Consider the following 40,739-nt stretch of genomic DNA (forward strand, 5'->3'; position numbering starts at 1 on the left):
CAGGCCGTGGGTGCGGGTGGCGACGGCGGCGAGCCGGCCGAGCGCGGCGTCCAGCAGCGTGACCTGCTCGGGGGTGGCGCCCTTCTGCGGCCCGTAGACGGCGGCGGCGCCGTGCGGGCCGAGCAGGGGGTTGTCGACGTCGCTGGCCACCACGAACGTGACGCCGGAGACGTCGGGGAAGCCGGACAGGTCGATGCGGTCGAGGTCGCGCAGGGCGGCGCCGCCGCGCGGCAGGTCCCGGCCCCCGGCGTCGAGGAGGCGGGCGCCGAGCGCCTGGACCAGGCCCGCTCCGCCGTCGGTGCAGGCGCTGCCGCCGAGGCCGAGCACCACCCGGGTGGCGCCCCGCTTGACGGCGTCGGCGATCAGCTCGCCGGTGCCGTGGCTGGTGGCGGTGAGCGGCTCCGGTCCCGCGGGCAGGCGGCGCAGTCCGGACGCCTCGGCGAGCTCGATGACGGCGGTGTCGCCGCGCCTGGCGTACGAGGCGTCGACGGGCTCACCGGTGGGCCCGGTCACCCGTACGGTGACGCGGTCGAACCCGGCGGCCACGGCGGCCTCGACGGTGCCGTCGCCGCCGTCGGCCACGGGCAGCTCGACCGCGGGGGCGCCGAGGGCGGCGGCGACGGTCGCGGCCACCTCGGCCGCGGTCAGCGATCCCTTGAACTTGTCAGGGGCGACGAGGACGTGCTGGACCACTGCGGGACTCCTGTGTCATGGACGGGCGAGATCCACCATCATCACATCCGCGCCTCTCAGAGCTCACGAGAGGCGGTGAACCCCTGCTCCCGCGCCATCCGGGTCAGGCGGCGGCGGGCGTCGGCGCCGGCCCTCCCGGCGGCGTCGTGCGCCACGGTGCGCAGCTCGCCGTCCTCGACCACGGTGCGCCCGCCGACCAGCAGCCGGACCAGCGGCGGCTGGGGGCCGAACACCAGCGCGCAGACCGGGTCGGTCACGGCCGCGGTGAACGGCCCGTCGACCCGCCACAGCGCCAGGTCGGCGAGCTTGCCCGGCTCCAGGGTGCCGAGCTCGTCCTGGCGGCCGAGGTTGCGGGCGCCGCCGAGGGTGGCGATCTCCAGCGCCTGCCGGGCGGTGAGCGCGGCCGGGCCGTATCGGGCGCGCTGGAACAGCAGCGCCTGCCGCATCTCCCCGGCCAGCCCGGTCAGCTCGGAGGAGGCGCTGCCGTCGACCCCCAGCCCGACGTTGGCGCCGCGCCGCAGCATCTCCGACACGCGGGCGATGCCGGCGCCGAGGCGGCCGTTGGACGACGGGCAGTGGGCGGAGCCGGTGCCGGTGACGGCGAGCTTGCCGATGTCGGGGTCGCTGAGGTGCACGGCGTGCGCGACCCACACGTCGGGGCCGAGCCAGCCGAGCTTGTCCATGTAGTCGACGGGGCGCAGGCCGAACTGGGCCTGGCAGTGCTCCTCCTCGTCGAGCGTCTCGGCCAGGTGGGTGTGCAGCCGCACCCCCTTGTCGCGGGCGAGCCGGGCGGCCTCGGTCATCAGCTCGGCGCTGACGGAGAACGGCGAGCACGGCGCGACCGCGATCCGCAGCATGGAGGACGGGGACGGGTCGTGGTAGGCGTCCACGGCGTCGGCGGTGGCGGCGAGGATCTCGTCCAGCTCCTCCACGACCACGTCCGGCGGCAGCCCGCCCGCGGACCGGCCCCGGTCCATCGAGCCACGCGCCGGGTGGAAGCGCAGGCCCAGCTCGCGGGCGGCCTCGATCTCGGCGGCGAGCAGGTCGCCGCGGCCCTTGGGGAAGATGTAGTGGTGGTCGCTGGAGGTGGTGCAGCCGGACAGCGCGAGATAGCCGAGCCCGGCCGTGGCGGCTCCCCTGACGACCTCGGCGTCCATGGCGGCCCACACCTGGTAGAGCGCCACCAGCCACTCGAACAGGGTCGCGTCCTGGGCGAGGCCCTGGGAGGCCCACTGGTAGAGGTGGTGGTGGGTGTTGACCAGGCCGGGGGTGGCCAGGCAGCCGGTGGCGTCGATGCGGGTGGCGTCGCCGGCGTCGGGAGGCTGGTCCATGGGGCCGAGCGAGGTGATCCGGTCGCCGTCGACGAGGATCCAGCCGCGCTCGATCTCGGGGCCGGCGACGGGGGCGACGTACGCGTTCTCGATGAGGATGCTCACCGGGCCGCCGCCTTGCGCTCGGCCGCCAGCTTGACGGCGTCGAGGATCTTCTCGTACCCGGTGCACCGGCACAGGTTCCCGGCCAGCGCCTCGCGGATCTCCGCGTCGGACGGCCGCTCGACGCGTTCGAGCAGGTCGTGGGCCTGCACGACGAGGCCGGGCGTGCAGAAGCCGCACTGCACCGCGCCGGACTCCACGAACGCCTCCTGCACCGGGTCCAGTCCCCGCTCGGCGAGCCCTTCGACGGTGCGCACCCGGCGGCCCTGCGCCTGGCCGGCGGCGACCAGGCAGGCGCAGACCGGCGCGTCGTCGAGGTAGACCGTGCAGGAGCCGCACTCGCCCTGCTCGCAGGCGTTCTTGGAGCCGGGAAGGCCGAGCCGCTCGCGCAGCACGTACAGCAGGCTCTCGCCCTCCCACACGTCCTCGGCCGTCTCCTCGCGGCCGTTGACCGTGAACGTCACCCTCATCAGGCCGCCCTCCTCTCCAGGTGGTCCTGCCACGCCCAGGTGAGCGTGCGCCGGGCCAGCACCGCGATGGCGTGCCGGCGGTAGTCCGCGGTGCCGCGCACGTCGTCGATCGGCGCGGCGGCCGACGCGCACAGCTCGCCGAACCGCGCGAGCAGCGCCGGTTCCAGCGGCGCCGACCAGTCGAGCTCGGCGGCCAGGAACTCCTCCGCCTCCAGCGCCCGGCGCGGCGTGGGCGCGGCCGAGCCCAGCCCGGTGCCGACGCGCCGCTCGCCTGGGTGCAGCGCGACCGCGAACGAGCAGACGGCGATCACCATGGCGTTGCGGGTGCCGACCTTGGCGAAGTACTGCGGCCCGGCCGCGCGCTCCACGCGCACGGCCTTGATCAGCTCGTCCGGGAGCAGCGCGGAGCGTTTGACACCCAGGTAGAACTCCTCGGCGGGGATCGTCCTGAGGCCGCGCTCGCGCGACTCCACCTCGACGGCGGCGCCTGCGGCCAGCAGCGGCGGGTGGCTGTCGCCGGCGGGCGAGGCCGCGCCGAGGTTGCCGCCGACCGAGCCGCGGTTGCGGATCTGCGGCGAGCCGACCGTCCGCGCCGCCTGGGCCAGCCCCGGCAGCGCGCCGCCGAGCTCGGCGATGATCGTGCTGTACGGGACGGCGGCGCCGATCCGATACCGGTCGCCGTCCCTGGACCAGGTGGCGAGCTCGGGCACGGCGGTCAGGTCGAGCAGCGCCGGCGGCCGGCGCACGGAGAAGTTGATCTCCACCATGACGTCGGTGCCACCCTGGAGGGGCACCGCGTCCGGCTGGTCGGCCTTGGCCGCCAGCGCCTCGGCCCACGTGGTGGGGCGCAGGAACTCCATCGATCACTCCCAGGCGAATCCGGCGTCGGGCGCGTCGTCGCGCAGCACCGTGCCCTCGATCAGTCCGTAGGGCCGGTCGGCCGCGTGGAACACCTCGTTCTCGTTGTCCAGCCCGAACGGGGTCAGGTCGACCGTGAAGTGGTGCTTGTTCGGCAGGGCGAGCCTGACCTCGCAGACCTCCGGGCAGGTGGCCAGCACCCGCTCCCCCATCGCGTACAGGGTCTGCTGCAACGACAGGCTGTGCGTGCCGGCGAACGCCTCCAGCAGGCAGCGGCGCACGAGCGCGTACGAGGCGGCGAAGTCGGCCTCGACGCCCGTGTGCCGCCAGCGGGCGTCCACGGCGGTGGCGAGGATGCGGTCGGTGGCAGGCCGCAGCGTCGTGTACGGGTCGGTGAGGAAGCCGTGGAACTCCGAGCCGGTCGTGTTCATCAGCACCAGGCCCGTCAGCCCGGAGATCACGCTCGCGCGGCCGTCCCGGTCGTGGTGGGCCACGCAGGTGCGCGTCTCGCCGCCGTCGCGGGAGAAGGAGTGGCCGGTGTCGCCGATCCGGTTCCAGCCGTACTCCTCGACGGCGACCCTGGCGTGGTGGATGGTGTCGTGGCGGGTGAAGTGGCGGGCCAGCAGGAGGGCGAAGTCCTCGATCTGGCCGACGCCGTGCCGGCGGGCGAGCGCGTACGCGGTGTTCTTCTGCGTGTCCGTCGGCAGCACCGCCGCGTTGTCGCCGGTGAGGTGCGCCTCGCGCATCGCGCCGGACAGCGAGGTGCTGACGTTGACGTCCTTGACGTGGTGGACGCCGCCGTCCCTGACGACCCGTACCAGCCTGGTCTCCGCCTTGCCGTAGCGGTTGGGTCCGAGAACGATCGCCATCTAGCTCCCTCGGTAGGTGGAGTACGCGTACGGGCTGAGCAGCAGCGGCACGTGGTAGTGGTCGGCGGGGTCGGTCACGGTGAACGTGATGACGACCTCCGGGTAGAACGTCTCGGCCAGGTGGGCGCCGGTGTCGAAGACGACCCGGTGCACGCCGGCGCCCGGCTCCCAGCCCTTGATCCGGCCGTCGGCGTCGGTGACGCCCTCGGCCACGACGGCGCCCTCGCGTTCCAGCCGCACCCGCATCCCGGCGGCGGGCCTGCCGGTGGTCGCGTCCAGCACGTGGGTCGAGAAGCTCACCGGTCCCCCTCCGCCAGCTTCCCGGCCCGCAACCGGGTGATCTTGGCGAGTTCCTCCCGTACGGTGCGGCGCTCGGTCTCCTCGTCGTGGCCGAGCCGCTCACGCAGCAGCCGGAGCATCTCGGCGCCGGTCAGGCCGGTGGCGCAGACGAGGTAGACGTACCCGAAGCGTTCCTCGTAGGCGCGGTTGCCCTCGGCGAGGGCGGCGCGCAGCCCGTCCTCGACCCCGGCCTGCTCGCGGCGGGACCAGGCGGCCTCCCGGGAGTCACCGGCCGGGCGCTCGCCGATGCGCGGGTGGGCGCCGAGCGCCTCCAGCACGTCGGGCCAGTCGAGCGCCAGCACCGCGCGCCCGGCCGCGTCGGCCAGCCGGTCGCGGTCCGGGTACGGGCGGCGCGCGGCGACCTCCCGGGCGAAGGCGCGGGAGGCGCAGCAGGCGAGCAGCTCCTTCTCCGCGTCCTGCGGGTCGAGGGCGTTGAAGGCGGCCAGGCCGGCGGGCGGGTTCGGCATGAGACGAGTACACACAGGCCGGTGGCGCCCGGTCCACCCGCCAGAACTCCGAACCGGCCCCCGGGTTGGCCAAGACTTTTCGTGTCATGCTCCAACCCCGCGCGGCGGGCGTGTCTCGCCCTGCCGCGTGACCAGCGGGTTCGCCGTCGCCGCAGGGCCGTAGACTGAGGGCCATCATGACCCCACGCTCTCTCATCGGCGGCCACGTGACCGTCACCGGCGGCCTGGCCAAGGGCGGTCTCGCCTACATGGCCGAGATCGGCGCCGAGATGATCCAGGTGTTCGTCACCAACCCGCGCGGCTGGGCGCTCAACCCCGGCAGACCCGACCAGGACGCGCTGCTCGCCGAGTCCGGCGTCGAGACCTTCGTGCACGTGCCCTACCTGGTCAACTTCGGCTCGCCCAGCGCCGACACGCTCGCCAACTCCGAGGCGGTCGTCCGCCACACGCTGCGCCGCGGCGCCGAGATCGGGGCCAGGGGCGTCGTGGTCCACACCGGGTCGGCGGTGTCGCAGCCGCGCGACGACGCGATGCGCCAACTGCGCGAGCACCTCCTGCCGCTGCTCGCCGAGATCCCCGACGGCGGCCCCGACCTGCTGCTGGAGCCGATGGCGGGGCAGGGGGCGATGCTCTGCGCCACGGTCGGCGACCTGGAGCCCTACCTGGCGGCGCTCGACTGGCATCCCCGGGCCGGCGTCTGCCTCGACACCTGCCACGCCTTCGCCGCCGGTCACGACCTGGCCGCCGAGGGCGGTACGGACGAGATGCTCGACCTGCTGCACAAGATCGCGCCGGGCCGCCTGAAGCTGATCCACGCCAACGACTCCAAGGACGTGTGCGGCGCCAAGAAGGACCGCCACGAGAACATCGGCGCGGGCCACATCGGCGCCCGCCCCTTCGCCGAGCTGATGCGTCATCCGGCGGCCGCGGGCGTGCCCCTCTGCATCGAGACGCCCGGCAAGGCCGACAAGCACCGCGAGGACATCGAGACCCTGAAGCGCCTGCGCGACGAGGGGTGACCCGCGCGTCCGCGCCGGCGAGGGGCCGGCGAGGGGCCGGCGAGGGGCCGGCGAGGGGCCGGTGAGGACGTGCCCGAGGCGCCCGCCGGTGGGATCCGGCCGCCCCCGTGTGGCCGGATCGCGGTCTGTCCGCGACCCCCGCGGGCGCCTCTGCACGTGTCCGGCCGGCGGGCCCCACCCCCCGGTCAAGGGCCCGACAGCCGCGGTGACCCGCGAGGGTCACCCTGGATCCGGCACATGCGGCGAACCTTCCGGTCCGTCCCCCCGATGCGCCGGGTGGCTCCGATGCCGAAACACTACGGTCGTGATCTACCCCGGGTCACCCGATTGGCGGAGGGCTCGTCGAACGGCGTGTAGCCAGCGATGTGCGGAACGTGTTCCGGCGACGAGCGGTCAGCCGGGCGCGACGAGCGGTCGATCCGCCGGCCCCGGCGGGTCTCCCCCGGGATTCCGGCACGGCCGAGCCCGGCTCGGGTGAGGCCGTGTGACCTGCGCAATCGCGATCCTCACCGGACGGGGACTCCCGGTGCGGCGGGGCGTGCGGCCCGCCTCCCGGTTCACACCCGCCTCCGGCGCGGCGGGACGCCGCCACCCCCGCTCCGGCTCCTCCGCCCGCCGGGGGTCAGGACATGACGCCCCGGTGCTGGCGGACCAGGAGTTCGCGTACCTGCCTGCTGTGCCTGCGGCTGACCTGGAGGGTCTCGGTGCCGACGGTGAGGGTGACGCGGCCGCCCTCGAACCGCAGTTCGCTCACGTGACGGCTGGAGACCAGCGTGCTGCGGTGGACCCGGATGAACCCGGCGTCGGCCCAGCGGCGCTCCAGCGCCGCCAGGGACATGCGCACGAGGTAGCTGCCGTCCACCGTGTGCAGCCGCACGTAGTCGCCCTGGGCCTCGGCGAAACGGACCGCCTGCTGCGGCACGAACCGGGTGCGTCCGCCGAGCTCGACCGGGATCACGTCGTCCTGGCCGGGGTCGGCGGGCGGCGAGGAGGAGACCTCCAGCCGGCGCACCGCCTCCGCCAGCCGCTCCGCCCTGACCGGCTTGAGGAGATAGTCGACGGCCTCCATCTCGAACGCCTGGACGGCGCACTCGTCGTGAGCGGTGACGAAGACCACCTTCGGCGGGCTGGGGAAGCCGCCGACCAGCCGGGCCAGGTCGAGCCCGTCGAGGCCCGGCATGCGGATGTCGAGGAAGATCGCGTCCAGCCGCTCGCCGCCGGAGACCATCTGGACCATGTCCTGCAGCGCGGCCACCCCGTCGGACGCGGTGAGCACGTGCTCGACGCGGCCGTCCCTGCGCAGCAGGTAGGCCAGCTCCTCCAGCGCGGGCACCTCGTCGTCGACCACCAGCACACGAAGCATGCCCCTACGCTGCACCACAAACGCCGAGCTCACAAGGCCAGGCAGCACGATGCGTCACACCCGGATCACGGAAAGGATCACGGAAAGGATCGCGGAACGGATCACAGAGAGGTCAGCTGCGCCTTGGGCACCCGCAGCCGCACCTTCGTGCCGGCGCCCAGCGCCGTCTCGACCTTGAGCCCGTACCCGTCGCCGTAGATCTGGCGCAGCCGCAGGTCGACGTTGGCCAGGCCGATCCCGGCGCCCTCGCGGGCCGGGTCCTCGTCCAGCACGCTGCGGGCGCGCTCGGGGTCCATGCCCACGCCGTCGTCCTCGACGGTGATGTGCGCCTCGGGGCCGGCGTCGCGGGCCACGATCCGCACCTCGCCGGCGCGGCCGCGCATGCCGTGCTTGATGGCGTTCTCGACCAGCGGCTGCAGGCACAGGAACGGGACGGGCACCGGCAGCACCTCGGGCGCCACCTGGAGGCTGAACCGCAGCTTGTCGCCGAACCTGGCACGTTCCAGCAGCAGGTAGCGGTCGACGCAGGTGAGCTCGTCGGCGAGCGTCGTGAAGTCGTGCGCCCGGCGCAGCGCGTACCTGGCGAAGTCCGCGAAGTCGAGCAGCAGCTCGCGGGCGCGCCCGGGATCGGTGCGGACGAACGAGGCGATGGTGGTGAGCGCGTTGTGCACGAAGTGCGGCGAGATCTGCGCCCGCAGCGCCCGCATGTCGGCCTCCAGCGCGCGCCGCCGTGAGGAGTCCAGCTCGGCCAGCTCCAGCTGGCCGGACATCCAGCGGCCCACCTCGGTGACGGAGCGGACCAGGCCGGCGCTGAGCTCGTCGTCGAAGGCGGCCAGCGCCCCGACGATCCGGCCGTCGACGGTGAGCGGCACGACGACCGCGCCGTACGGCTCGCCGGCGAACAGCTGGGCCCGGCCGGAGGCGAACGCGGACCTGGCGTAGGTGAGGACCTCGTCGGAGCAGGGGCCGTCCCAGGCCAGCGCGGCCTCGGTGGAGGTGATGGCGACCGCGTACGTGCCGAGCAGGGCGTGCAGGTGGCGCACGGCCTTGCGGGCGGAGTCGCGGTTGAGCCCGGCGCGCAGGGCGGGGGCCGCCAGGGCGGCGAGGTGCAGCGTGGTGAAGGTGGCCTCGCGGTCCTGGCCATCCCGAGCGGCGCGGCGCCGGGCAAAGGTGTAGCCGAGGACGAAGGTCAGGCAGGGGAGCACCACGCACGCGGTGGTCAGCATGCGGGCAACCGTAGCCAACAACCGCCCAGGTGGGGGCGGAAACCCGCAGGTCATGTCATGGCGGGCCGTCGCCCGGCTCCTCCTGATAGGAGTAGCGCTGCTCGCGCCACGGGTCGGCGACGTTGTGGTAGCCGCGTTCCTCCCAGAAGCCCCGGCGGTCCTCCAGGAGGTACTCGATCGCGCGCACCCATTTGACGCTCTTCCACCCGTACAGGTGGGGCACGACCAGGCGGAGGGGGGCGCCGTGCTCGGCGGTGAGCGGCTTGTCCCCCAGCTCGGTGGCGAACAGGGTGGTGGGGGCGGTGAAGTCGGACCAGCGCAGGTTGGCGCTGTAGCCGTACTCGGCCCAGATCATCACGTGGCGCACGCCCGGGTCGGGCGGGGCGGCGGCGACCAGGGCGGACGGCGGCACGCCGCCCCACTCCAGGCCGGGCACGGAGAACTTGGTGACGCAGTGGAAGTCGGCCACCCGGACCGTCCTGGGCAGGCCGGTGAACTCCTCCCAGCCGAAGGCGTGCTCCTCACCCGAGGCGGTGGCGCCGAACACCTTCAGGTCCCACGACTCGGGCCTGAACGCAGGCACCCGGCCGTAGTGGATCACGGGTAGGCCGCGGGGGACGTACTGGCCTGGAGGCAGGCGCGTCTCCTCCACGATTACTGCTCCCCTCGCCGGTCGCTCGGTCTTGAGCCATCCTGCCACCGGTGGGCGGGCGGCGGGGCAGCGGGGCGCGGTGGGGTACTATTGCCGCACTATGCGCACCGCGTTCCTGTTTTGGTATGGCGACGGACCCAGTCGGACCGTTCGCCACCTAGCGCTGCGCTAGCAGACATAGGCGAGCACGAAGGCCCCGGGTCCGACAGGACCCGGGGCCTTCTGCGTTTCCCGAGGGAGTACACATGGTCATCGTGATGGGCCCGGAGGCCACCTCCGAGGACGTGGCGTCCATCGTCGGCGTCGTGCGGTCGGCGGGGGTCGACGCGTTCGTGAGCAAGGGGGTGCAGCGCACGATCGTCGGCCTGGTGGGCGACGTGACCCAGCTCGACGCCGCCGGCCTGCGCGGCATGGCGGGGGTGCGGGACGTGATGCGGATCTCCAGTCCGTACAAGCTGGTCAGCCGGGAGAACCATCCCGAGCGCTCGACGGTGCACGTGGGCGGGGTGCCCATCGGGCCCGGCACGGTGACGCTCATCGCGGGGCCGTGCGCGGTGGAGACGCGGGAGCAGACGCTGGAGGCGGCCAGGATGGCGCAGGCGGCCGGGGCGACGCTGCTGCGCGGCGGCGCCTACAAGCCGCGCACCTCGCCCTACGCGTTCCAGGGGCTGGGCGAGCAGGGGCTGCGCATCCTGGCCGAGGTGCGCGAGGAGACCGGGCTGCCGATCGTGACCGAGGTGGTGGACGCGCACGACGTGCCGCTGGTGGCCTCGTACGCGGACATGCTGCAGGTCGGCACCCGCAACGCGCAGAACTTCGGGCTGCTGCAGGCGGTGGGCGCGGCCGGGAGGCCGGTGCTGCTCAAGCGCGGCATGAGCGCGACCATGGAGGAGTGGCTGATGGCGGCCGAGTACATCGCGCAGCGCGGCAACCTGGACGTGGTGCTGTGTGAGCGGGGCATCAGGACGTTCGAGACCGCGACCCGCAACACGCTGGACGTGGCGGCGGTGCCGGTGGCGCAGCGGCTGTCGCACCTGCCCGTGATCGTGGACCCGTCGCACTCGGGCGGCCGGCGTGACCTGGTGCTGCCGCTGAGCCGGGCGGCCATCGCGGCCGGCGCCGACGGGATCATCATCGACGTGCACCCGCGGCCGGAGCAGGCGCTCTGCGACGGGCCGCAGGCGCTGGTCGACACCGACCTGGGCGAGCTGGCCCAGGTCATGCGCGACTTCCCGCCGCTGCTGGGCAAGGCGGCCGCGGCGGCGCTGGCCGTCTGAGCCCCGGCGGGGCGGGGGGCCGGGCCCCGCCCCGTCAGAGGGTGTACTCCTGGATGGAGTCGGCGAGCTGGACCGCCAGCTCCTCGGCGTCGAGGCGCTTCTCGATCTGCTTGAGGTCCTCGATCTTGGCGCGGGTCTCGGCGCGGCGCGGGGCCAGGAGCGAGCAGCAGTCCTCGTCGGGCAGCTCGGAGATCTCCAGGGTGCCGATGCGCCGGGCCTCGGCCATGATCTCGGTCTTGTCCCAGCCGACCAGGGGGCGCAGGATCGGCAGGTCGACCGCGTGGTCCTGGGCGGTGATGTTGGCCAGCGTCTGGGAGGACACCTGGCCGAGCGCGTCGCCGGTGATCAGCGCGCCGGCCCGGATGCGGTGGGCGACCTCCTCGGCCGTCTTGAGCATGAGCCGCCGCTGGGCGATCACTGCGAGCCGGTCCTGGCCGGAGTTGCGGATCGACTGCTGGGCCTTGCCGAACGGCACCACCCACAGCCGCGACCCGCCCTGGAACCGGTCGAGCTTCCTGACCAGGGCGTAGGCCTTGTAGATCGACTCCGAGGTGGTGAACGGGATGCCGGAGAAGTGGAGGAAGTCGACGTGCAGCCCGCGCCGCATCATGCGGTAGGCGGCCACCGGCGAGTCGATGCCGCCCGACATGAGCACCAGCGCCCGGCCGCTGCTGCCGACCGGAAGCCCGCCCTGGCCGGGCAGCCCGCCGGTGAAGACGAACACCTCGTCCCTGTCGACCTCGATGAAGAGGGTCAGCTCGGGGTTCCTCAGGTCGACGGGCAGGCCGTACTCGTCGTTGATGGCGCCGCCGACGAGCCGGTCGAGCTCGTTGGAGCGCAGCGGGAAGCGCTTGTCGCGGCGGCGGGAGCGGACCGCGAAGCTGGCCTTGCGCCGGACCTCCTCGCGCTCGGCGAACAGCGCCAGCCCGGCCTTGAGCACGGCCTCGGGGTCCTTGGCGACCCGCCAGGCGGGGTGGATCCACACCAGGCCGGGCACGTCGGCGACCCGCTCGGCCACGGTCTGGGCCTGCTCGGGGGCGGTGCCGTCGGGCAGGAAGATCGCGATGACGCCGTGGCGGCGGCGGACGTCGACCTTGAGGTCGAGCTCCTTGAGCGCCTGCCGGATGTTGCCGATCAGGCGGCGTTCGAACAGCTCGCGGTTCTTACCCTTGAGGACGATCTCGCCCAGTTTGAGCAGAACGCACGGCTCGCCCAGGGCCGACATCCTCATGGTGGAACCTCCGGGGGAGACAGGGGATCAGCGCCAGGGACAACGCTGCGCATCATCGAGTTTAGTCCGGGCCCCGGAGCTCCCGGACGCCTCCGCCTGCCCGGCGGACGTGGTGAACGTCCCGGGAAAGACGACGAGGGCGCGCCGCTCGGGAATCCCCTCGGCACGCCCTCGTGGTCGGGCTATGTCATGGGTACGGCTCGCGACGCGTGGTGGGCCGCCTACTCGCCGCGGCGCGAACCGTACCCTCGAGGGGGTTGTAGCGGTAACCCCGCTGCTCCAGAAGGTACGGCCCGCCGCTTGCAAGTCGCTTACAGCCCGGAAACACTCAGCCGAAGAAGACCTCGGCCTCGGCGTAACGCTCGACCGGCACCGTCTTCAGCTCGGCCGTGGCCTCGTCGAGCCCGACGCGGACGATGTCGGTGCCGCGCAGCGCCACCATCTTGCCGAAGTCGCCGTCGTGCGCCGCGTCGATCGCCTGCAGGCCGAAGCGGGTGGCCAGCACCCGGTCGAACGCGGTGGGCGTGCCGCCGCGCTGGATGTGGCCGAGCACGGTGGTGCGGGCCTCCTTGCCGGTCCGCTTCTCGATCTCCTTGGCCAGGGTCTCGCCGATGCCGCCCAGCCGGACGTGGCCGAACGCGTCGAGCTCGCCGGCCTGCAGCTGCATCTGCCCCTCGAGGGGGTGAGCGCCCTCGGCGACCACGATGATCGGCGAGTAGCGGGTGCGGAAGCGGGACTCGACGTACTCGCAGACGCGGTCGATGTCGAACGGCTTCTCCGGGATGAGGATCACGTTGGCGCCGCCGGCCATGCCGGCGTGCAGCGCGATCCACCCGGCGTGGCGGCCCATGACCTCGCAGATGAGCGCCCGGTGGTGGGACTCGGCGGTGGTGTGGAGCCGGTCGATGGCCTCGGTGGCGATGTTGACCGCGGTGTCGAAGCCGAAGGTGTAGTCGGTGCCGGACAGGTCGTTGTCGATCGTCTTGGGCACGCCGACGACCTTGACGTCGCGGTCGAACAGCTGCTTGGCGACGCCGAGGGTGTCCTCTCCGCCGATAGCGATGAGCGCGTCGACGCCGGTGGCCGCGAGGTTCTCCTTGATCCGGTCGACCCCGCCGTCGATCTTGAGCGGGTTCGTCCTGGAGGAGCCGAGGATCGTGCCGCCGCGCGGCAGGATGCCCCGGACGGCCTGGATGTCCAGCGGCATCGTCTCGCCCTCCAAGGGGCCGCGCCAGCCGTCACGGAAACCGACGAACTCGTGCCCGTAGACGCTCACCCCCTTACGGACGACACCTCTGATCACGGCGTTCAGACCGGGGCAATCGCCGCCTCCGGTGAGCACTCCTATACGCATGGCGGGTTCCTCCCGATGTGTTTCACGACCAGAATCGCATTGTGCCCGTCCTCACGGGCATTGGTCTAGACCAAACGCGAGCGTAGCGGCCGAAACCGGTTCAGGAGGCGATTTCGTGAGTGTGTTGGCCATCGACGCGGGCACGACGGGTGTCACGGCGCTCGTCGTGACCGAGGACGGCCGGATCGAGTCGAGGGGGTACGAGGAGTTCGCCCAGCACTTCCCGCGGCCGGGCTGGGTCGAGCACAACCCCGAGGACATCTGGCAGGCCACGCTGAGCGCCTGCGCCACCGCCCTGGGCGGGGCCTCCACGACGCCGGCCTGCGTCGGCCTCACCAACCAGCGGGAGACCGCGGTGCTGTGGGACCGGCGGTCGCTGGCCGCGCCGCGCCGGGCCGTGGTGTGGCAGGACCGCCGCACGAGCGGCATCTGCGAGCGGCTGCGCGCCGCCGGGCACGAACCCCGGGTGACCGAGCTGACGGGGCTGCGCCTCGACCCGTACTTCACCGGTTCCAAGCTCACCTGGCTGGCCGAGCACGACCCGGCCGCCTGGGAGGGCGTCACCTCGGGCCGGGTCGTGGTGGGCACCGTGGACGCCTATCTGATCGCCCGGCTCACGGCGGGCGCGCGGCACGTGACCGACCCGTCCAACGCCTCGCGCACGCTGCTGTACGGGCTGGAGTCCGGCGCGTGGGAGCCGGAGCTGTGCGAGCTGTTCGGGGTGCCCGAGTCCGCGCTGCCGGAGGTGGTGCCCAACTACGGCGAGCTGGGACGTACGGATCCGGGCGCGTTCCTCGGGCTGGAGCTGCCGATCAGCGGGGTGGCGGGCGACCAGCAGGCGGCGCTGTTCGGCCAGACCTGTTACGGGGTGGGCGAGGTCAAGTGCACCTACGGGACGGGCTCGTTCATCCTGACCAACACCGGGACCGAGATCGTCCGCTCGGAGTCGGGGCTGCTGACCACGGTGGCCTGGCAGTCGCCGTCGGGCGAGCGCACGTACGCGCTGGAGGGGTCGGTGTTCGTGACCGGCGCGGCGGTGCAGTGGCTGCGCGACGGGCTGGGGCTGATCGGGACCGCGGCGGAGTCCGAGGCGCTCGCGCGCACGGTGCCCGACAGCGGCGGCGTCGTGTTCGTGCCCGCGCTGACCGGGCTGGGCGCCCCGCACTGGAACCCGGAGGCGCGGGGTCTGATCACCGGCATCACCCGCGGCACCACCCGCGCGCATCTGGTGCGGGCCACGCTGGAGGCGATCGCGTTCGAGGTGCGCGACGTGGTGGAGGCGTCGGCCGAGGGGCGTCCGCCGGCGCTGAAGGCCGACGGCGGGGCCAGCGGCAACGACCTGCTCATGCAGTTCCAGGCCGACCAGCTCGGCACGCCGGTGGAGCGGCCGGTGATCCAGGAGACGACGGCGCTCGGCGCGGCGTTCCTGGCCGGGCTGGGCGCGGGGGTGTGGGGCTCGGCGGAGGAGCTGCGCAAGACCTGGCAGCTCGACCGCCGTTTCGAGCCGGGTGAGCGGGACGACGCCCGGTACGACCGCTGGCGGAAGGCCGTGGAGCTGACCATGGCGTCAACCGAGGGTTGACGATTGGGTACCGTCAACCTACGGTTGACGCATGGAACACAACGTTCGTCTCGACGACCTCATCAAGGTCATCAAGAGCCGCTACCCCGACGGCGACCCGCTCGGCGAACTGTCCGACGCGGTCACCCTGGGCGAGCACCTGGGCGAAGTGGCCGACCATCTGATCGGCCACTTCGTCGACAGGGCCCGCCACTCCGGCGCGTCCTGGACCGACATCGGCCGCAGCATGGGCGTGTCCAAGCAGGCGGCGCAGAAGCGGTTCGTGCCCAAGGAGGGCTCGCTCGCCGAGGAGCTGAGCAGCTACGCGCGCTACACCCCCCGCGCCCGGGTAGTGATCGTCAAGTCGCAGGAGGAGGCGCGCCGCCTCGGGCACGACCACATCGGCCCCGGTCACCTCGTGCTCGGCCTGCTGCACGAGCCCGAAGGGCTGGCGGCCAAGGCCATGGTGACGCTCGGCGCGCCGCTCGCCGAGATCAGGCAGGCGGTGGAGAGCGCGCTCGGCCCGGGCGGCGACGCCGCGCCGGCGACGCCGCCGTTCTCCGCGCAGGGCAGGAAAGTGCTGGAGCTGACGCTCCGCGAGGCGCTGCGGCTCGGCCACAACTACGTCGGCACCGAGCACGTGCTGTTCGCCCTGCTCACACTGGACGAGGAACCGGCCGCGCGGGCGCTGGCCGGGCTCGGCCTGACCAAGCAGGCCGTCGAGGAGGAGATCAGGCGGATGCTGGCGGAGCTGGTGATCGGCGACCCGACGGGCTAGGCGGGCAGCACGCAGGAAGGGCTCTCGACCTCCGTCACCTCGCCCGTCGGCTCGGGGATGCCCCCGGCGAGCGCGAACTCCGCCACGGTGCCCGAGTGCTGGTTGGCCACGTACATGCGGTCGCCGTCGATCGCGAAGTGGCGCGGCCAGGCGCCGCCCGACGGCACCTCCGCCACCTGGGACAGGTCGTCGGCCCGCAGCACGGAGATCGTGTCCGGGCCGCGGTTGGCGACGTAGACCAGGTCGCCGGCGAGCTCCAGGTGGGAGGGGAGGTTCTCCGTCACGGCGGTGGAGGCGCGCACGCGGATGCCGTCGTCGCCGGGGGCGAGCCGGGTGACCGTGCCGTCGAGCTCGCCCGTCACGTAGAGGACCGGACCGGCGAAGGCGAAGTGGCGCGGCCCGGTGCCCGGCGGCAGCGTGAGCGGCTCCAGCGCCTCGCCGTCGAGCGTGTAGCGGCGGATCACGTCGGCCCCGAGGTCGGAGACGTACAGCAGGTCCTCGTGGAAGACCGCCTGATGGGCGTGAGGGCCCTGCTGTCGCTCGGGGTGGGGTCCGGAGCCGTGGCCGCGCAGCACGATCGGGTCGCCGTCGAAGACCCCGCGCGCGTCGAGCCGGTGGAGGCTGGCCGTGCCGTCGCCGTAGTTGGCGATCGCGAGCAGCCCTCCGGACGGGTGGACGGCGACGTGGCACGGGCTGTCGCCCTCGCTGGAGCGCTCGTCCCAGGGCGACAGCCGTCCTTCGCGGGCGCTGAAGGCGGTGATCCAGCCCTGGGCCAGCTCTCCCACCGCGTAGATCACGGGGAGCGACGGATGGCGCGCCAGGAAGGACGGGGCCGCGAGCCGGGCCAGCTCGCCGCCGGGGGTGACGATGCCGGGCCCGTAGCCGCCTATGTAGGGGTGCCTCTTCACATCCCCATCCTCTCATGGTTGACTGAAGCAATGAGTTTATTGACTGAGTCAACAGTCTCTGAGGTGCGGGCCTTCAACCGCTTCTACACCAGGGTCATCGGCGTGCTGCAGGCCGGCATGCACGACCTGCCCTACTCGCTGACCGAGGGCAGAGTGCTGTACGAGGTCGCGCACGCGGGCTCGCTCGAGACCGGCGAGCTGCGGTCGCGGCTCGACCTGGACGCGGGCTACCTGAGCCGGATCCTGACCCGGTTCGACGGCGACGGGCTGATCATCAGGGAGCGCTCGGCCGCCGACGCGCGCAAGCACCTGGTACGGCTCACCCCGGCCGGCCGGGAGGCGTTCGAGGCGCTCGACCGGGCCTCGACCGACGACATCACGCGGCTTCTCGCCGGGCTGCCGGAGGACGGCAGGGAGCGGCTGCTCGACGCCATGCGCGCGATCAGGGACGTGCTCGACCCGCCCGCCGGCCCGCGGACCACGCTGATCAGGCCGCCGCGCGACGGCGACCTGAGCTGGGTGGTCCACCGGCACGGCGTCCTCTACGCCAGGGAGTACGGCTGGGGCAGGGATTTCGAGCAGCTGGTGGCGCGCGTCGTGGCCGACTTCGACCCGGCGTGCGACGCGCTCTGGATCGCCGAGGTCGACGGCCGGCCCGCCGGCTGCGTCTTCTACATCCGCAAGGACGGCACGACGGGGCAGCTCAGGCTGCTGCTGGTGGAGCCGTCAGCGCGCGGGCTCGGCCTGGGTCGCCGGCTGGTCGAGGAGTGCCTGCGGCACGCCAGGGCCGACGGGCGCGAACGGGTCGTCCTGTGGACCCGCGACTGCCTGACCAGCGCGCGGCGCGTCTACGAGGCCGCCGGGTTCCGGCTCGACTCCCAGGAGAAGGGCTCGGAGAACGGGATCGAGGTCACCGAGCAGATGTGGTCCGTCGACCTGTGAGGGCCGGGCGCGGGGGGCGGGCCACGCGGCGGGTCACGCGGCGCGGAACGGGCCCGTGACCTCGAACGTGTGGCCCGCGGCGGCCTCCCGCCTGGCCGAGAAGTAGAGCCGGTCACCGGCCGGCGCGAACGCCAGCCCGGTCAGCTCGGCGCCCGGACGGCCGGCGAACCGCAGGAACGGCGTGATCTCCCGGTCCGGGGTGATCACGTCGATCCTGGTGGCGTCCCGGGAGACGTACAGGTCGCCCGAGGGGGCCGCGGTGACGGCGCGCACGCCGTCGCACACCCGCTCCACCGCCGAGGTCTGCGTGTCGTACGCCCACAGCGTGCCGTCGCCCCTGGTGGTGAAGAAGCACACGCCGCCGGCGTAGTGACAGGCGTCGCCGCCGTCGAACCTGCGCGCCTCGCACACCTGGTGACGGGTGCCCTTGAGCGGCGCGGCCGGCCACGGCACCGGCTCCCACCGGCCGGAGCCGCACAGCACCTCCAGCGCGCCCTCGGTCAGGTCGCCCCAGTCGTACGGGCGGAACCGGTAGAAGCAGCCGTCGCGCTCGCCCTCGGTCAGGTAGACGACCTGCCGGTCGGGGTCGCAGGCGGCCGCCTCGTGCCGGAACCGGCCCATCGCCAGCCGGGGACGCGCCGCGCGGACACCGTACGGGTCGCACTCGAACACGCGGCCCCGGTGGCCGAGCTCGCCGGACAGCCACGTGTTCCAGGGGGTGGCGCCGCCCGCGCGGTTGAGCTCGGTGCCGGACAGGATGCGGTAGGCGTCGCCGACGGAGCCGTCGGGCCGGAAGCGGATCGCCGCCGCGCCGCCGAGCAGGGACAGCTCGGAGTTGGACACGTAGATCCAGCCGTCGCCGTCGGGGAAGCACGCTCCGTCGTCGGGCGCGGCGTGCCAGGTCAGCCCGGCCACCTTGCTCCCCGAACGGGCCACCACCCTGCCGCCGAACCCCGCTGGCAGGGACAGCAGCCCTTCGGCGCCGGGCTCCTGGACCGGTCCGTACGGGCTCACCCCGCCCTGGGAGAGCGGGCCCGTACGGAGAAGAGTCTTGTGGGACATCGGTTGGGCCTCCCTCTGGATGCCACGCTAGTCGACCGCACGGACGTGAAGGGGGAGGACACCGCGATCGAACGGCACACGAACGAGAAAGGGCCTCCCGGCATGCGGAAGCCCGGGGCCGGCCGGCTCCCGGGCTCGCGTCCCGCACGCATCAGCTCATGGCCTGGAACATCCAGTGCTGCTTCTCGATGTCCTGGTTGACGGCGATGAGAAGGTCCTGGGTCGACGGGTCGGACTCCTCGGTCATGTCGATGCGCTCGCGCATCCGCCGGCCGATGCCGCCGAGGACGTCGGTCATCGCCGACACCACCTTGCCGGACTCGAGCCATCCGGACTCCGGCTGGGACAGCTGGCTGGACTTGGACACCGTGGCGGACCTGCCGTCGGCGTTCATGCCCAGGGCGGACATGCGCTCGGCGAGGGTGTCGGTGTGCCGGCGGGCCAGCGTGACGACCTCGTCGAGCTGCAGGTGGACCGAACGGAAGTTGGGGCCGATGACGTTCCAGTGCATCTGCTTGGCGACCAGGGAGAGGTCGATCAGGTCTATGAGGGCGCCTTGCAGGCACTTGCCGGTCGTGGTCTTAGCGTCGCCCGAAAGCGGGCTGTTAATCGTAGCCATGTCGTACCTCCTCCCCGAGGATGTGCCTTTCATGCCCGGATTTCTGATTCCCTTGACACTGTAATAGTGACAGTGTCACTGTGAGGGTATGAGCGACACCTGGACCATCGGCGAGCTGGCGGAGCGCGCGGCCGACGCGCTGCGCGCCCACGCGCAGCCGCTCAACGGCCGGGTCCGCGACGTGCCGGGCGAGCGGCTCATCAGGTGGTACACCACGATCGGGCTGGTCGACCCGCCGCTGACCCGGCGCGGCCGGATCGCCCGCTACGGGCGGCGCCACCTGCTGCAACTGGTCGCGGTCAAACGCCTGCAGGCGGAGGGCATGTCGATCGCCGACATCCAGGCGGCCCTCGCGGGCGCCCCGGACGCCTCGCTCGAAGCCACGGCCCGCCTCCCCGGTCCCCCGCCCGAGGCCGGGGATCTCCGCACCCCCCGCGGTGCGGGGGCGGACGCGCGGCTTGGCGTGTCCGCGTCCGGAGTGGTCCCGCCGCCCGGCTCACCGGACGGCCAGGAGCCGCCGGGCACGGAGGCGGGCGCGTACCTGGAGGACGGGAGACCGCGGACCCGGTCCAGGTTCTGGGCGGATCGGCCCGCACAAGGACCGGATCGAGGTGTGCGGAAGCCGCGCGGCGGCTTCCATGAGGAGAACCCCGGCGCACCGGCCGGCGGGGCCGGGCGGACGGAGCGGCGCGGCGGGACGCCCGGGGCCGTGCACGGGGTGCGGCTGGCGGGAGGGGTGACGCTGGTGCTCGACGAGGCGCGGCGGGCCCCCGGGGACGACGACGTGCGGGCGCTGCTCGCGGCGGCGGGGCCGCTGCTCGCGGTGCTCGAAGAGAGAGGACTCCTATGAAGATCACTTCGCTTGAGCCCGCCCGATGCGTGCCGGAGCCCGACGCCGGGATCGGGGCGCTGCGGACCGAGCGCGGCAACCTGCCGCTGGAGAGCGTCGACGTGCACGCCGCGATCGCGGGCCTGGTCGCCGGGGTGGAGGTGGCCCAGGGCTTCCGCAACCCGTTCGACGTCACGCTGGAGGCCACGTACGTCTTCCCGCTGCCCGACAGGGCCGCCGTCACCGCGTTCCGGATGGAGGCGGACGACCGGGTCGTCGAGGGGGTGCTCAAGGAGCGCGGCCAGGCGCGCGCCGACTACGACAGGGCGCTGCGCGAGGGCAGGCGGGCGGCGATCGCCGAGGAGGACCGGCCTGACGTGTTCACCATCCGGGTGGGCAACATCCTGCCCGGCGAGCGGGTGACGGTCCGGCTGACGCTGAGCCAGCCGCTGCCGTACGAGGACGGCGCGGCGACGTTCCGCTTCCCGCTGGTGGTGGCGCCCCGCTACATCCCGGGCGAGGCGCTCGACGGCCCGCCCGCCGGGTCGGGCACCGCGCCGGACACCGACGCGGTCCCTGACGCCTCCCGCGTCACTCCCCCGGTGCTGCTGCCCGGCTTCCCGAACCCGGTCCGCCTGTCCCTGTCGGCCACCGTCGACGCCGCCGGGCTGGACCTGCGCGAGCTGGCCTCCAGCCTGCACGTGGTCGAGGAGGAGGGCGACACCGTACGGCTGCGCCCGGGTGAGCGGCTGGACCGTGACTTCATCCTGCGGCTGTCGTTCGCCGCGTCCACGTCCCTGCAGTTCGACGGCGCGGGCACGTTCGCGCTGTTCGTGGTCCCGCCCGAGCTGGAGACGGACCGGCGGCCGCGCGACCTCGTGCTGCTGCTGGACCGGTCGGGCAGCATGGCGGGCTGGAAGATGGTCGCGGCGCGCCGGGCCGCGGCCCGGATCGTCGACACGCTCACGCCGGGCGACCGGTTCGCGGTCCTGGCGTTCGACTCGGTGGTGGAGGAGGCGTTCGAGGGCCTGGCCGAAGGGTCCGACCGCAACCGCTACCGCGCCGTCGAGCACCTGGCCAGGGTGGACGCGCGCGGCGGCACCGAGCTGCTGGAGCCGCTGCGCCGGGCCATCGCCCTGCTCGGCGGCGAGCAGGGCAGGGAACGCGTCCTGGTCCTGGTCACCGACGGCCAGGTCGGCAACGAGGACCAGATCCTGGAGCTGACCGGCGGCGCGCTGTCGGCCATGCGGGTGCACACGGTCGGCATCGACCGGGCGGTGAACGCGGGCTTCCTGGGCCGGCTGGCCGGCCTGGGCGCGGGCCGGAGCGAGCTGGTGGACTCGGAGGACCGGCTGGACGCGGCCATGGAGCAGATCCACCGCCGGATCGGCGCGCCGCTGGTGACGGACCTGTCGCTGAAGGACCTGGACGTGGAGCCGGGCACGGTCACGCGCCTGGGGTCCCTCTTCCCCGGCGTGCCGCTGCGGGTGTACGGGCGGTGCCGGGGCGGCTCGGCCGTGACGGTGCGCGGCCTGGCGTCCGGCGCGCCGTGGGAGGAGCGTGTGCCGGGCACCGTCGTCGACAGCCCGGCCCTGGGCGCCGTCTGGGCGCGCGCCCACCTGCGCGAGCTGGAGGACCGGTACGCGATGGGCGAGCGGGAGCTGGAAGGGGAGATCGTCCGGGTCTCGCTGGAGCACGGCGTGCTGTGCAGGTTCACCGCCTACGTCGCGGCCGACACCCGGCAGGTGGCCGAGGGCGGCCCGGAGCACCAGGTGATCCAGCCGGTGGAGCAGCCGAGCGGCTGGGAGGCGCCGGTCTCGCCGATGGCGTTCGGCCTCACCGCGATGGCAGGGCCCGCGCCGGCGCCGCCCCCCGCCTCCGGCGGGCCCGGGATCGCGCCCGCGGGCGGTTTCGCGGCCATGCTGGGCGGCGATGACGCGTTCCTGCCGGGGGCGGGGCCCGCGCCGCGGATGGCGCGCGGGCCGATGTCCGCGCGGCCCGCGCCGCGCGCCACGCGGAGCCTGGACACCGTGCGTCCCCAGCTGGTGGCCGAGCTGGACCGGCTGAAGGCGCTGCACGCTCCGGGCGCTCTCTACCTGGCCGATCTCGGCTCCCGGCTGGCCGCGCTGTCGGCGTACCTGGGCGGGCACGCCGAGCTGGCCGCGCTGGCCCGCGAGCTGGAGGCGGCCGAGCGGCCGGGGACCGACCCGGAGGCGCTCCGCCGGCGCGCCATCGAGGTGCTCACCGCCCTGACCGGCGGCTCCGGCCCCCGCGGCGGGAGCGGGGGCGAGGGCAGGGAACGCCCGTTCTGGAAGCGGGCCTGACGGTCACCGCAGCGGCGTCTACTCCTTGACGTCCACTCCTTGAACAGCACCAGCTCACAGGCGTCCGCCACGGTGTACGGGTCGTCGCGCAGGATGGCGCGCAGCTCCGCCTCGTCGGCGACCTCGTACACGTGCAGGGCGCCGCTGTCGTCCGCCCAGGGGCCGGCCGTCACCAGCAGGCCCCTGTCCTTCAGCCCGCGCAGGTGCTCGCGATGAGCGGGCCGCACCCGCAGCCGCTCCCGCCGCCGCTCCGGGTCGCCGTCGAAGGCCAGTGGGACCACGTATCTCGTCATGCCCGGCAGGCTAGGGCCGCGAGGCCGGCGGGCGCCGCGCCGCGGGACACGACGGTGGTGTATCACCGGATACATGACGTACGCGCTGGCCGATCTGCCGATGCTGAGCGGGCTGGACGCCGCGCGGGTCCGGGAGCTGGAAGGGCTGGCCCGGCGCCGCCGCTACCCGGCCGGCCAGGTGCTGTGCACCGAGGGCGACCCCGCGGGTGAGCTGATCGTGCTGCTGGACGGCCGGGTCCGGGCGAGCCGGGCGGGCGCGGACGGCCGGGAGGCGGTGCTGGCGGCGCCGTCCGCCCCGGTCGCGTTCGACAAGACCGCGCTCCTGGCGGGCCTGGTCCGGCTCGGCAGGTCGGAGGTGACCGTGCTCGACCGGGACGCGCTCGCCCGTATCGGCGGCGCGCCCTGATCCCGGCCTCGTCCGTCGCCGGGCACGAGCGGAGGAACCACGGAAAAAGCCGGCACCTCGGGCAGCCGTATCCTGGGCAGGTGACCACGATGGTGCTCGACGGCGGGCTCGCCACCCAGCTCGAACGGCTCGGCGCCGACCTCGGCGACGCGCTCTGGTCGGCGCGGCTGCTGCTCGACGACGCCGCCCTGATCCGGCAGGCGCACGCCGCGTACTTCGCGGCCGGCGCCGACGTGGCCACGACCGCCGGCTACCAGGCGTCCATCGCCGGGTTCCTGCGCCGGGGGATCGACCGGGAGCAGGCTGAAAGCCTGATCCGCCTGTCGGTGGAGGTGGCCGCGCAGGCCCGCGACGAGGCCGGCCGCGGGCTCGTGGCGGCCTCGGTCGGCCCCTACGGCGCCTACCTGGCCAACGGGGCCGAATACACCGGCGACTACGGCATCGACGAGGACGCGCTGCTGGCCTGGCACCGCCCCCGCTGGGAGATCCTCGCCTCCTCCGAGGCCGACCTGCTGGCCTGTGAGACCATCCCGTCATTCGCCGAGGCGCGGGCGCTGGCCAGGCTGCTGGCAGAGACGCCGTCGGTCAAGGCCTGGGTGAGCTTCTCCTGCCGCGACGCCGCCCACATCAGCGACGGCACCCCGATCGCCGAGGCGGCCGCGCTGTTCACCGGCAACCCGCAGGTGGTGGCCGTCGGCGCCAACTGCACCGCCCCGCGGCACATCCCCGGTCTCATCGCCGCCCTGCGCGGCGGCCTGCCTGTCGTGGTCTACCCCAACTCGGGCGAGACCTGGGACGCCGCCGCCCGCCGCTGGCGCGGCACGGCCGACCCGATCGAGTACGGTCAGGCGGCCGAGGAGTGGCAGGCGGCGGGAGCCGCGCTGATCGGCGGCTGCTGCCGCACCACGCCCGACCACATCCGGGAACTCCGCGCCCGCCTGGCCTGAACACTCGCCCGGCCTGAACGCTCATCTGGCCTGAACGCTCATCTGGCCTGAACGCTCATCTGGCCTGAAGGGCGGTCGGGGCGTCAGTCGCGCTTGTTCGCGGCCCTGGCCGCCCGTTCCATCTCCACCTTGGCGCTGGCGGCGTACTTGTCGACGTACTCCTGCCCCGACAGCTCCATCAGGGCGTACATGATCTCGTCGGTCACCGCGCGCAGCACCAGCCGGTCGTCCTCCATGCCGTAGTAGCGGGAGAAGTCGAGCGGCTTGCCGAACCGCACCTCGGGACGGATGCCGAGCTTGGGCAGCGGCCTGCCCGGCGGCATCATCTCGAAGGTGTTGACCATGGCCCACGGGATGACCGGGGCCCGCGACTCCAGCGCGAGCCTGGCCACGCCGGTCTTGCCCTTGTAGAGGCGGCCGTCGGGCGAGCGGGTGCCCTCGGGGTAGATGCCGAGCAGGTGGCCCTCGCGCAGCACCCGCAGGCCGGTGCGGAGCGCGGCCTCGCTGGCCTTGCCGCCGGAGCGGTCGATCGGGACGGTGCCGACGCCGCTGAAGAACATGCGGGTGAAGAAGCCCTTGACGCCGCGCCCGGTGAAGTAGTCGGACTTGCCCAGGCTGATGACCTTGCGCCGGAGATGGAGCGGGCCGAAGAAGTGGTCGGCGAAGGACAGGTGGTTGCCGGCGAGGATGGCCGGCCCCTCCTTGGGCACGTTCTCGACGCCTTCGGTGACCGGCCGGAAGACGATGTGGAGGATCGGCCCCAAGATGGCCTTGACCACCCAGTAGAACACCCGGCCACCTCTTCCTCACGCGACGGTCGCCAACAGGTAGTCATCTTCCCATCCCACGGTGCATGCTCCTACACCACCTCTCGCACAATCGCCCTGGATCGTGCGACGATCGGGCAGTTCCGGGATGAAAAAGCATGGAGGAGCTGTTATGCCGCTCATGCCAGGCGCCGAGCCCTACCACCACCGTGCAGGACCGATCGGCGTGCTGCTGTGCCACGGCTTCACCGGCACCCCGCAGTCGCTGCGCCCCTGGGCCGAGTATCTGGCCTCGCACGGGCTGACCGTGTCGCTGCCGCGCCAGCCGGGGCACGGCACCACCTGGCAGGAGATGAACCGTACCCGCTGGGAGGACTGGTACGCCGAGGTGGAGAAGGCGTTCGCGGACCTCCAGGGCCGCTGCGCCGAGGTGTTCACCGCGGGGCTGTCGCTCGGCGGGTGCCTGGCGCTGCGGCTGGCCGAGATGCACGGCGAGGGGGTGCGCGGCGTGGTGGTGGTCAACCCGTCCATCACCAACGACGTGTGGCTGATGAAGCTGGCGCCGCTGCTGAAGTGGTTCGTCCCCTCGATCCCGGGGGTGGGCAACGACGTGAAGAAGGCCGGGGTCACCGAGCTGGCCTACAGCCGCACCCCGGTGAAGGCGGCCGCGTCGCTGCCCGAGCTGTGGTCGCTGGTGCAGGCCGACCTGAGCAAGGTGAGGCAGCCGCTGCTGGTCTACCACAGCACCGACGACCATGTGGTGAAACCCGCCAGCGTGGCCCTCATCCGTGAGAGGGTCCCGCAGGCCACGATCGAGGAACTTGCCGATAGCTACCATGTTGCGACGCTGGACAACGATGCCGACAGGATCTTTGCCGGGAGCCTCGACTTCATCCGGACCCATGCCTCGGTACCCTTGCAGAGGGACTGATCGCACCCAGGGGGAAGTCGCGATCGCTGTGGAGAGGCCCATCTGAGTGACGCCCCAAAGTGACGAGGACGAGGTCTGGCGTCAGATCGTCGCGTCCTTCAACGACACCGCCGAGCGAGACTCGGCCGATCAGCCCTGGCCGGACAGCGAGAACGTCCCGGTCGAGCCGACGCGGCGGGTGGTCAAACCGCCGGAGGAGTTCGCCGACGACCGCCGGGCCGGCGCGGGCGACCTGGACGAGCTGGACGACCCGGACGACCCTGGTGACGCGCACGGCAAGGACGGCCGGGACGGCATGGATGGCCCGGCCGGCCCGGACCGCGAGGCCGCCGAGGACGGCTCCGGCCGGCGGGAGGGCGACGACGAGGGGCATTACGAGCCGCCGCCTCCGCCGCCGCTGCCGAAGCTCGACCTGCCGGCCAAGCTGGCCTGGGTGGCGCTGTTCGGCGGTCCCGGCTATCTCCTGGTCGCCGCGATGGCCGGCTGGCACATGGAGGGCTGGGCGCTGTTCGGCGCGGTGGCGGCGTTCATCGGCGGGTTCGTGGCGTTGGTGGTGCGCATGGGCGACGGCCCGCCCGGCGACTCGGGCTGGGACGACGGCGCCCGTCTCTAGGACTTGCCGGGCTCCGGGGTTTCCCGGTTCTGGGGTTTCCCGGTTCTGGGGTTTCCCGGTTCTGAGGTTTCCCCGGTTCAAGGGTTTCCCAGGCTCCAGGGCTTCTCGGGCCCTAGGACTTCTCGGGTTCGCGCGGTCCGAAGGACTCCACCACGTCGGTGTAGCGCTCCCGGCCGTCGACCGCGTGGCCGACCGCCCACACCGCCTGCCTGCCCGCCAGGTAGGTGACGGCCTGCAGGCGGACGCTGGTCCTGCCGTCAGCCGCCTCGCCCCGCATCACGTCGCACGAACGCTTGTCGCAGCGCAGCAGGTAGGCCTCGGCGGCGCGGGCGGGGTCGTGGCCGGAGATCCAGTAGTGTCCCTTGCCGTCGCCGGTCACCCCGTAGAGGCGGGCCCCGGCGGTCGGGACGGCCTGGCGCTGCCACTGCTTGCCGTTCCACGTCAGCACGAGCGGCTCGACCGCGCCGGGACCGCGGTAGACGCCGCCCACCGCCACCGCCCGCTTGGCGCTGTCGGCGTGGACGTCGCGCAGGTAGCCTCCGGCGATGGCCGGCGTCTTGACCCGCTTCCAGGAGCCGCCGGCACGCTTCATGATCAGCGGCCCCGTTCCGGTGTCGCCGACGGCGAGGTCACCGTCGACGGCGTACAGGGCGCCTTTCTCGCTGGTCTCCCGGACCAGCCAGTCGCCGTCCTCGCGGGTGACGACGAGGGCGTGCTTGCCGCGGCTGCCGACGCCGACGACGCGCTCCCCTGCCGTCCCGACCCCGCCCAGCCAGTCGCCGCTGCGCAGCCCCTGCGGCCGGACCCGCTCGAAGCCGGCGACGTCGCCGTGGGCGAGGTAGGGCAGGCCGTCGAGGCCGTCGCCGACCGCCCACACGTCGCCCTCCCCCGCGGCCGAGACCGACCGCAGGTTGCCGGCGCCGGTGGTGTCGCGGATGCCGATCTCGCTCCACCGCTCGCCGTTCCAGTGGCGGATGGTGCCGCGGTTCTTCCACACGTCCCAGATCTGCTGCTGGCCCACGGCCCACACGGCGCCGGACGGCAGGGCGAGCACGTCGGAGAGCGAGCCGTCGACGGGCAGCCGCACGCTGGTGCTCCGCTGCCAGGCGTCGATGGCGGCGGGGCGTGGATCGGCATGCGCGACGGTCGGGAGGCCGGGAACGGCCAGACCGGCCGCCAGGATCATGGTGAGCGCACGCCGCGGAGTGCGACGGGTCATGAAGGAGATGCTACGGGTTGCCGGGGGCCGATCATCCTTCACCCGGCGAGTCTCAGGTGGGCGACGACCGGCAGATGGTCGGTCGCGGCGGCCAGATCGGCCCCTGGGGCGTCCACTCCGCCGCAGGACAGGACCTGGATCCCGGGCGCGGCGAACACCCCGTCGATGCGGTGTCCCGGCCGTCTGGCGGTGAAGGTGAGCCCGTCGCCGCGGGGGGCGGCGGCGTAGCAGTCGGTGAGCTGCCCGGCGAGATAGCGCCAGGCCGGCTGGTGCGGGCTCTCGTTCAGGTCACCGCCCAGCACGACGGGCGCGCCGTACGGGGCCGCGACCCGGCGCACCCGAGCCATCGCCTCCGCGGCGTGGTGCAGCCTGGCCCGGCCGTCGAGGTCGAGGTGGACCGAGGCGACGGCCAGCGGCGCCCCGCCCACCTCCACGACGGCCACGGCGAGCCCTCGCGGCTCCAGGCCGAGGAAGACCCGCAGCAGGCCGCTCTCGGCGTGCAGGGACCGCACCCGGGGCGCGGCCAGCACCGCCACCCCGGCCACGCCCTGACCCGCCACGAGGCGCAGCCCGCAGCGGGCCGCCAGCCGCTCGCAGCGGGCCCGCCAGCCGGCCAGCCGGGGGGCCTCCTGCAGGCAGATCAGGTCGGCGCGCATCGCGGTCAGCACCCGCACGAGCGCGGGCACGTCGTCTCTGAGACCCCGCAGGTTGTACGTGCCGACCCTGAGCTCGGTCACCCGGTCAGCGCCGCCGGGCCAGGTCGGCCGCGCCCACCAGTCCGGCCGAGGCGCCGAGCTCGGCCGGCCGCACCTCCGCCACCGGGCGATGGCCCCTGCCGGTCAGCCGCTCCTCGAAGGTCCTCCTGGCGCGGTCGAGGAACAGGTCGGCCGCCCTGGACACGCCGCCGCCGAGGATGAAGCAGCCGGGGTCGAGCACGGCGGCCAGGTCGGCCATGCCCTGGCCGAGCCAGTCGGCCAGGCTGTCGAAGGCGGCCAGCGAGACCTCGTCGCCCTTGTGCGCCGCCTCGGTCACCTCCTCGCCCTCGATCCTGCCGCCGGCCAGCCCGATCAGGATCTCGGCCCGTTCGGGGTGCGCGGCGGCGCGCTCCCTGGCCTCGATGACCAGCGCGTTGCCGCTCGCGTACTGCTCCCAGCAGCCGTGCAGGCCGCAGCCGCACGGCCGGCCCTCGGGCACCATCTCCATGTGCCCCAGCTCGGCGCCCATCCCCCAGCGGCCTCGGTAGAGTGCGCCGTCGAGCACGATGCCGCCGCCGATGCCGGTGCCGATGGTCAGGCAGACGATGTGGGACTGGCCGCGCCCGGCGCCGAACCTGAACTCTCCCCAGGCCATGGCGTTGGCGTCGTTCTCCACCACGACGGGCAGCCCGACCAGGCCGTTGATCCGCTTCTGCAGCGGCTCCTCACGCCAGGCCAGATTGGGCGCGAACCGCACCACCGAGCGGGACTCGTCGACGAACCCCGCCGCGCCGATGCCGACCGCCTCGATCTCCCGGCCCTCGGCGAGCTCGCGGACACAGGCGGCGACGGTCTCGGCGACCAGGTCGGGGTGCTCGGCGTCGGTCGGTCTGAGGGTCTGCTCCAGGATCGTGCCGTCTTCGTCCACCACGCCCGCGGCGACTTTGGTGCCGCCGATGTCCACACCGATCGTGAGCATGACCCAATCCCTCTGCTAGTCCAGGTCTATGTGTTCCACATTGTCGCGGTCGTCACGCCCCCGTTCGTCCCGCGCGCGTGTCGTGGGCCGGCTACTGAGCACGTCGAGGGCGTCGCGGAAGGCGGCGAACAGCTCGCCTCCGGCCGCCACGAGGTGGGTGGCGACGTCGGCGGTGCGGTCGCCGCCCGACTCGCGCTGCGCCGCGATGGCCCGGCAGACCGGGCAGGCGCGGCAGACGTACTCGTCCTGCGGCTCGGCGACGGCCTCGCTCCACACGTCCTTCTCGGACCGCCCGCCGCCGGTGAACGAGTGGAACACGCTCTTCCCGACGTGCCGGGTGGCGCGGCCCTGCAGGCTGTCGAAGAGCTTGCGCGCCTCCTCGGCGACGGTGCCGATGGGGTCTCTGTCGTTGGCTGTGGTGCGGTCGTTCTCGGTCATCTGGCCCTCCCGGTCGGTCCGGCGTCCGCCCTCTTCGCTCACGTGCCGTCCCGGCCGCGCGCTTCGTCGGTTTCCGCCTCCGAGGTGAACCGTACCCGCAGCCGGCCGTCGCGGAGCACCGCGCCGCTGATCTTCCTGCGTGCCAGCGCCACGGGCAGCGCCAGGATCCGGCGGTACGGCCCCGCCGTGATGATCAGTTCGTCGCCCTTGCGCGCCAGGTCCACCTCGTCCCGCTCCGCGCCGGGCAGGGCCAGGGTGAGCTCGTCGGCGGACAGCCGCAGCGGCGGCTCCACCGCGGGCGGCGCGAACGGGTCGCTCTCGCCGTAGAGGTCCTCGCCGACGGCGGCCAGCGCCTGCCTGCCGACGGGCTCGGCGGGCAGGTAGGGCACGGTGTGCACGGGCAGCGGCGCGAACGACTCCTCGGCCTCGGTCAGCAGCCTGGACTGGGCCGCCACCCAGCGGGCGCGCCACTCGTCGGCGTCGTCGCCGGGGAAGACCCGGTTGGCGATCACCGCGTCGACGCGGTACCCGTACAGGTTGAGCGAGGTGAGGGTGCGCCTGGCCTCGGCGAGCACCACCGCCTCCGGCGTGAGCACGAGGCGCACCGAGGCGTGGTCGCCGGTGAGCAGCTCGCGCACCTCAAGCAGCCCGCGGTGGAAGCGCTCGCCGGCGTTCATCACGTCCTCGCCCGGCGCGCTGACCCTGGCCACGCCGCGCACCAGCGGCGCGGCCAGCCGCATGAGCCTGCGGCCGACCGGCATGAGCCGGTTGACGTGCCAGTCGAGCGCCTCGGGCAGCGCCAGCAGGCGCAGCGTCTCGGCGGTGGGGGCGCAGTCGACGACGATGACGTCCCAGCGGCCGGAACGGGCGTGCTCGCGCAGCTCCAGCAGGGCGATGACCTCTTCGGCGCCGGGCAGGACGGTGATCTCCTCGGAGGTGATCTCGTCCAGGCCCAGCTCGACGAAGACGCCGCGGGCGTACTCGCGCAGCTCGCCCCAGTGGCGTTCGAGCGTGCGCTGGGTGTCGACCTGGTGCAGGTGGAGGCCGGGCGCGATCTCGCCGGGCTCGGCGCCGAGCGCGTCGGCCAGGGAGTGGGCGGTGTCGGTGGAGACGATGAGCGTCTTGAGTCCGCGCCGCGCGGCCAGGGTGGCGGTGGCCGCCGCGGCGGTCGTCTTGCCGACGCCGCCCTTGCCGGTGAAGAGCAGGACGCGAGGGTGCACCTCAGCCTTCCACGCGCTTCTTGAGTCCCTTGAGCGCCGTGTCGACGATCACTTTCTCCGCCTTCCGCTTGATCATGCCGATCATGGGGACGGCGAGGTCGACCGCGAGCTCGTACGTCACCTCGACTCCCCTGCCCGTCTCCGCCAGCAGGTAACTCCCGTCGAGCGCGGCGACCATCTTGCCGGGCTCGATCACCCGCCAGCTGACGCTCTCGTCGTCGTGCCAGGTGTAGGCCAGGGTGTAGGTGTCGCTGATCACGCCGGCGTCGAGCACGAACCGCACGGTCGCGGGCCTGCCGTCGGGGGCGCTGGTGAGCACCTCGGCGCTCTTGACCTGGCCGGCCCACTCCGGATAGGAGGGGAGGTCCGCGATGACCGCCATCACGCGGGCGCGGTCGGCGTCGACGGTGATACTCGAACTGGTGCGATCAGCCATGGCACCAAAGTAGTGCAGAAATGGCTCCCGGCGGCGGAGCGGGCCTGGTCACCACTCCAGGACGTACGGGACGCCCCTGCCGCGGAAGTGGCCGACGTTCACGCACTCGGTGCGGCCGATGCGGGTGCGCCGGCGAAGCGGCTGGTGGACGTGGCCGAACAGGGCGTAGCGCGGCTGGGTGCGCCGGATCAGCTCCAGCGTGGCCTCGCTCCCCCGCTCGAAGCGCCGGGCCACCACGTCGTAGAGCAGCTCGGGCACGGCGGGCGGGATGTGGCAGCACAGCACGTCCACCTCGCCGATGGCCTCGACCTTGGCGGCGAACTCCTCCTCGCCGATCTCGTTGGGCGTCCGGTACGGGGTCTTGAGCCCGCCGCCGACGAACCCGAAGCGCAGCCCGCCGATCTCCACCGTCTCGCCGTCGAGCACCCGGTGGCCGGGGCCGAGGTAGTCGCTCCACAGGCGGGGCACGTCGACGTTGCCGTAGGTCAGGTAGGCCGGCGCGGGCATGGCGGCGAACAGCTCGGCGTACTGGGCGCGCACGTGCCGCTCGATGTGGTCGCGCGGGTCGCCGCCGAGGCTGCCCCACAGCTCCGCCGACATGGCCCTGGCCTCGTCGAAGCGCTTGGCGGTGCGCAGCGCGATGAACTCCGCGGCCCGGCCGGCGCCGAACAGGTCGGCGAAGATGCCCTGGGCGTGGTCGTCGTAGTCGATGAACAGGATGAGATCGCCGAGACAGATCAGCGCGTCGGCGCCGTCGCCCGCGCGGGCGAGCGCGTCGGCCCTGCCGTGCACGTCGCTGATCACATGGACCCTCATGCGGAAATCCTACGAGTAACGCCTGCTAGCGTGAGGAACGGCTGCTCATAACACCTGGATGACGAAAGCTACCTATTGGTAACTTATCGCGGTAACGTCCGGGTCGATCCGAAACGTGCACCCCGGAGGAGTGAACCTGTGCGCGAATACAGCGTCCCCGTCGTGGTGGATGTCCCCGGCTCGGCCTCGCTGGCCGACACCGTGTTCCAGCGGGGCGAGCGGGAACCCGGACGGGTGATCCTGCGCCGCAAGGCCGGCGACGGCTGGCCGGCGGTCACCGCGGGCGAGTTCCGCGACCAGGTGGCCGGGGTGGCCAAAGGGCTGATGGCGGCGGGCGTCGGACACGGCGACCGGGTGGCGCTGATGTCACGCACGCGTTACGAGTGGACGCTCATCGACTACGCGATCTGGGCGATCGGCGCGGTCACCGTGCCGATCTACGAGACCTCCTCGGCCGACCAGGTCGCCTGGATCCTCGCCGACAGCGGCGCCAAGGCCGCCTTCGTCGAGCTGGACGCGCACGAGCGGACGGTCCGCGAGGCGGCGCCCGGCCTCAAGGACGTCTGGCGGGTCGAGGCCGCGCTCGACGGCTCGCTCGACGGCCCGCTCGACGGCTCGATCGACTCCGCGGGCGTGGACGACGCCGACCTGGAGGAGCTCCGGTCCCGGGTGAGCGGGTCCGACCTGGCGACGATCGTCTACACCTCCGGCACCACCGGCCGCCCCAAGGGCTGTCTCATCACCCACGACAACCTGCTGTTCACCGCGCTCAACGTGCTGCACGGGCCGCTGCGGCCGCTGTTCACCGGCGATCCCGCGGCGCTGCTGTTCCTCCCGCTGGCGCACATCTTCGCGCGCATGATCCAGGTCGTGCTGGTGGAGGCGGGCGCGGTGATGGCGCACACCCCCAACATGAAGAACGTCGCGCCCGACCTGCAGGACTTCAAGCCGACCTTCCTGCTGGGCGTGCCCCGCGTCTTCGAGAAGGTCTACAACGCCGCCGAGCAGAAGGCCATCGCGGGCGGCAAGGGCAGGATCTTCGCGAGCGCCGCCGACGTGGCGGTGGCCTGGAGCAGGGCGCAGGCCACCGGCGGGGCCGGGCTCGGACTGCGGCTGCGCCACGCGGTGTTCGACAAGCTCGTGTACGCCAAGCTCCGCGAGGCCACGGGCGGGCGGCTGTCGGCCGCGGTGTCGGGCGGGTCCGCGCTGGGCGACCGGCTGGGCCACTTCTTCCGCGGCGTCGGCATCGAGGTGTTCGAGGGCTACGGGCTGACCGAGACGTCCGCCCCCTGCTCGGTCAACCTGCCGGACGCCAACAAGATCGGCACCGTGGGCCGGCCGCTGCCCGGCGTCACGATCCGCATCGCCGACGACGGCGAGATCCTGGCCAAGGGCCGCAACGTGTTCGTCGGCTACTGGAACGACGAGCAGGCCACCGGCGAGGTCGTCGACGCCGACGGCTGGTTCCACACCGGCGACGTGGGCGACCTGGACGACGACGGCTACGTGAGCATCACCGGGCGCAAGAAGGAGATCCTGGTGACGGCCGCGGGCAAGAACGTCGCCCCCGGCCCGCTGGAGGACGCGCTGCGCGCGCACCCGCTCGTCTCCCAGGCGATGGTCGTCGGCGACGGGCGGCCGTTCGTCGGCGCGCTGATCACTCTCGACCCGGAGGCGCTGGAGCCGTACGCCCCGGCCACCGCCGCCGAGCTGCGCACCGACCCGCGCGTCCTGGCCGAGGTGCAGGGCGCGGTCGACCGGGCCAACAGCACGGTCTCCAAGGCGGAGCAGATCAAGAAGTTCACCGTGCTGGGCTCGGACCTCACCGAGGAGAGCGGCCATCTGACCCCGACGCTCAAGGTGAAAAGGCAGATCGTGGCCCGCGACTTCGCGGACGAGATCGCGGCTCTCTACGGGACCAAGGGCTGACCGGAGTCCTGACCGGTTAAAGAAACGGTGTGGAGTCACCCGGTCACAGACGGTAGCCTTTGGAGGACGGCCGGGACCGGAGATCCCTAACATCCCCGGTCCCTACCTCCGACGGTAGGGGAGACCACCCGTGAGCATCAATGACACAGCCGTTCGATTCGGCGCCGCGATCCAGAACGAGCTGATCCAGATCAAGGCCGACCACATCGAGCTGGGCCAGCAGCTCACCGAGCGCGTCAACGGCGTGGCCGACCGGGTCAAGACCCTCGACAGGAGGGTCGGCGCCCTGGACGAGAAGGTCGACAAGCTCGACACGAAGGTCGGCGACCTGGCCGAGTCGGTGGACAAGCGGTTCGAGGCCGTCGACGAGCGCTTCGACGTCGTGGACCGCCGGTTCGAAGCGGTGGATCAGCGCTTCGACGCCGTGGACCGCCGGTTCGAGGCCGTCGACCAGCGGTTCGACGCCATGGACCGCAAGTTCGACGCCATGCAGGCGACGCAGACCGAGATGATGAAGATCCTCATCGACATCCAGCGCAAGATCAACAACTGTCCGTCCTGCAACTGACGATCGTCCACGAGGCCGCCGGCGACTCCCCCGGCGGCCTCTTGGCGTCGGTCCGTTGACAGTTTGAAAAGTTGGCTTTTCGATGAGAGGTGATTGAACTCGGGGGAATATGAGGGTCCGGCAAGGAGGAACCATCATGGACCAACGTCCGCCGATCTCCCGCCGCAATCTAATTCTCGGCACGGCCGCGGCCTTCGGCGTGCCCGCCGTGCTCGCCGCCTGCGGCGGCTCCGAGCAGCCGAGCCCCGGCGCCGCCGCCACCGGCGGCCTGGGCACCGTCACCCTGGGCTCCAACGCCTCCGACGAGGTGCCGAAGAAGTCGCTGGCCACCGTGGTCGGGAACTTCACCCAGGCCGGCGTGCGGATCAACACCGTCGACCACAACACGTTCCAGGAGAACATCAACCGCTACCTGCGGGGCACGCCCGACGACGTGTTCACCTGGTTCGCCGGCTACCGGATGCAGTTCTTCGCCGAGCAGGGCCTGGCCACGGACATCTCCGACGTGTGGCAGGAGATCGGCGGCGACTACACCCAGGCGTTCAAGGACGCCTCCACCGGCACCGACGGCAAGCAGTACTTCATCCCGTTCACGTACTACCCGTGGGCGGTCTTCTACCGCAAGAGCGTCTGGGAGGAGAAGGGGTACGAACCCCCCAGGACGCTCGACGAGCTGACCGCGCTGGCCAAGAGGATGCGGGGCGACGACCTGGTGCCGATCGCGTTCGCGGACAAGGACGGCTGGCCCGCGATGGGCACGTTCGACATCATCAACATGCGGACGAACGGCTACGACTTCCACATCTCCCTCATGGCGGGCAAGGAGTCGTGGACCGACCCGCGGGTCAAGCAGGTGTTCGACACCTGGCGCGGGCTGCTGGAGTACCACCAGCCGGCGTCGCTGGGCCGCACCTGGCAGGAGGCGGCGCAGTCGCTGGCGCAGAAGAAGAGCGGCATGTACCTGCTCGGCATGTTCGTGGCGCAGCAGTTCCCCGAGGAGGACCTGGACGACCTGGACTTCTTCACCTTCCCCGAGATCAACCCGGCCCACGGCACCGACTCGATCGACGCCCCCATCGACGGCTACATGGTCTCCGCCAAGGCCAAGAACGTCGACGGGGCCAAGGCCCTGGTCAAGCACCTGGCCCAGGCGTCGTCGCAGAACGTCGCCACCGAACTGGACCCCGGCACGCTCGCGGCCAGCTCCAAGGCCGACACCAGCGGCTACAGCGCGCTGCAGAAGCGCGGCGCGGAGCTGGTCTCGCAGGCCTCGCACATCGCCCAGTTCCTCGACCGTGACACCCGGCCCGACTTCGCGTCCACGGTGATGATCCCGTCGCTGCAGTCGTTCATCGACAAACCCGGCGAGGTCGACTCCTTACTGGCGAGCATCGAGCAGCAGAAGGCCAACATCTTCCGCTGATGGCCGTCAGGACCCGTCGCTACTCCGCCCGGGACGTGACCGTGCTGGTCATCGGGCTGGGGGTGGCCGTCATCGTCAACGTGGGCCTCATCTGGGGGCCCACGCTGGCCTCCGTCGCCCTGTCCGCCACCGACTGGAACGGCTTCGGGCCGATCGAGTGGATCGGCGGGCGCAACTACGCCGACCTGGCCGGCGAGTACCCGCCGTTCTGGTCGGCCGTCCGCAACAACGTCCTCTGGCTGGTCTTCCTCGGGCTCGTCGCGACGCCGTTCGGGCTGTTCTGCGCGGTGCTGCTGGACCGGCGGCTGCGCGGCTCCCGGGTCTACCAGAGCGCCCTGTACATGCCGGTGGTGCTGTCGCTGGCCGTGGTCGGGTTCATCGCCCAGCTGGTCTACTCGCACGACTACGGCGTGCTGAACGCCGTCACAGGGCTGTCGGTCGACTGGCTCGGCGACCGGTCGGTCAACATCTGGGTGGTGATGGTGGCGGCCGCGTGGCGGCACGTCGGCTACGTCATGATCATTTATCTCGCGGGGCTGAAGGCGGTCGACCCCGCGCTCAAGGAGGCCGCCGCCATCGACGGGGCCAATGAGAGGCAGACGTTCTTCCGGGTGGTGTTCCCGACGCTGCGGCCGGTCAACGTGATCGTGCTGGTGATCACGGTGATCGAGGCGCTGCGCGCGTTCGACATCGTCTACGCCATCAACAAGGGCAGGAACGGGCTCGAACTGCTGTCGGTGCTGGTCACCGAGAACATCGTGGGCGAGGCCAGCCGGATCGGGTTCGGCTCGGCCATCGCGGTGATCCTGCTGGTGATCTCGCTCGGGTTCATCGTCACCTACCTGTCGCAGCTGTTCCGGGAGGAACGATGACGCTCACCGCGCCCGTCGGGACCAGCCCGGGGCCCCGGACCGCGCCGCCGCCCCGGCGCGGGCCGCGTCCGCTGCGCTGGCTGCTGCACGCCTTCCTGGCGCTGGTGGCGCTGGGCTGGCTGCTGCCCCTCCTGCTGGCCCTGTACGCGTCGCTGCGCCCGTACGAGGAGACCGCCCGGCTGGGCTACTTCTCGCTGCCCGAGCAGCTCACGCTGGACTACTACGGGCAGGCGTGGAGCCAGGCCGAGCTGCCCCGCTACTACCTCAACACGCTGATCATCGTGATCCCGGCGCTGGCGCTGACGCTGTTCCTGGCCTCGTTCGCGGCGTTCGCCATCGCGCGGGCGCGCATCCCTGGGCGCAGGACGCTGCTCATCGTGTTCACCGCGGGCAACCTGCTGCCGCCGCAGGTCCTCATCACACCGCTGTACTCGCTCTACACGCTGATCCCGCTGCCGGCCTGGCTGTCGGACTCGCAGTCGCTGTACGACTCGTACCTGGGGCTGATCCTCATCCATGTGGCGTTCCAGTTCGGGTTCTGCGTGTTCGTCATGGCGAACTTCATGCGGACGATCCCCGAGGAGATCACCGAGGCGGCGCTGGTCGACGGGGCGAGCGTGTGGCGGCGCTACTGGACGCTGACGCTGCCGCTGTGCCGGCCGGTGCTGGCGGCGCTGGCCACGCTGCAGTTCACCTGGATGTACAACGACTTCCTGTGGGCGCTGGTGCTCATGGTGTCGGGCGACAAGCTGCCGGTCACCTCGGCGCTGAACAACCTGCGGGGCCAGTTCTTCACCGACTACAACCTGCTGGCGGCCGGTTCGGTGCTGGTGGCGCTGCCCACGCTGATCGTCTTCCAGTTGCTGCACAAGCAGTTCGTGGCCGGGCTGACGCTCGGCTCGACGAAGGGGTGAGGCAGAGGCTCAGAGCAGGGCGAGGAAGCGGTCGGCGACCCGGTCCCAGGACCACTCACGCTCGACCCAGTCGCGGCCGCTCTCGCCCATCTTCCGCGCCTGCTCGGGATGGGTGAGCAGTTCGATCAGGGCCTCGGCCACCGGCGCCGGGCCGCGGCCGTCGACGACCAGGCCGGTCTCGCTGTCCCGTACGGCCTCGGGCGCCCCGCCCGAGCGGCCGGCCACGACCGGCAGGCCGGTCGCGGCCGCCTCCAGGAACACGATCCCGAGCCCTTCCACGTCGATCCCCCGCCATCGGGTACGGCACGGCATGGCGAAGACGTCGGCCGCGGCGTAGTAGCCGGGCAGGTCGGCGGCCGGGACGGTGCCGGTGAAGACGATCGACGGGTGGCCGCCCGCCAGCCTTTCCAGAGCGCGCCGGTGCGGCCCGCCGCCGACCAGGAGCAGCACGGCGTCGGGGACCGCGCCGAGCACCTCGGGCCAGGCCCTGATGAGCTGGTCCTGGCCCTTGCGCGGCACCAGCCTGGACACGCACGCCACCACCGGCCGGCCCGCCAGCCCCAGCTCGGCCTTGGCCGTCCGCGGATGGTACAGGCCGGTGTCGACGCCGGGCGCGAGCCGTACCAGCTTGCCGTCCGGAACGGCGGTGGCGAGCCGGGCGCGCGTGTACTCGCCCAGATAGGTCACCGCGTCGGCGTGCGCGCCGATGCGGCGCAGCACCGCGCGGAAGCCGGGCGCGCTCGCCCAGGACGCCTCGTGGCCGTGGGTGAGCATCACCACGCGCCGCGCGCCGGCGGCGCGCAGCCGCGGCGCGAGCAGGCCGAGCGGGGCCGCCGCGCCGAAGACGACGGTGTCCGCGCCGTGCTCGGCCACCAGCGCGGCGGCCCTGCGGGCGACGGACGGCACGGGCAGCATGAGGCGCCCGGGATGCCGCACGACCGGGTACGGCTGGCGGCGGTCGAACTCGGCGCACCCGGGCCAGGCGGGGGCGTAGACGGCGGCGCCGGGGGTGCGCTGGGCCAGCCCGTGCACGAACGACTGGATGCCGCCGGGGCGGGGCGGGAAGTCGTTGGTGACGAAGACGACGCGGGTCACGGGCCGGGGACGCCGTTCAGCTTCGCCCAGGAGCGGGCCGTCGCGATCCGCTGCGGCGCGGTGGGATGGGAGGCATAAAGCACATATTCCACTACATCGGGCGACAAGTCGGAAATATTGGCTGTTGCCAGGCGTTTCTGCATGGCCGCGAACGTGACCGGGTCCCGGGTCAGGTTCAGGGCGTGGGCGTCGGCCCTGGCCTCGATCTGACGGCTGACGAGGTTCTGCACGGGCCCGGACAGGAACGTCGCCAGCGTCATCAACCCCATGATCGCCCCCGCCGCGCGCCAGTCGGCGATCGACGTCACCCCGGCGCGGCCGCGCACCCGGCCGAAGACCAGGTAGAGCAGGATCGCGCCGAAAGCGGCGCCCAGCGCGCCCACGAGCGTGCCGTACAGCACGTCGTTCTCCTTCGCGTGCCCCAGCTCGTGCGCCACCACCAGCTCCACCTCCCGCTGCGGGGCCTTGAGCAGGGTGTCGTAGACCACGATGCGCCGGGTGGCGCCGAACCCGGAGACATAGGCGTTCAGCGCGGTGGTGCGGCGCGAGGCGTCGGCCACCAGCACGTCCTCCACCGGCACCCCGTCGCGCTCGGCCATGGCCAGCAGGTTCGTCCGCAGCCGGCCGTCGGGCATGGAGTGGAAGTCGTTGAACACCGGCTCGAACACCACCGGGTAGACGAAGGAGGCGACCACGGTAAGCGTGAACGCCCCGGCCGCCGCCGGGATCCACCACCGCCTGAACCGGCGGGCCAGCGCCACCATCGCCAGGATCATCACGGCCAGCAGCGCGGTGTTGATGGCGATGCTCTTGAGCCGGTCGCCCGTCCACGACACCCAGTCCTGCGTGGACAGGCCGTAGTCGCGCAGCACGGTCTCGAACCAGACGCCGAGCGGCCAGCGCAGCGCCTCCTCCACCACGGTGAGCGCGAACACCCCCAGCAGGACCCGCACCCACCACGGCCCCCGCATGGCCCCGAGGACCTTCGCGCCCAGCGGGGTGACCACCAGCAGGCCGGCGAAGACGAGCGTCAGCCCGAGCGACAGGTAGCCCGGCACGGCGGTGGCGGCGTCGAACGCCCGCGCGCGGGCGAGCTCCCCGGCGGTGAAGTCCGCGGCGGGGTCGGCGGGCACCTCCGGGGCGCCCGGCAGCGCCTGCCACGGCGTCGTCAGCCCCACCACCGCGAGGATCGCCGCCCCCAGCGCCATCGCGGCCACCCCGGCCTGCCGCCACCTGCGGGAATCGGGCTCCGCGCCCGGCCGCTCCCGCCGTTCCCGGCGCTCGGGGGCGTCTCCCGGGTACGCGGACGCCCCGGCCGGAGGCCCGCCCCCCATGGTGCCGTTCCTGTCGTGGCCGTCGTCCACGTCCCGTCCTCTCACCCCAGCTGGTCCCGCACGTAGTCCCGCCACCCCCGGGCCAGGTCGCCGGGCGTGAGCCCGTGCGCGGCGAGCGCCCGGTCGGCGCCGACACTCCGCGCTTCACGGTAGAGCCTCACCAGGGTCCCCTCACCCAGGGTCGCGGCCAGGAACCGACACGCCAGCCACGCCTCCTGGTACGCCCGCGCCTGCCCGTCGCCGGGGGCGCGGAAGTCGGCGGGACCGGGCAGCTCGCCGGGAGCCCGTCCCGCCCGCACCTCGGCCGCCAGCTCGGCCGCGGCCACGGTGACCGGCAGCCCGGCGTCCCGGTAGGCCACGTAGTCGGCGAATCCCTCGTACAGCCAGATCGGAAGACCGCCGGTGCCCGCGGCGACGTGCGTGAGCTCGTGGGCGAGCACCACGTCCCTGCCGGTCGGGTTGAGCCGGGCGAACCCCTCGGGCACCACGATCACCCGCCTGCCGTCCGCCACGGCCGCCAGCCCGTCGAGCGGGCCGGTGCCGGCCAGCCGCGCGGCCTCGGCGCCGGAC

The 40,739-nt window shown here is 72.8% G+C and carries 41 protein-coding genes and 2 pseudogenes; 16 read left to right on the forward strand and 27 right to left on the reverse strand.

All coding sequences use genetic code 11. The features are described 5' to 3' along the window. The 7 genes from OUY22_RS14410 to uraD all read right to left on the reverse strand — a co-directional run. Positions 1-693: glycerate kinase (locus OUY22_RS14410; protein ID WP_270155436.1), on the reverse strand; the 693-nt coding region annotated here is incomplete at its 3' end. 56 nt (positions 694-749) lie between these two features. Then, on the reverse strand, positions 750-2,129 hold the full coding sequence (locus OUY22_RS14415) for an 8-oxoguanine deaminase (protein WP_270155437.1): 1,380 nt from the start codon (positions 2,127-2,129) through the stop codon (positions 750-752). Then, the gene (locus tag OUY22_RS14420; RefSeq protein ID WP_270155438.1) at positions 2,126-2,596 is read right to left on the reverse strand and encodes a (2Fe-2S)-binding protein; all 471 of its coding nucleotides are present in this window, start codon (positions 2,594-2,596) and stop codon (positions 2,126-2,128) included. Before OUY22_RS14420 ends, OUY22_RS14415 begins: the two co-directional genes overlap by 4 nt. Then, positions 2,596-3,456: an FAD binding domain-containing protein gene (locus OUY22_RS14425; protein ID WP_270155439.1), complete on the reverse strand. Its 861-nt coding sequence runs from the start codon at positions 3,454-3,456 to the stop codon at positions 2,596-2,598. Before OUY22_RS14425 ends, OUY22_RS14420 begins: the two co-directional genes overlap by 1 nt. Positions 3,457-3,459: 3 nt before the next feature. After that, on the reverse strand, positions 3,460-4,323 hold the full coding sequence (gene pucL / locus OUY22_RS14430; protein WP_270155440.1) for a factor-independent urate hydroxylase: 864 nt from the start codon (positions 4,321-4,323) through the stop codon (positions 3,460-3,462). Then, the gene (gene uraH, locus OUY22_RS14435) at positions 4,324-4,623 is read right to left on the reverse strand and encodes a hydroxyisourate hydrolase (RefSeq protein WP_270155441.1); all 300 of its coding nucleotides are present in this window, start codon (positions 4,621-4,623) and stop codon (positions 4,324-4,326) included. It lies immediately after the preceding gene. Further along, a complete protein-coding gene (gene uraD / locus OUY22_RS14440) occupies positions 4,620-5,129 on the reverse strand; it encodes a 2-oxo-4-hydroxy-4-carboxy-5-ureidoimidazoline decarboxylase (RefSeq protein ID WP_270155442.1) in 510 nt (169 codons plus the stop codon). Before uraD ends, uraH begins: the two co-directional genes overlap by 4 nt. Before the next feature lie 176 nt (positions 5,130-5,305). Between uraD and OUY22_RS14445 the strand changes: the two genes are divergently transcribed. Continuing rightward, positions 5,306-6,148 (forward strand): deoxyribonuclease IV, encoded by an 843-nt coding sequence (locus tag OUY22_RS14445; RefSeq protein WP_270155443.1) that lies wholly within the window; start codon positions 5,306-5,308, stop codon positions 6,146-6,148. Positions 6,149-6,770: 622 nt separating this feature from the next. Here the strand turns inward: OUY22_RS14445 and OUY22_RS14450 are convergent. From OUY22_RS14450 to OUY22_RS14460, 3 genes are all read right to left on the reverse strand, one after another. Beyond that, a complete protein-coding gene (locus OUY22_RS14450) occupies positions 6,771-7,511 on the reverse strand; it encodes a LytR/AlgR family response regulator transcription factor (protein ID WP_270155444.1) in 741 nt (246 codons plus the stop codon). 101 nt (positions 7,512-7,612) lie between these two features. Then, entirely contained in the window at positions 7,613-8,737 is a 1,125-nt protein-coding gene (locus OUY22_RS14455; RefSeq protein WP_270155445.1) for a sensor histidine kinase, read from the reverse strand. Between the two features lie 55 nt (positions 8,738-8,792). After that, complete coding sequence (locus OUY22_RS14460) at positions 8,793-9,389, reverse strand: molybdopterin-dependent oxidoreductase (protein ID WP_270155446.1); 597 nt, start codon at positions 9,387-9,389, stop codon at positions 8,793-8,795. A 245-nt stretch (positions 9,390-9,634) separates the two neighbouring features. Between OUY22_RS14460 and aroF the strand changes: the two genes are divergently transcribed. Next, positions 9,635-10,666 (forward strand): 3-deoxy-7-phosphoheptulonate synthase, encoded by a 1,032-nt coding sequence (gene aroF, locus OUY22_RS14465; RefSeq protein ID WP_270155447.1) that lies wholly within the window; start codon positions 9,635-9,637, stop codon positions 10,664-10,666. 34 nt (positions 10,667-10,700) lie between these two features. Here the strand turns inward: aroF and thiI are convergent, their stop codons facing one another. Continuing rightward, positions 10,701-11,897 (reverse strand): tRNA uracil 4-sulfurtransferase ThiI, encoded by a 1,197-nt coding sequence (gene thiI, locus OUY22_RS14470; RefSeq protein WP_270155448.1) that lies wholly within the window; start codon positions 11,895-11,897, stop codon positions 10,701-10,703. Between the two features lie 328 nt (positions 11,898-12,225). Further along, on the reverse strand, positions 12,226-13,251 hold the full coding sequence (locus OUY22_RS14475) for a 6-phosphofructokinase (RefSeq protein ID WP_270155449.1): 1,026 nt from the start codon (positions 13,249-13,251) through the stop codon (positions 12,226-12,228). A gap of 115 nt (positions 13,252-13,366) precedes the next feature. Between OUY22_RS14475 and glpK the strand changes: the two genes are divergently transcribed. Further along, positions 13,367-14,833, forward strand: a complete 1,467-nt coding sequence (gene glpK / locus OUY22_RS14480; RefSeq protein WP_270155450.1) for a glycerol kinase GlpK — start codon at positions 13,367-13,369, stop codon at positions 14,831-14,833. 31 nt (positions 14,834-14,864) lie between these two features. Then, the gene (locus OUY22_RS14485; protein ID WP_270155451.1) at positions 14,865-15,590 is read left to right on the forward strand and encodes a Clp protease N-terminal domain-containing protein; all 726 of its coding nucleotides are present in this window, start codon (positions 14,865-14,867) and stop codon (positions 15,588-15,590) included. Here OUY22_RS14485 and OUY22_RS14490 read toward each other — a convergent pair. Then, a complete protein-coding gene (locus OUY22_RS14490; RefSeq protein ID WP_270155452.1) occupies positions 15,587-16,498 on the reverse strand; it encodes a lactonase family protein in 912 nt (303 codons plus the stop codon). The genes OUY22_RS14485 and OUY22_RS14490 overlap by 4 nt on opposite strands. A gap of 63 nt (positions 16,499-16,561) precedes the next feature. Between OUY22_RS14490 and OUY22_RS14495 the strand changes: the two genes are divergently transcribed. Next, on the forward strand, positions 16,562-17,440 hold the full coding sequence (locus tag OUY22_RS14495) for a bifunctional helix-turn-helix transcriptional regulator/GNAT family N-acetyltransferase (RefSeq protein ID WP_270155453.1): 879 nt from the start codon (positions 16,562-16,564) through the stop codon (positions 17,438-17,440). Positions 17,441-17,473: 33 nt separating this feature from the next. Here the strand turns inward: OUY22_RS14495 and OUY22_RS14500 are convergent, their stop codons facing one another. After that, a complete protein-coding gene (locus tag OUY22_RS14500) occupies positions 17,474-18,502 on the reverse strand; it encodes an alkaline phosphatase PhoX (RefSeq protein WP_270155454.1) in 1,029 nt (342 codons plus the stop codon). A gap of 151 nt (positions 18,503-18,653) precedes the next feature. Beyond that, positions 18,654-19,121 (reverse strand): Dps family protein, encoded by a 468-nt coding sequence (locus OUY22_RS14505; protein ID WP_270155455.1) that lies wholly within the window; start codon positions 19,119-19,121, stop codon positions 18,654-18,656. 88 nt (positions 19,122-19,209) lie between these two features. Between OUY22_RS14505 and OUY22_RS14510 the strand changes: the two genes are divergently transcribed. Next, positions 19,210-19,971, forward strand: a complete 762-nt coding sequence (locus OUY22_RS14510) for a MerR family transcriptional regulator (protein ID WP_270155456.1) — start codon at positions 19,210-19,212, stop codon at positions 19,969-19,971. Next, positions 19,968-22,274, forward strand: coding sequence for a VIT domain-containing protein (locus tag OUY22_RS14515; RefSeq protein WP_270155457.1), 2,307 nt, complete (start codon positions 19,968-19,970; stop codon positions 22,272-22,274). The genes OUY22_RS14510 and OUY22_RS14515 overlap by 4 nt, the downstream gene beginning before the upstream one ends. Before the next feature lie 41 nt (positions 22,275-22,315). Here OUY22_RS14515 and OUY22_RS14520 read toward each other — a convergent pair. Continuing rightward, positions 22,316-22,642, reverse strand: a pseudogene (locus OUY22_RS14520) (YciI family protein); the annotation flags it as partial. On the opposite strand from OUY22_RS14520, the gene OUY22_RS14525 reads away from it, so the two are divergent. Then, positions 22,641-22,973: a cyclic nucleotide-binding domain-containing protein gene (locus OUY22_RS14525; RefSeq protein WP_270155458.1), complete on the forward strand. Its 333-nt coding sequence runs from the start codon at positions 22,641-22,643 to the stop codon at positions 22,971-22,973. The pseudogene OUY22_RS14520 and the gene OUY22_RS14525 overlap by 2 nt on opposite strands. Before the next feature lie 89 nt (positions 22,974-23,062). After that, complete coding sequence (gene mmuM, locus OUY22_RS14530) at positions 23,063-23,920, forward strand: homocysteine S-methyltransferase (RefSeq protein WP_270155478.1); 858 nt, start codon at positions 23,063-23,065, stop codon at positions 23,918-23,920. 83 nt (positions 23,921-24,003) lie between these two features. On the opposite strand, the gene OUY22_RS14535 is transcribed toward mmuM, so the two are convergent. Beyond that, complete coding sequence (locus tag OUY22_RS14535; protein WP_270155460.1) at positions 24,004-24,711, reverse strand: lysophospholipid acyltransferase family protein; 708 nt, start codon at positions 24,709-24,711, stop codon at positions 24,004-24,006. Positions 24,712-24,859: 148 nt separating this feature from the next. Between OUY22_RS14535 and OUY22_RS14540 the strand changes: the two genes are divergently transcribed. Next, complete coding sequence (locus OUY22_RS14540) at positions 24,860-25,618, forward strand: alpha/beta hydrolase (RefSeq protein WP_270155461.1); 759 nt, start codon at positions 24,860-24,862, stop codon at positions 25,616-25,618. A gap of 46 nt (positions 25,619-25,664) precedes the next feature. Continuing rightward, a complete protein-coding gene (locus OUY22_RS14545; protein WP_270155462.1) occupies positions 25,665-26,231 on the forward strand; it encodes a hypothetical protein in 567 nt (188 codons plus the stop codon). A gap of 112 nt (positions 26,232-26,343) precedes the next feature. Here the strand turns inward: OUY22_RS14545 and OUY22_RS14550 are convergent, their stop codons facing one another. The 7 genes from OUY22_RS14550 to OUY22_RS14580 are packed head-to-tail and all read right to left on the reverse strand — an operon-like array spanning position 26,344 to position 32,034. Then, entirely contained in the window at positions 26,344-27,450 is a 1,107-nt protein-coding gene (locus OUY22_RS14550) for a hypothetical protein (protein WP_270155463.1), read from the reverse strand. A 38-nt stretch (positions 27,451-27,488) separates the two neighbouring features. After that, positions 27,489-28,187 (reverse strand): endonuclease/exonuclease/phosphatase family protein, encoded by a 699-nt coding sequence (locus OUY22_RS14555; protein WP_270155464.1) that lies wholly within the window; start codon positions 28,185-28,187, stop codon positions 27,489-27,491. A gap of 4 nt (positions 28,188-28,191) precedes the next feature. Then, positions 28,192-29,124 carry an ROK family glucokinase gene (locus tag OUY22_RS14560; protein WP_270155465.1) on the reverse strand — a complete coding sequence of 311 codons (933 nt, stop codon included), beginning with the start codon at positions 29,122-29,124 and terminating at the stop codon, positions 28,192-28,194. Positions 29,125-29,139: 15 nt separating this feature from the next. Further along, positions 29,140-29,562, reverse strand: coding sequence for a DUF5304 family protein (locus OUY22_RS14565; RefSeq protein WP_270155466.1), 423 nt, complete (start codon positions 29,560-29,562; stop codon positions 29,140-29,142). Between the two features lie 38 nt (positions 29,563-29,600). After that, positions 29,601-30,782: an ArsA family ATPase gene (locus OUY22_RS14570; protein ID WP_270155467.1), complete on the reverse strand. Its 1,182-nt coding sequence runs from the start codon at positions 30,780-30,782 to the stop codon at positions 29,601-29,603. A gap of 1 nt (position 30,783) precedes the next feature. Beyond that, the gene (locus OUY22_RS14575) at positions 30,784-31,218 is read right to left on the reverse strand and encodes an SRPBCC family protein (protein ID WP_270155468.1); all 435 of its coding nucleotides are present in this window, start codon (positions 31,216-31,218) and stop codon (positions 30,784-30,786) included. Positions 31,219-31,266: 48 nt separating this feature from the next. Next, on the reverse strand, positions 31,267-32,034 hold the full coding sequence (locus OUY22_RS14580; protein ID WP_270155469.1) for a metallophosphoesterase family protein: 768 nt from the start codon (positions 32,032-32,034) through the stop codon (positions 31,267-31,269). Between the two features lie 138 nt (positions 32,035-32,172). On the opposite strand from OUY22_RS14580, the gene OUY22_RS14585 reads away from it, so the two are divergent. The 5 genes from OUY22_RS14585 to OUY22_RS14605 all read left to right on the forward strand — a co-directional run bounded on the left by OUY22_RS14585 (position 32,173) and on the right by OUY22_RS14605 (position 37,740). Next, positions 32,173-33,963 (forward strand): AMP-dependent synthetase/ligase, encoded by a 1,791-nt coding sequence (locus OUY22_RS14585; protein WP_270155470.1) that lies wholly within the window; start codon positions 32,173-32,175, stop codon positions 33,961-33,963. 130 nt (positions 33,964-34,093) lie between these two features. After that, complete coding sequence (locus OUY22_RS14590) at positions 34,094-34,531, forward strand: hypothetical protein (protein WP_270155471.1); 438 nt, start codon at positions 34,094-34,096, stop codon at positions 34,529-34,531. A gap of 136 nt (positions 34,532-34,667) precedes the next feature. After that, positions 34,668-35,954: an ABC transporter substrate-binding protein gene (locus OUY22_RS14595; RefSeq protein WP_270155472.1), complete on the forward strand. Its 1,287-nt coding sequence runs from the start codon at positions 34,668-34,670 to the stop codon at positions 35,952-35,954. Next, positions 35,954-36,826: a carbohydrate ABC transporter permease gene (locus tag OUY22_RS14600; protein ID WP_270155473.1), complete on the forward strand. Its 873-nt coding sequence runs from the start codon at positions 35,954-35,956 to the stop codon at positions 36,824-36,826. Before OUY22_RS14595 ends, OUY22_RS14600 begins: the two co-directional genes overlap by 1 nt. Beyond that, positions 36,823-37,740 carry a carbohydrate ABC transporter permease gene (locus tag OUY22_RS14605; RefSeq protein WP_270155474.1) on the forward strand — a complete coding sequence of 306 codons (918 nt, stop codon included), beginning with the start codon at positions 36,823-36,825 and terminating at the stop codon, positions 37,738-37,740. The genes OUY22_RS14600 and OUY22_RS14605 overlap by 4 nt, the downstream gene beginning before the upstream one ends. A 9-nt stretch (positions 37,741-37,749) precedes the next feature. Here OUY22_RS14605 and OUY22_RS14610 read toward each other — a convergent pair whose 3' ends face one another. From OUY22_RS14610 to OUY22_RS14620, 3 genes and pseudogenes are all read right to left on the reverse strand, one after another. Further along, a complete protein-coding gene (locus tag OUY22_RS14610) occupies positions 37,750-38,835 on the reverse strand; it encodes a glycosyltransferase family 4 protein (RefSeq protein ID WP_270155475.1) in 1,086 nt (361 codons plus the stop codon). Next, positions 38,832-40,199, reverse strand: a complete 1,368-nt coding sequence (locus tag OUY22_RS14615) for a M48 family metallopeptidase (protein ID WP_270155476.1) — start codon at positions 40,197-40,199, stop codon at positions 38,832-38,834. The genes OUY22_RS14610 and OUY22_RS14615 overlap by 4 nt, the downstream gene beginning before the upstream one ends. 11 nt (positions 40,200-40,210) lie before the next feature. Then, a pseudogene (locus OUY22_RS14620) lies at positions 40,211-40,739 on the reverse strand (hypothetical protein); the annotation flags it as partial.

Source organism: Nonomuraea corallina, assembly GCF_027620315.1.
Taxonomy (GTDB): Bacteria; Actinomycetota; Actinomycetes; order Streptosporangiales; family Streptosporangiaceae; genus Nonomuraea; species Nonomuraea corallina.

Bases quoted from the DNA above. Each gene is read 5' to 3' on its own strand.
- OUY22_RS14420 (WP_270155438.1), bottom strand. From the start codon at position 2,596: ATGAGGGTGACGTTCACGGTCAACGGCCGCGAGGAGACGGCCGAGGAC.
- OUY22_RS14425 (WP_270155439.1), bottom strand. From the start codon at position 3,456: ATGGAGTTCCTGCGCCCCACCACGTGGGCCGAGGCGCTGGCGGCCAAG.
- pucL (WP_270155440.1), bottom strand. From the start codon at position 4,323: ATGGCGATCGTTCTCGGACCCAACCGCTACGGCAAGGCGGAGACCAGG.
- uraD (WP_270155442.1), bottom strand. From the start codon at position 5,129: ATGCCGAACCCGCCCGCCGGCCTGGCCGCCTTCAACGCCCTCGACCCG.
- OUY22_RS14445 (WP_270155443.1), top strand. From the start codon at position 5,306: ATGACCCCACGCTCTCTCATCGGCGGCCACGTGACCGTCACCGGCGGC.
- OUY22_RS14450 (WP_270155444.1), bottom strand. From the start codon at position 7,511: ATGCTTCGTGTGCTGGTGGTCGACGACGAGGTGCCCGCGCTGGAGGAG.
- OUY22_RS14455 (WP_270155445.1), bottom strand. From the start codon at position 8,737: ATGCTGACCACCGCGTGCGTGGTGCTCCCCTGCCTGACCTTCGTCCTC.
- aroF (WP_270155447.1), top strand. From the start codon at position 9,635: ATGGTCATCGTGATGGGCCCGGAGGCCACCTCCGAGGACGTGGCGTCC.
- thiI (WP_270155448.1), bottom strand. From the start codon at position 11,897: ATGAGGATGTCGGCCCTGGGCGAGCCGTGCGTTCTGCTCAAACTGGGC.
- OUY22_RS14475 (WP_270155449.1), bottom strand. From the start codon at position 13,251: ATGCGTATAGGAGTGCTCACCGGAGGCGGCGATTGCCCCGGTCTGAAC.
- OUY22_RS14485 (WP_270155451.1), top strand. From the start codon at position 14,865: ATGGAACACAACGTTCGTCTCGACGACCTCATCAAGGTCATCAAGAGC.
- OUY22_RS14500 (WP_270155454.1), bottom strand. From the start codon at position 18,502: ATGTCCCACAAGACTCTTCTCCGTACGGGCCCGCTCTCCCAGGGCGGG.
- OUY22_RS14505 (WP_270155455.1), bottom strand. From the start codon at position 19,121: ATGGCTACGATTAACAGCCCGCTTTCGGGCGACGCTAAGACCACGACC.
- OUY22_RS14510 (WP_270155456.1), top strand. From the start codon at position 19,210: ATGAGCGACACCTGGACCATCGGCGAGCTGGCGGAGCGCGCGGCCGAC.
- OUY22_RS14515 (WP_270155457.1), top strand. From the start codon at position 19,968: ATGAAGATCACTTCGCTTGAGCCCGCCCGATGCGTGCCGGAGCCCGAC.
- OUY22_RS14525 (WP_270155458.1), top strand. From the start codon at position 22,641: ATGACGTACGCGCTGGCCGATCTGCCGATGCTGAGCGGGCTGGACGCC.
- mmuM (WP_270155478.1), top strand. From the start codon at position 23,063: ATGGTGCTCGACGGCGGGCTCGCCACCCAGCTCGAACGGCTCGGCGCC.
- OUY22_RS14540 (WP_270155461.1), top strand. From the start codon at position 24,860: ATGCCGCTCATGCCAGGCGCCGAGCCCTACCACCACCGTGCAGGACCG.
- OUY22_RS14550 (WP_270155463.1), bottom strand. From the start codon at position 27,450: ATGACCCGTCGCACTCCGCGGCGTGCGCTCACCATGATCCTGGCGGCC.
- OUY22_RS14560 (WP_270155465.1), bottom strand. From the start codon at position 29,124: ATGCTCACGATCGGTGTGGACATCGGCGGCACCAAAGTCGCCGCGGGC.
- OUY22_RS14565 (WP_270155466.1), bottom strand. From the start codon at position 29,562: ATGACCGAGAACGACCGCACCACAGCCAACGACAGAGACCCCATCGGC.
- OUY22_RS14575 (WP_270155468.1), bottom strand. From the start codon at position 31,218: ATGGCTGATCGCACCAGTTCGAGTATCACCGTCGACGCCGACCGCGCC.
- OUY22_RS14580 (WP_270155469.1), bottom strand. From the start codon at position 32,034: ATGAGGGTCCATGTGATCAGCGACGTGCACGGCAGGGCCGACGCGCTC.
- OUY22_RS14595 (WP_270155472.1), top strand. From the start codon at position 34,668: ATGGACCAACGTCCGCCGATCTCCCGCCGCAATCTAATTCTCGGCACG.
- OUY22_RS14600 (WP_270155473.1), top strand. From the start codon at position 35,954: ATGGCCGTCAGGACCCGTCGCTACTCCGCCCGGGACGTGACCGTGCTG.
- OUY22_RS14605 (WP_270155474.1), top strand. From the start codon at position 36,823: ATGACGCTCACCGCGCCCGTCGGGACCAGCCCGGGGCCCCGGACCGCG.